The sequence below is a fragment of the Legionella pneumophila subsp. fraseri genome (genome assembly GCF_000586315.1).
GTDB classification, from domain to species: Bacteria; Pseudomonadota; Gammaproteobacteria; order Legionellales; family Legionellaceae; genus Legionella; species Legionella pneumophila_B.
On the sequence record NZ_KK074225.1, the window covers coordinates 1 to 57,671 of the forward strand.

Below are 57,671 nucleotides of genomic sequence, written 5' to 3' on the forward strand. Positions count from 1 at the left end.
GGGCTTGTCCGAGGCATCCAGCACCGCTTTGTGGACACCGCTGACAACAACAGTAAGTAGGGAATCGGTCATTTGAAATTCAAATGACTATAATATTTCCTAATATCTTAGTGGACATGGGCTTCTACCTCTAAGAACGATTGGTGACTGAATAGTTATGAAACAAAGTAGGTTGTAATACAATAAAGTAAAAATGTAATCCAATATTAGGGGTGTGACGTTATTAAGATAGCTGAATTTCATTTCTAAATTTATTTATTGCTTTGTTTCTTTGGTATCTGCGGATTCTTTTTGAATAAAAACTTAAAGGAATAAATCGTTTATCTCCAAAACCATCAATCAAAACAAAGTGATGACCTATTTCAGTTGTATAGGAGTATACAATGTTGGATGGGCTTAAATCATAAATACAGATGTCTGATTCAAGTAAATGCTGTAAAAACTCTTCAAGGTGTTGTAAAATCATTTCATTGATCAAGTTATTTTTTAATAATGATTCACAGGTTGGGGCATGCTGTCCGTATTTATCTTTCTCTGTTTGAACAATGAGCCCCATTCCTAGGTTAGTGTCTGTAAAACCAATAATTTTTTGAAAGATATAGGGTACTTGTCCTGGAGTATATTGAAGGCGAAGACGAGCATGCTCTCTGAGTTCTATCAAAAAATATTTCAAAAAACGATAGCGATTTCTATATGAGATAGAATCCACGCTTCCCCATTTATTCATTACCAGTTTGGAAATTTTAATGAGATAATCCGCATTTAAGGGATGCTTGTATACCAAACGTTGCTGTCCCTCAAATAAAAAATGCGATTCATTTAAATAAATGTAATCTAATCTATTTTTTCTAATCATTTAGCTATCAAATATATTTCATATATTTCGTATTAAGACATACTCGATTTTTGGAGTATGTCTTAACACCATTGTACTGCCTTTCTTTATTGAGGTGAAATCATTTCTTCCGGCTTCACAAACGCAGCAAATTGCTCGGCGGTTAAAATTCCCAGTTTCACGGCGGCTTCTTGCAATGAAATATTGTCATGATGAGCGGTTTTGGCGATTTTAGCCGCTTTATCATAACCGATGTGCTGATTAAGAGCAGTAACCAGCATGAGAGAATGATGTAAATAGTAATCAATCACCGGCCGATTAGGCTCTATTCCCTCTGCGCAAAACTCCTGGAAGGAATGGCAGCTGTCGGCGAGCAAGTTTAATGAGTGCAAGACGTTAAATATGATGACCGGTTTAAACACGTTTAATTCAAAATTGCCCTGGCTGTCCGCAATTCCAACGGCTGTGTCATTACCCAGAACCTGGGCGCAAACCATGGTCATGGCTTCGCATTGTGTTGGGTTGACTTTGCCTGGCATGATGGATGAGCCCGGCTCATTTTCTGGAATAATCAGTTCACCAATCCCGCAACGGGGGCCTGAGGCGAGCCAGCGTATGTCATTGGCGATTTTCATTAATGCGCAGGCGAGAGTTTTCATGGCGCCGTGCGCATGCACCAGGGGTTCATGAGAAGCTAAAGCGGTGAATTTGTTAGGAGCGGTCACGAAGGGCAGTTTGGTGATTTTCGCGATGTGTTCAGCGACTTTGACTGCGAATTGCGGATGGGTGTTTAATCCGGTTCCAACGGCAGTGCCTCCGGCAGCCAGCTCATATAATTCAGGCAATACTTCTTCCAGGCGGTGAATGCAGGCATCCAGTTGAGCGACATAACCTGAAAATTCTTGACCCAAAGTCAATGGAACCGCATCTTGTAAATGGGTTCTGCCGATTTTTATGATGTCTTTGAAAGCGTCCATTTTCGCTGCGAAAACATGACGTAAATTGCGTACTGCGGGTAATAACTTGTCATTGAAAGCCACGGCTGCGGCAATATGCATGGCTGTTGGGAAGGTGTCATTTGATGATTGAGACATATTGACGTGATCATTGGGATGAATAGGGGTCTTGCTTCCCAGGGTGCCGCCAGCCAGCTCAATTGCGCGATTGGAAATGACTTCATTGGCGTTCATGTTCGATTGTGTGCCGCTTCCCGTTTGCCAGACATGCAAGGGAAAATGCTCATCCAATAGCCCTTTGCTCACTTCTTCTGCTGCCTGAACAATCAAATCCGCTTTGTCTTTTGGCAGTTTGCCTAATTCAAGATTCGTCAGGGCGGCTGCCTTTTTCAGGATACCAAAGGCATGGGTTACTTCGCGTGGCATAATGTCTTTGCCTATATTGAAGTGATGCAATGAACGTTCGGTTTGGGCGCCCCAATATTTATCAGACGGGACTTCAATTTCACCCATGCTGTCTGTTTCTACACGTGTTTTAGCCATGTTATCAATTCCTTAGCAAAGTTAATCTGTTGATTACGTTTATTTATGTCTAGCTGCTTTATCAGCGAGTTGGGAAAGAATAAAATCAATCGCCAAAATTCTAGCATAGCAGACGTAAATTGGTAATTTTTGTTATAGTGTCATTATCGAAATGAGGAATAATTGGCTGTGAGAACAATACGTATCTATCAACCTGGTGAATACCAGCCAGGGCAACTTCTGGAATTATCGCCTGAGGCGGGGCAGCATGTTGGGGTTGTCTTGCGTATGGAGCAAGGCGAACAACTGACTCTGTTTAATGGAGACAATCGAGAGTTTGCAGCCTCCATTGAGAAGGTCAAGAAAAAGCAGGTATTCGTTAGAGTTGCCTCAGTCCTTGAGGTGAACAGGGAATCCCCATTAAAGATACATTTGGCTCAAGCCATTTCCAAGGGCGATCGGATGGAAATGGTGATGCAAAAATCGGCAGAGTTAGGAGTGGCATGCATTACACCTATCATTACCGAGCGTTGCCAGGTTAAAATAGATAAAGAAAAAATGGCAAAAAAAATGCACCAATGGCTTAACATTATCATTGGAGCTTGCGAGCAATGTGGGCGTAATCAAATTCCAGAGTTGCGACAGCCAGTTTATTTGGATCAATTTGTCAGAGAAGCCAAAGAACATCTCAAGCTCATTTTGCATCCGGCATTTAGCAAAACATGGCGCGATTATCCTGTCCAACCCCCTGATGTTGCCTTGATTATTGGCCCGGAAGGTGGTTTCAGTGATGAGGAAATTACATTGACCAGTGGCTATGGATTTCTGCCTTTGTCACTGGGGCCGCGAGTATTGCGCACGGAAACCGCGGCAATAACTGCGTTAAGTGTTTTGCAAGCTGCCGGAGGTGATCTATAATAGACTTCTTTCCAACTCGGTATAAGCTGCGTCTTTTGTTTTATAGCTCTATTACAAGTATTTCTGGAGTATTATATGTAAACTACTCTTTTTGAAAATCTTGTGTTTGCTCTAAAACAAAACACACAGGATACACAGGAAAGATTTTGGATCGAATAGCATAATCTGGTCTTGGACCAGACCTTTATATTTCTAATAACTGAGGTTTATTTATGAGTGATCATATTAAAACAGTAACCGATGCAAGCTTTGAGCAGGATGTAATTAATTCATCCAAGCCTGTTCTTGTTGATTTTTGGGCTGAGTGGTGTGGACCATGTCGTGCATTAACACCTATTCTGGAAGAAGTGGCAGCCACTCATAGTAAAGATATGACGTTTGCTAAAATCAATATCGATGAAAATCCTCAAGCTCCAGCTAAATTTGGTGTGATGAGTATCCCAACTTTGATTCTTTTTAAAAATGGTCAGGTTGAAGCAGTTAAAATGGGTTTGCTGTCTAAATCCCAATTAAGTGCTTTTGTTGAAAGTAATCTGTAACGGTATTAAAGTTTAAAAGCCCTGAGATGAAAATTTATTTACAGGGCTTTTACTTTTTTATGGGGCTTGTGTTAAAATTAACCTACTTAAAGGGATTTTTTCTTAAAGATTTAAAAGTTAAAATCAAAAAAGTCAAAATAACTTTTTATTTTTAGTTTAAAAATGTTGGATCTTGTTGTAAAGCTGTGATAGCCTGTAGCTATATGTGACATACTTTAAAACAAGTGAGCCACATAGGCAGCGGATTCCTTAGCTGCTATTCCCTAACATAATTTTTTCTTCGGATATTCAATTCATTTAAACAACAAATCAAGTGAGAAGTATGAATCTTAGTGAACTTAAGCAATTACCTATTGCCGATCTCGTTAATATAGCTCAAGAGATGGGTGTGGAAAATACCTCCCGTATGCGCAAGCAAGACATCATTTTCGCCATCCTTAAAGCCCATGCTTTAAAAGGGGAAGATATCCATGGCGATGGTGTTTTGGAAGTTTTGACTGATGGTTTTGGTTTCTTGCGTTCCGCTGATGGCTCCTATCTGGCAGGCCCTGATGACATTTACGTCTCTCCCAGTCAAATCAGACGTTTCGGTCTTCGTTCGGGGGATACTATTTCTGGTAAAATCCGCCCCCCCAAAGACAGCGAACGCTATTTTGCTTTATTAAAAGTTGATCAAATTAACTACGATACACCGGATAGCGCAAAGCGTAAGATTTTATTTGAAAACTTAACTCCCTTATTTGCTACCGAGCGTCTGGTTATGGAGCAAGGTAATGGCAGCACAGAAGATCTCACAGCAAGAGTAGTTGATTTATGCGCTCCTTTCGGCCGCGGACAACGTGGTTTGATCGTGTCACCTCCGAAAGCAGGTAAGACATTAATGTTGCAAAACATTGCTCGCTCTATAGAAAAAAATTATCCTGAATGTTATCTCATTGTTTTGCTGATTGATGAACGTCCTGAAGAAGTAACGGAAATGCAGCGTTCTGTCAAAGGGGAAGTTGTTGCGAGTACTTTTGACGAGCCCGCCAATCGCCATGTCCAGGTTGCCGAAATGGTAATAGAAAAAGCAAAACGTCTGGTTGAGCATAAACGTGATGTGGTTATTCTGCTCGATTCAATCACTCGCCTGGCCAGAGCTTACAATACAGTTGTACCAGCGTCAGGTAAAGTACTGACTGGTGGTGTTGATGCGAATGCCCTGCAAAGACCCAAGAGATTGTATGGTGCGGCACGTAACATAGAAGAGGGTGGCAGTTTAACCATTATTGCAACGGCTCTGGTAGATACGGGTTCCAAAATGGACGAAGTGATTTACGAAGAGTTCAAAGGTACAGGTAACATGGAAATCCACTTGAGTCGTAATATTGCCGAGAGAAGGGTTTTCCCTGCGATTAACATTAATCGCTCTGGTACTCGCCGTGAAGATCTCCTGTTGAGCCCCGAAGAATTACAGCGCACCTGGATATTGCGTAAAATCCTGCAATCCATGGATGAATGCGATGCGATTGAATTCTTATTGGAACGCATGAAGAATCATAAGACAAATGCCGAATTCTTTGATGCAATGAAGCGTCAGGAATAATTTAAATGATAATTAACCCCGTAATTAGCGGAGCATAATTCGGGGTTCAAATTCGCCTTATTTTCAGGTTTATAATTCATGCTCATAGCCTGTATTACGCTGTGCTGGTATGGGTTTACAGTAAGCTTCTTTTTGAGATAATTAATGAAGTATTCAGATCTGAGAGATTTCATAGCCCAACTTGAATCACGTGAATTATTAAAACGTATTGATTATCCTGTATCACCTCATCTTGAGATGACCGTAGTCAGCGATAAAGTGTTGCGCTCAGGAGGGCCAGCCCTTCTGTTTACCAATACCCCCAATTACGACATGCCTGTACTGACCAATCTTTTTGGTACGGTAGAGCGCGTGGCTTTGGGAATGGGTGAGGAATCAATAGTGGCTTTGAGGGAGATTGGAAAATTATTGGCTGCTTTAAAGGAACCCGATCCTCCCAAAGGCTTCAAAGACGCTTTTAGCAAGTTGCCTTTATTGAAACAAGCGCTGAATATGGCACCCAAATATGTTAGTGGAGCCGAGTGCCAGACTCATGTGTGGGAAAAGGATGAAGTGGATTTAACCTTATTACCCATCCAAACGTGTTGGCCCGGAGATGTTGCTCCTCTAATTACCTGGGGTTTGGTTACTACTCGTGGCCCACACCAGTCCAGAGAAAACATGGGCATCTATCGCCAGCAACTATTAAGTAAAAACAAATTGATCATGCGCTGGTTATCTCACCGAGGGGGTGCTTTGGATTACCAGGCCTGGCAACAAGAATATCCCAAAGAACGTTTCCCTGTTGCGGTGACTTTAGGCGCTGATCCAGCCACCATACTGGCAGCAGTGACTCCAGTTCCTGATAGTTTGTCTGAATACGCTTTTGCAGGCTTGCTTAGGGGGCAACGAACTCGGCTGACTCGATGCATAGGGAGTGATTTGCATGTTCCAGCCAGCGCAGAAATTATTTTGGAAGGGTATCTGGAGCCAGGAAATGAGGCACCTGAAGGACCGTATGGCGATCACACCGGTTATTATAATGAAGTACAATCTTTTCCCGTTTTTACGGTAGAGCGTATTACTCATCGCGATAAGCCTGTTTACCACAGTACTTATACTGGGAGGCCGCCAGATGAGCCGGCTATTTTGGGGGTTGCCTTAAATGAAGTGTTCATTCCCTTGTTGCAAAAACAATTCCCCGAGATTGTGGATTTTTACTTGCCGCCAGAGGGATGCTCTTATCGTTTGGCCGTTGTCACTATAAAAAAGCAATACCCAGGACATGCCAAACGTATTATGATGGCTGTTTGGTCTTTCTTGCGTCAGTTTATGTACACGAAGTTCGTCATTGTTTGTGATGACGATGTGGACGCCCGTAATTGGCAAGATGTCATATGGGCAATGACGACACGCATGGATCCAGTCCGCGATACCGTCATGGTAGAAAATACGCCCATTGATTATCTGGATTTTGCCTCCCCGGTTTCAGGGCTGGGTTCCAAGATGGGTATGGATGCGACCAGTAAATGGCCGGGAGAAACACAAAGAGAATGGGGTAAACCAATTACGATGGATGAGGATGTGCTTAATAGAGTAAATGGTTATTGGTCCTTATTGGGATTAAAATAATGACAGATAAAATAATTCAGGCTCAGGTGGAGGACATTTCCCCTTTAACGGATAGCATCGTGCGATTGGTATTAATGCCTGATGAATACGTCGATTATCAAGCAGGACAGTATTTGCAAATCCTGTTTGCAGAAGATGCGTTTAGTTATTCAATTGCGAATGCGCCTTTAGGTTCTCATCGTTACGAATTGCATATTCGCCATAGTCAGGATAATGATTACCATCAATCGCTGTTGGCTCATATCAAACAATATGGAGCTCTGCAATTAAGATTACCTTTGGGTGAATGCAGTATTGATAAATTACATCCCCAAAAGCCTATTTTATTCATTGCTGGTGGGACTGGATTTGCGCCAATTAAAGCAATGATTGAGCAATTACTGGCAAATTCGGATACCAGGCCATTTGAGTTATTTTGGGGAGCACGATCACAAAGTGATTTATACATGGATGAAAAGGTAAGGAGTTGGCGGTCTCACGCCAGCCACTTCCAATATTTTTCGCTGTTATCCGATAAAAGTGAGGATACTTTGGCTTCGCGGGTTCTTGCCAGGCATTCAAACGTTTTGCGAGATTGGCAAATCGTCATCAGTGGTCCTTTCGATATGGTGTACAGTACTCGTGATATCTTGCTTGGTTATGGCGTATCGCCTACCCAGATGTTTTCAGATGCCTTTAGTTTTGAATCCAAATCAGATGACCCAAAAAACTAGGTGGAATGGAGTGAATTAATGGAAACTTTATATCAAATTTTAGGACTTATTGGTGCAGGATTAGTTATTTTTGTTTTGTACCGATTTATTAAAGGAAGCCCAGAGCAGTTTAGCAAGGAAAATATGAGCAAAAGCTTTATGACGATGGGGGTTTTAGGCCTGATTTTAATAGGTTTTATTGCTTTGCTGGTGTTGATGTTGCGAAATACATAATAAACCGCTTGTCTAACCTGCTTCTTTCGCTGTATTGCTGCGTTGCCAAGATTTCTGCGGAATATTTCATTTACTGCATGTAAACTCTTCTCCTCAAAGCGATTGCATCTTGCGCTAAAACAAGACAATCAGCTTATGCAAGAAGTCTAATGTAACAGGTATAGTCATTTGAATTTTAAATGACTATACAATATCCTGTTGGCATCTCCACCTCGTAATCTAGTGAGAGGGGATCGCTTTCTGATAACTGCCTTTTCTTTTGATTAAATAATCATCAATATTGGGGTTATTGATGGGTTCATGACTGGTGTCAGGAATTAACTGGCATTCTTCAACATAAGTGATTTGGCTGCTGTCATCGACTAACAGGCGGTACCAAGGGTTTCTTGTTGCGAATTCATGCTGGGTTGCCCGGGGATTATATTTTCCTGAGGCTTGAAATATAGGATCCACATCAATCACTATTGCCCGGTATCTGATTCGTTTATGAATAACCAGATCCCCGATATTGAATTTGGCTATTTTATCCATAAGAAGCTCCATTTTTGAGCATCGTGATAAATATATCGGTAAATCTCAGTTTAACTTGAGCTTATTTAATTAAAGCGGGTGTGGGGGATTTGCCATAAATCCTGGCTAAAATAATCCCTGCTTCATAAAGTAAACACAGGGGCAAGGCCAGCGCAACTTGAGAAAAGACATCAGGAGGTGTGAGCAACATACCAACAATAAATGCCCCTACTATCACATAAGGCCTGGTTTTTATAAGGGTTGTCACCGTAGTAAAATGAATTTTTACCAGTACAAGACAAATGAGTGGAACCTGAAAAGAAAAACCAAACAAAAGAAGCATGCGTGTAATGAAGTCTATGGCGTAAGCCATATCAGGCATGAGTCGCACTCCTTCCGGAAGAGCTTGGGCAAAAAACTGGAACATAAAAGGCAGGACAACATAGAAGCAGAATAGTGTTCCAAATACAAAGAGCAAAAGACTTAGTATGATGGTTCCTCTGATTTGTTCCTGCTCATTTCTATAGAGTCCTGGACGCATAAAACGCCAAAGTTGCAATAAAGCAAACGGAGCCGTTAGTAACAGGGCTGCATCCACGGCAAGTTTTAAAGGAGTGAAAACCGAGGAGGTAATCTGTGTGGCAATCAAGCCCTCTTGATTCGGTAAGGATTGCAATAACGGCTTTACCAGAACATGAAACAGTTTGTCTGATATGAAAAAAAACAATAAAGCGAAAGCGCCAAACCAGAGAAGGGTATAAATTGCTCTCCGACGTAATTCAATTAAATGAACTAACATAAAGCTCTTTGGGATTGAATGCCGAGATCATAGAATAAACTATTCCATTTGATTTTTCTAATTTTGATCATTGCCTGACGAACAGGATACACCTCCATTTATAGGCTGTCTATTGATCACATCTCCATCAACGCCCCGTGGACAAGCCACGGGACTGTCGAATACAGTGCTCAATTTTCAGAGATGAGTAGAAGAATCAGATTAATATGGGGCAAGTTCAAGCAGGGTAAGGTATTCTGCTTTTAACACCGATTCTTTCAGGTCTGATTTCTTTCAGACGATTAAATTGATCAACAAAAACAACGGTAGGTTCATGTGCTGCGCAATCTTCTTCCAGAATTTGCGTAAAAGAAGCAATAATAACCAAATCGCCAGGGGTTACTAAATGAGCTGCCGCTCCATTGACACAGATATCCGTTGAACCTTTCTCGCCTGTAATGGCATAGGTTTCAAATCGGGTTCCGGCCGTGATATTCCAAACATTAACCGCTTCATAGTGCAATATATTTGCTGCTTTTAAAAGCTCGGGTGCAATGGTGATACTTCCTTCATAATCCAGGTCCGCTTGCGTGACGCAAGCGCGATGAATTTTGGATTTAAGCATTTTTCTATAAGCCATTATTTACTTTCCTAAATTTGAGCCTGGAAAAAGCAATTGATTCCATACGACTGAGTCTACTTGTTCAGGGCCTTTTCCAGATTGAAATAACTAAAAAACAGACAGGACTTACGAAAACCAACAGTCTCTTTGTTAAAAAAATTTTTAATTCGGTCATTTAGTTTATCTAAACTCCCTCATTAAAAACATTTTTGCCTTGACCTTGGGATTTTTCGTAAGTCCTGACAGATAATATCAACCTTGGTCATTGTGGTTGAATTTTACCCCATATTCTGGAGTTTACGCTATATAAATTTGTAAAATTGAGAGAGATGGATTTGTGTTATTGAGTATTGCCGGGGTTTGCTGGTACTTGGCACTAACCTACGGTAAAATTAACAAGTTTTCCCTGATGGAGTATACCTTGTGCAGTCAACAAGATTACTGAATTAATTTTATCCTAACATAGGTGATAGAAAGTGAGGCATAGCCCACGTAAACGTTTTGGTCAAAATTTCTTACAAGACAAATATATTATTAATGAGATTCTGCGAGCTATCAATCCTTTGGCGGATGATAATATGCTGGAAATTGGCCCTGGTTTAGGTGCTTTAACGCAGCCATTACTGCAAAAACTGAATCAATTAACAGCCATTGAAATCGATACTGATTTACAAACCTACTTAACCCACTTGCCTGTATCTCAAGGTAAATTAAATTTAATTCCTGCTGATGCATTAACCGTTGATTTTTGTCAATTCGGCCCCCATTTAAGGGTAGTGGGTAATTTACCTTATAATATCTCTACTCCTTTGCTGATTTATTTATTGAAATTTGTCCCTTGTATTGATGACATGCATTTTATGTTACAAAAAGAAGTTGTAGAACGAATAGCGGCAGTCCACGGGACCAAAGCCTATGGGCGATTAAGCGTGATGTTGCAGTATCATTGTGAGGTAGAGTATTTGTTTGATGTTCCTCCAGAAGCTTTTGAACCCAAGCCGAAGGTAGACTCAGCAATAGTTCGGCTAACACCTTATCGTGTTTCGCCATTTGAATGTGTAAACACTGAAAAACTGGAAAATATTGTTGCTAAAGCATTTGCTATGAGGCGCAAAACTCTTACTAATAATTTGAAAGGGATTATCACATTATCTCAACTCGATGATTTAGGCATTGATGGAGGTAAGCGGCCAGAACAAATTTCGGTTGCGGAATATGTTCAACTAGCGAAATTTATTTCCAATTAGTGTAAAATTATATGATAAGTTATTGTGGAGGTTGTCTTGTTTCATCGTCAGCGTAAAAGCTCGTTATCCGCTCAGTCCAAATCGTTAAAAGATTTAATCCGTATGATGACCGCCGAGCAGTTTCTGAGTGAAGAGAAACGTCAGGTATTACTCCAGAAAATGAGAGCGTTGAGCGGGTTGGAAGCCTCTCGCTATGAGAGTCTATGTTTTGTTCTTATCGAGAACCTGGTCAACTATTGTCAAAATTTGCCAGAAACTGCGAACAGTTATTATTCTCAGCCTGGTGGTATGGTCGATCACGCTTTAAATAGAACAGAAGCCGCATTGAGTCTGTTCAAGGAATTTACCGTTCAAGAACAGCCCGATTTGCTTTCTGAAGAGCAAAAACTTTGGCAATATGCGCTTTACTCCGCGGCAATTTTACAAGGCATCGGCAAATTATTTGATGAGTTTCGCATTAATTTGTTTGATAGCAATGGCCAATTGTTAAAGCAATGGAACCCTCTGTTAGAGAGCTTAATTCAAACTGGAAGTTATTATGATTATCAATTTGAAAAAGAAGCGGATGCGGAGTTCCGGCGTCGGCTGAACTTGTTGCTGGCCAGAACTTTGATGCCAGTCAGTGGCTTTGCCTGGATTGCCTCCAATCCAGAAGTTTTGGCTGTTTGGTTAGCTTTACTGAATGAAGATTATCATTCTGCTGGTACTTTGGGCGCTATTTTAATTCGGGCTGATGCTATTGCGATACAACGTTATTTTCTGGCGTTTATGGCACGAAGTGGCGCACGACGAAGCGGCCGTTATGGCAGAGCGGTAACCTTTACCGGTGGTGTACCGGAATCCATAGCAGAAAAAGAACAGGCAATAGGAGTCGAATTCATTCAATGGCTTATCAAGTCGTTGGATGAAGGACGAATTATGGTGAACAAGGCGCCATTGTTTATGGTTCCTGGCGGCATGTTGATGTGCCCCGAAATGTTTCAATTGTTTGTTCGTGAACATCCTGAATATAAAAATTGGCAAGCCATACAGAATGGATTTTTATCATTAGGGCTTCATAGCCGAGATGCCGGCGGCAATGTAACCAGCCGTTTTGAACAGGCCCACACTCAGCAAATGTATACTGGAGTCGTTTTTACAGGATATGGAGTTGCTTTGCCCAATTCTGTTCAGGTACATCATTTGAATACAGGCAAAATAGAATCCATGTCCGCACTCGAGTTAATTCATAAATCACAATACACCAGTCAGTTCACGCAGCAACCAAGTGCTATTGCAATAACTCCTTTGCAACGATTGGCAGCGAATGGCCAATGGCAGAATATCGAGCAGGATCTGTCCCAGTTGACGTTTGGAGCAAAACGCGGTGCCTGATTATGCAATAGGGGATGTACAAGGATGTTATGATCCTTTACAACGTTTGCTTGAATTAATCGATTTTAATGAGAAGGAAGATTGTTTATGGTTTGTTGGGGACTTGGTAAACCGAGGTCCCGACTCATTGGCCGTATTACGATTTATTTATTCTTTACCTGTGAAACCCAAAGTGACCTTGGGTAATCATGACTTGCATTTGTTAGGCTTGTTATTCGGCGGGCAACCCTGGAAAGGGCATGATGATACGCTTGAAGAGGTTATGCTGGCCGATGATGGAGAGGAGCTTGGGCATTGGTTGCGAAAACAATCTCTTCTTTGCCTGTCATCCGAGTTAAATATGGTCATGTGCCATGCAGGTATAGCTCCCTTATGGGATTTACCCAAGGCCGTGGGCCTGGCTAATGAACTGGAAGCGGTGCTTTCAGGGGATTCGTATAAGGAATTTTTAGCGCACATGTATGGCAATAAACCGGATATTTGGTCAGATGATTTAATTGGAATGGATAGATTACGAGTCATTACCAATTATTTTACCCGGATGCGATTTTGTGATGCGCGTGGACGATTAGAGTTGGGTTACAAAGGGACTTTATCCAAAGCCCCAAATCATCTGTATCCCTGGTTTGCAGTGCCATGCCGGAAAGAAATTGAAATGGATATTGTTTTTGGTCATTGGGCGGCGCTCATGGGACGAAGTTCTCATCCGCGTATTCATGCGATAGATACCGGATGTCTTTGGGGAGGGCAATTAACCGCATTACGCCTGCAGGACAGGCAGCGCTTTTCGGTAGCTGGGTATGGGGTTAGCCGTTTTGAATGACCTTGATCGATATGCATTTTTATAAACACAGGCGATAACAAAGGTGAAATTTTTAAGTAAAAGCACAGCATTGTTACCGATATTTATTTTATCGGGCCTGATTGGTTTTCATGCCGCAAGCGCCAAGACTTCTTCAAATACTGGCAATTCACTCTACTCCTGGACAGAAAATCCTTCTACTGAAGCACAGCGCGTCGAGCAGGCGGAGGAAAGGTTAAAGGCAGCCATTGCCAACCCGGAATACATGTTGAAAAATTGGATAGAGTTGCCTACCTCGCCTGAATCAAAAAAGAAAACAAGGCATCAATTGACGATAAGAGAAGCCATTCTTTTAGCCTTGCGTTACAATCCTAATATCCAGAATGCGGAATTAGACCGCATTATTCAACGCTATCAATTGCGTTTGGCTAATAATGAGTTTGAATTGCAATATGCCCTTGGTGCCTCAGGCGTTGTGCAGAAAAGTACTTTTGAAGGGATAGGCAGCGCTACAAATCATTCATTTCTGGCCAGTCCTGAATTGGATTTGAAAACCAAATTGGGGACGAAAGCGTCCGTATCCATCGATAACAACGTTTCCACCAACAACAGCTATAATCCTGTGTTAAATTTATCCATTACCCAGCCCTTGCTGCGAGGATTTGGCAAGTCAGTGAATGAAGCAAAACTGTTGGATGCGATTGATAAAGAGTGGTTAAATAAATTAAGTTTGCAGCAATCGGTGATGGATCAGATTACCCAGGTGATTACAGCATACAGAGCATTGATTTTAAGTGGAAACAATTTAGAGAATCAGCGCCTGCAATTGGAAGAAGCCAGAAAATCTTATCAAATTAATGAAAAAAAGATTGCTGCGGGACAATTGGAGCCTACTGGAAATATCCAGCAATCCTACCAGATAGAATCGTTGAGTTTGATGGTAGAACAAGGTGAAAATGATTTTAAACTAGCCTCTCAGGAATTATTGCAAATGATTGGACTTGATCCGGATTTGCATATTTCAGTTCCCAGTGATGTGACGATAAAGGAAATTATAGTGCCTGATTTGCAAGAATCCATTACCATCGCATTGAATCACAATACGCAGTATCTGGCCCAGAAAATGGCTTTGCGCGCGGATGAGCGGGCTTATACTGTTGCAAAAAATCAACAACTATGGCAGCTTGATTTGGCGGGTACTGTACAAGGGGGAGCGGTCAATGATGTTACCGGGACCAGTACGGGTTTAAGCAGCATTTACAATGGTAATAATGTCACGGAATCAGCCCGCGTCACCCTGACCATTCCATTGAACGATATTGGCCGGCGTAGTCAATTAATCAATGCCAAAGTGCAGTTGGAAAAAGACAAAATCAATCTTATTGCAGCCAAAAGAGCTTTAATCACCAGTGTAACCAATACCATCAATAATATTCAGAGCTTGGCCAAGCGTTATGAGCTGGCACAAAAACAAGTCAAATTGGCAGAGCAGTCTTACGCTTTGGAAAAGAAAAAACAACAGGCAGGAATCTCCAGTGCCCTGGATGTCAACAATACTCAGAATCAATTGATTCAGGCACAGTCAGGATTGATAGGGGCAAAAATTGCGTATCTCAATCAGTTATCCGCGTTGCAAAGGATTTTAGGGACTACGCTGGATTACTGGCAGATTAAACTAAGGTATGGCGGATGAACAATTATCTGAAAATATTCTCTATAGTATCATTGATTTTAATGCTGGCCTCTTGTGGCGGTTCTGATAAGCCGCAAACCACATCATTAAAAACGTATGAAGTGAAACCGCAACCCTTACACAAGACCCTGCATTTTACCGGGACTGTGCAACCCTTGAGGGAAAGCAGCCTGACCAGTCCAATGGAAGCCGTTGTTGAAACGATGCATTTCCATTATGGGCAGATGGTTAAAAAGGGCGAGATTGTTTTAACTTTAAATTCCAATGAATTGCAAAAACAGTATAACGACACATTAACCGATTACTTAAAAGCGAAAGACAGTTATTCCATTGCCAAGGCAAAATTTGTAGGAACAGAGGAATTATGGAATGCCGGATTAATCTCTAAAAACAATTATTTAAGTGAAAAATCAGGCTTGGATACGGCACGCGTCACCTTAATGCAGGCCACCCGCAAGCTTTCTGAAATGCTGGAAAAAATGGATGATAAAAACACTCAGAATATATCCAATCTCAGCCTTGCTGATTTTGACAAGGTGAGGAAAATTCTTACGTCAAATCATAATTTGATTCATTTGAAGGCTCCCAGTGACGGGATCATGTTGTATCCTCCCAAATCAGGAGAGGATAAAAACAATCGAGTGACCGTAGGATCAACCATAAAGTCAGGGCAAGTCATCGCCTTGATAGGCGATTTGAATGGAATCAGTGTGGAAATTGATGTTCCAGAAATAGACATTGATAAAATTCGCCCGGGAATGGATGCAACGATTAGTGGCGTTGCATTTGGCCGGCATCAGTTGAAAGGGAAACTGGTTGCCGTGAATGCGCAGGCATCGAATACCAGCACTGGAGGATTACCCTCCTTTACTGCTGTAGTAGAGGTCAATTCCTTAACCCCTGAGCAACAGTCATGGATTAAAGTAGGGATGAGTGCCTCCATAGAGCTGAATGTCGAATCAAACAATCAATTGTTAATCCCTATAGCGGCGGTTAAAAGGGAAAAAGGCAGCAGCGTTGTTCAGGTCCAATTAGCCAAGGGGAAAATTCAGAAACGGATGATTACTACCGGTGCTGCCCAGGCTGATTCTGTAGTGGTTGAAAGTGGTCTTAAATCAGGGGATGTTGTGGTTTATGATTGACAAACCTTTAATCCAACTTTCTGATTTGGTGAAGACTTATCATCTTGAAGGCATCAGCACCATGGTATTAAAAGAAGTGTCTTTAAGCGTGTATGCAGGTGATTTACTCGCTATTGTTGGGGCATCAGGTTCTGGCAAATCCACTTTGATGAATATCATCGGCTTATTGGATAAGCCGGATACAGGAACTTACACCTTAAACAATAGAAATGTAGCCAGTTTAAGCGACGATGAGGCGGCTGAATTGCGCAATCAAAACATAGGCTTTGTTTTTCAGCAGTTTAATTTGCTTCCTCGCTTTACAGCGCTGCAAAATGTGGCTTTGCCTTTGACGTACCGAGGAGTCAACCCCACTTTGATAAAAGAAAAAGTGGAGCACGCCCTGGAGAAAGTGGGAATGCGTCAATACATACGCCACAGACCAACCCAGTTATCGGGCGGCCAGCAACAGCGAGTCGCTATCGCCAGAGCGTTAGTGACCGACCCGCAGGTTATCCTCGCTGATGAGCCGACCGGTGCGCTGGATTCAAAAACAGGTACTGAGGTAATGAATTTGTTTTTGGCCTTACACCAAGAGGGTAGGACCATTATCATGGTAACCCATGATGAGCACGTGGCTGCGCAATGCAAACGCCGAATTACTCTAGCCGACGGAGCAATCATAGCGGAGTCCGGGCAATGAACTTTCTTAATCATTGCCAACAAGCCTTGGTTAATTTAACGGCCTCCAAACTCCGCTCGCTTTTGGCTGTACTGGGAATACTGGTAGGGACCGCCGCTGTTGTTGCCTTGATTAGTTGTGGACAACTGGCTACCGAAAAAGCGTTGGAGCAATTCAAGGCATTGGGTACCGATTTGTTGGCTGTTTCCATTTATCAAAAGGTGCCCAGCAAATCCCATAGTGAATCCGACTCGTTAACGATAGATCAATGGCAGCAGATAGCCGAACGTATCCCTTATGTGTTAAAAATCGCTCCTTACAGCACCGCTTACCAAACCCTAAGCTTTAATGGCAAAGTGATGCAGGGGGCGGTGATTGGCGCCGATGAAAGCCTTGCCGATATCATCCATGTGACCTTGGCGCAGGGGCATTTTGTTTCCTTTTTGGATTCTTTTGAGCATTTTTGTGTTATTGGCGACAGTCTGGCACAACAAATCAGGGAAATTACTCTGGACGATCCCATTGGCAAGCAATTACGCATAGGCCAATCCTTGTATACCATTATCGGCGTTGCCGAGCGTTGGAGAGAAAATGGCTTTTTTAACGAGGACATCAACCAGGCTGTCATTATTCCCTTGGCTGGAATAAGTTTGGTCAGCAAGGACGCCAAAATCAATAATGCCGTATTGCTTCTCAAGCCAGACAGCCCCATTGATGAGGTCATTAATGAAATAAAGGAAATCATTAATTCTCAGGCGCCGAAACTCAGTGTTTTTCCGCGCAGCGCCAAACAAATTATAGCCAGCATGGAAAATCAGGGCCGTATTTTTACCTTGCTGTTGGCAGTCATTGGTGGAATATCCTTGCTGGTTGGCGGTATCGGTGTCATGAATGTGATGCTGGTTTCGGTCAGCGAGCGCAAGAAAGAAATTGGAATTCGCAAAGCAGTGGGTGCGAAAAACAAAGAAATCCAAGCTTTGTTTTTGGTAGAGTCTGTCATGCTGTCTTTACTGGGGGGAGTGCTCGGAGTCATTTTAGGTTTGATTTTTACCAGAATAGTCGCTTATTTCAGTGATTGGACTTTTACTATCTATTTGCTTCCCCCCATTGCCGGTTTTCTGGTTTCAGCTGCCACTGGAATATTTTTCGGATTTTATCCTGCCCGACGGGCTTCCAAACTGGAACCCATGGTTTCTTTGCGTAGTGAATAATTTATTAAAACCCTAATCCTTTCAAAATCGAAAATAATGACTGATCCTGTCAGAAGATGATTTGCTTATTGCTGAGATATTATCCCGGTAATGGATTTCCGTGGAAGCTTAATTTTAGTACAATACCTGCCATTGGGCCGGGCTATTAGGCTTAAAGTTGTTCATTATGCCATTAAAATTACATAAGAAGAGGATATTTTGTAGCCTATGGATTAAATTGGTTTCTATGACAGGCTAATTTTTAATAAATGGGCTATCTTATAAGAATACCCATAGGAAATTGATTGAGTTATAAAAACTAAAGAGAAATAAAAGCTGGGCGAAATACATGTTATCAAACAATAAATATAACTTAGGGGAAGAGCTATGAAAAAGTGGGGGCTCGGTATTGTTGCATTGATGTTATTAAACCAGATAGCCTATGCCAGTCAAAGCTGGAATCAATGGGTTGCAGGAGTGCGGGAGGAAGCCTTACAGCAAGGAATTCCACCCAGTTTATTTGATGAAGCGTTTGCTGGCATTCATGAACCAAGTCGAAAAATAAAAGGATTTTTACGTTCCCAACCTGAGCACAGGTTAACTTTCATGAAATATCGTAATACCAGAGCAGATAACTACAGAATTGTGATTGGAAGAAAAGAGTACAAGAGAAACAAGGAAATATTGGAAGAGATTGCCCAACAATACGGGGTTAATCCTTGCTTTATCGTGTCTTTTTGGGGTATGGAAACCAGTTACGGCTCCTACATGGGAAACTTCCCGGTAATCAACGCGCTGGCTACTTTAGCCTATGATTCAAACCGTAAAGACTTTTTCCGCAAGGAATTGTTTCTCGCTTTACACATCCTGAAAGGCGGGCATGTCAGCCTGGCTGATTTCAAAGGGGAGTGGGCTGGTGCCTCTGGTCAACCTCAATTTTTACCATCCAGCTGGGTCAAATACGCTGTAGACTACGATGGGGATGGACGAAAAGACATATGGAAGAGCAAACCCGACGTTTTTGCCTCCATAGCGAATTACATGAAACAAAACGGCTGGCAAGCAGGTGAGCCTTGGGCTATTCAAGTGAAGCTTCCTGCCAAGTTTGATATGAAACTGGAAGGGAAAGGGATAGTTAAACCAGTCAGCGAATGGAATGCATTAGGTGTCCGCACTGAAAGTGGCGAACCATTGCCCTATCAAAATTTGCAGGCCAGTATTGTCCAGCCCTATGGTGGCCCGACTTTCCTGGCGTTTCCTAACTACAAGATGATACTGCGTTATAATAACTCCATTTATTATGCCGGAGCGATTGGCTATATGGCAGATAAAATTTGCCAAGGTCAATGATTCACTTCAATTATTTGCTGGAGACATAGATATCTACTGATGAACTCCACTGAACTCAACGTTCAGTGGAGTTGACATACGCCAAGCTTTTTAAGCTTTATAAATCATAGGTAACGTGAGTTATGGATAAAATCAGTTGTTATCTGGAACCGCTCGGGCTGAGGAGGCATTTATGCCGTCTCGAAGCCTAGTATCGGATTTTATGTTTCATGCCAAGGCTTCGAGACGATGCTTAGGCATCTCCTCAGCCCGAACGTACCCAGGGTATCAACGGGCTGTTATATCCTCTTTATCCATAACTCACGTTAGGTATTAAAATGAAGCAAAAATCCTTTCAGTGGTCAGTGGTTGGTGCAGGGCCTGCCGGAATTGCTGCAGTAGGCAAGCTGTTGGACTATGGCATAGCAGCTTCTAAAATATTGTGGATTGATCCTCATTTTAAAGTGGGCGATTTTGGTCAGCTTTGGCGACACGTTTCCAGTAATACTACAGTCAAGCTCTTCTCAAGCTTTCTGCATGCCGCAAATTCATTCTCCTATAAAAAAGCACCCGCCAAATTTCGTTTAAACAACCTTGATCCTGATAATACCTGCCTGTTAAGTGACGTTGCGGAGCCTTTGCAATGGGTTACCACCGTTCTGCTGAATCAGGTTGTTGCAAAGGAGGCCGTCATCCATAGCATGTCTCTCTCAGGAGGACATTGGACTTTATGCTCTGACACACAACAATACCAGGCTAAGAATGTTATTTTAGCAACAGGGGCTGTCCCATCCAGCCTCAATTACCCCGGCGTTAATGTGGTACCGTTTGAAATTGCAATCGATAAGCAGCGCCTTGCCGGTTTTGTAGATACGAATGAGACTTACGGAGTTTTTGGCTCCTCACATTCGGCTATTATGATTTTACGCGCTCTTATCGAATTAGGGGTAAAGAAAGTGATCAACTTTTATCGCTCCCCTTGTCGTTATGCCATCAATATGGGCAACTGGATTTTATTCGACAACACAGGCTTGAAAGGTGAAACGGCCGCATGGGCAAGGAAACACATCGACGGTGTTTTGCCTGCCAATCTTGTCCGCTACTACCCAAGCGAATTGAATATTGCACGCCATCTTCCAGAATGCGACAAAGTGATTTACGCCGTTGGTTTTGAAAGACGTAAAAACATGATCATTGATAATTATGAACACGTTACTCCCAATCCTCATGTGGGTATTATAGGGCCTGGCTTATTTGGCTTAGGCATAGCCTATCCTGAACTCAGTGTCGATCCGTTTGGGACTGTTGAGCATCAGGTGGGATTATGGAAGTTCATGGTGTATTTGTGTAAAGTGCTGCCTGTCTGGTTCAAATACCCTGCCTAGAGTTGTGAGATGATAACTCATCACACGCCCACTCTTCATCGGTTGGGTTTCTACAGGCTTGCAAGGTTCTGTTGTATTTGTATGAACAGGGAACATCAAGGATAAAAAATGATAAAGATATTCATTTATTTAGGATTGTTTTTAAGCAGTAATTTACTCATTGCAAAACCATTGTCGCAATTGGACTCTACTAATTTGGTCCCCTGTTTTAACATGGAGCAAGCCGAGCGCATTGGAAAACAAATCAATAAGCTTTTACAGCATGAATTTTGCGAGGAAAACATCAATCCCAAAACATTTGCTCCCATTAGTCACAATATCCTGCCCAAAATTATGACAGAAACATTTTTAGGAGTAAGCCCGCCTGAAAACTGGCAGCAATTAAGCGACGATATTATAAAAAACTGTATCGAAAACAAAAATCTATGTAAAAAAGAAGTACAAAAGGAATTGGAAGAATGCATCAAACCGAGAATTCCTTTGATCCTGGTTCAACTTGGCCCCTGGCTTGCTCAAAATTGTGCACAATTGAATAAGTCTTTCATTCAACAATGGCCAAATAAACAGGCCATTCTCAAAAAGATAATTAATGAAAACAAAAGCGTCGATTAGTTGAGACAGCTATTCGTGGCTACCGTAAAGCTCTGTGAGCGATTATAGAGAATTGAAGAAATCCTGAATAACTCCATTTTTCTTGTTCTATTTTAGCTAATAAACGGGCTCTTATTTGAACAAGCAGAGAGTGCCCAAGTTGCCTCAAATGAAATGTACCTAAGAAGAAAAGTGGTAAGAGTCAATTTTGGTAGGGAAGTTATCAATGGTGATTTACTTAAAAAATTTGTCAAAGCGTTATAAGGTCGCAAAAGGAGGAGAGAAAGGCTTAATTCCAAGAGTTATGCCTTGAATCACTGAAACGAATTTGACTTTTTAGTGATAAGTCTTGTGGTAGATATGTGTCTTTGTAAGCGTTGAGTTAAAGAATATTAATTTTTCAGAACTGTTAGCGGATAAATTTCTAGAATCAAAAGTAATGTTGTCTTATTAAGCTAATAAAGATTTTGGTAGCTAGGCTGGTAAATGAGTATTATTAAAGAATAAAAAGTCTCTCTTTATCCAATTAAGAAGTTGAAATTGAACTTTAAAGAATATTAAACGGTCTTTTCACCAAAATCTCATCCAACCTTGCCGTGGGTTTTTTCTTCCAAAAGAAACTATTCCTAATAGGGCGCTAGGACTAGCTGGAAAAGTCCATAAAAATAAGTTTCATTTTATTTATTTTGGCACCAAACTAAAATATCAGTGGAAAGTAGTATCTACTCTAAAATTGTTGTAATATTGCTCACTTGATTAAATAAAGATCATCTAATGATGGGTTGGTTGATATTAAAAGTTTAATAAATATATCAATAAATAATTATTAGGAAAAATGCTGGAAGAATTTGTAGTTAAGAGAGTCAGCAATGAAAATTGAACTAATATCTAAAAGAATGAAAACACAGGGTTTACCAATTTGGTTTTTTCTTTGTTAACTGCAATGAATTACTATGCAAAAAAGATTAAAGTCCCAACAGTTTATTTTCTGACAAGTAGTTTGATAATTTCACCATTCTGACCCATGCTTCATAAGAAAATGGATTTCTACAACTAAATTGCCAGGATTTTTAATGGAAATTTTAACAGATTTAAAAGCAATTTTACATTCAAAACGCGCCAATATTTATTACTTAGAAAAATGCCGAATTATGCAAAAGGATGGGCGCGTACTTTATCTTACAGAAGAAAAAGACGAAAACCAATATTGGAATATTCCAATTGCTAATACAACATGCTTATTACTAGGGACAGGGACATCTATTACTCAAGCTGCTATGCGTATGCTGGCTCAAGCAGGAGTAGTCGTCGGTTTTTGTGGAGGAGGAGGCACGCCTTTGCTAATGGCTACCGAAATAGAGTGGCTTACCCCTCAAAGTGAATATCGCCCTACGGAATATATGCAAGGGTGGATGAAATTCTGGTTTGATGAGAAAAAGCGCTTACAGGCCGCAAAACAATTTCAATTATCCCGCATTGAGTATTTGAAAACTCAATGGAAAAAAAGCCGCGATCTTGCTGCAGAAGGATTTAATTACAATGACTTGCAAGAAAAATTATTAATTTGTGAAACTAAAATCATAAGCGCATGTGATGTTAACAAACTTATGCAATGTGAAGCGGAGTTAACAAAACAACTTTACATTTACGCTGCAAGTAGAACTAACTATGGCAAATTTAGCCGTCAAAGAGAAGCAGTGGATAAGGCCAACATATTTTTAAACCATGGTAACTATCTTGCTTATGGGTTAGGTGCAACAACACTTTGGTCGCTGGGTATTCCTCATGGCTTTGCTGTTATGCATGGTAAAACGAGACGGGGAGCATTGGTGTTTGATGTGGCTGATTTGATCAAAGATGCCATAATTCTACCATGGGCTTTTATCTGTGCTAAAGAAAATGCTACTGAGCAAGAGTTTCGCCAGCAGTGTTTGCAGGCTTTTGTAGATCATAATTCTCTGGATTTTATGTTTAATCAAGTGAAATCAGTGGCTTTAAAAACAGACTGGGAACTAGAAAATATTGGAGAAAATACTCTATGATGGTTGTCTTCATTTCTCAATGTGAAAAGAAAGCGCTTGCTAGAACTCGTCGTGTTTTGGATGCTTTTGCAGACCGCATCGGTGATAAAACTTGGCAGACAGTAATAACCCAAGAAGGATTGTTGGCAGTTAAGAAGCTGCTGAGTAAAACTGCCAGTAAAAACACAGCAGTTTGTTGTCATTGGATTAGAACAAGATCGAAAACCGAGCTGGTTTGGGTTGTTGGTCGGAGACAAGCTTTTAACCATCTTGGTGTTGTACCTGTTAATTTTACATCAAAGGAAGTCATAATGGATAAATTACCCATTGAAACTGGTCATTTAATTGCTAACACTAAAGCACAGTCTCTAAGCCATCACCTTTTTTCGGTAGGTTATGTTGCTTACTATTTGCTGGAAAAAATGGGTGTCGATGACAACAAATTAAGACAATCCGCTTTTATATCTGGAATATTGCATGATATTGGAAAAATAGATCCAGCGTTTCAGAGTTGGGTTTGTAAAAAAAACAATAAACTTTCAGAAAATATAGTCCCTGAGGATGGGGTACATATTGATGCGCCTAAGAGATTCTCCTTCGAAAGTTATCCAAGACATCACGAGCTTTCATGGTTACTAAGTGAGGCATTGCTTGTTGAATCACAAAGTCTTTCGAAACATCAGCGAATCCATATTGCTCATGGAATTTACTGGCACCATACTAAGCCTTTTAGAAAGGATGATAAGTTTATTGATGCAGAAAAGATATTCACCATTTTTAATGCATCATTAGATAGTATGAATATTAACGATATTTACTTTCAAGCTAAAGTAGTTTTGAAAGATGTTTCCGTATTTGCAAGTAAATTTAATATCTCAAATTTAATGCCAGATTTTGCAAAAACCTTTGTATTAACAGATAATAGCCTGCCAAAATTCAAAAAATATGACAACATATTAGATGATTTAGAAAGATATAAAAATGATATAAGACATAACGCTCTAAATAATCTAATTCGCTCAGCAGTTATTAGCGCTGATCGTTTGGTATCATCATGCTCTGCGGAGGATCTTGAGGAGTATCTTGCTGAAAGCTCATTAAAGGAGTTAGTGGATAATCTCATGCAGGAAGATAGTCAATTGCTTAATGGAATCCGTAGTTGTCTCGAAGGTTTTGAGAAGCGTTTCCCTGCAAGTGATCAAAATCGTGTGCAAAGTGAAGTAGCTAAAAAGTTATCTAATTTACAAAAAATTGCCAAAATTAATGAGCTTCCTAACATTAGTGTCCTTGAGGGGCCTGCTGGATGTGGTAAAACAAAAATATCTCTGGAATGGGCATTACTCACAGAAGCAAAAAAAATTATATGGATTTGCCCTCGAGTACAGGTTTGTCTTGGTTTACTGAATGACTTAACAGCATCAGATTACCTTCCGGATTGCCAGATTGAAATCTTTACTGGTGAATATAAGAAAATATTAAGTAGTGGTATGACTTTTGATGATGCGCCTGAAACTAATGAAGAAGCTTATTTTTCTGGAGATATTGTTATAACCACGATTGATCAGGCTGTGAATACCGTTATTACACATCATAAAGTTGTGGCGTTAATTGATTTAATGCAGGCACATGTAGTGTTTGATGAATTTCATGAACTTATTCATATGCCTGCCTTTAATCTTCTTTTTGGTGAGTTGCTTGAGGCCAAGAAAAAAAGGGGCTCGCAAGCGAATACACTATTGGTTTCTGCTACACCACATTACTTTTTTCTGAAAGAATTTCTTGATATTCCTAGCGAAGATATTGTAGCCATCGATAGCTTTAATAGCTCGCGCTATCTAATTGAATTTAAAACTTATAATGAAAAAGAGGCGTTAAGCCCTCTTATCACTGAATATCAGCAAAGTAATACTTTTATTATTAGCAATACCGCTCAAGATGCACAGATTGGTTATCTAAAACACTACACCACAGAAAACAGTGTTTTACTGCATTCGAAATATACCAAACAGGATAAGGCATACTGGTTTAATCAGGTATTTGAAAGTTTTAAACGTAATGGTAACCAACGCTTTGATGTGCTTAGAAGTGGTCCTATTATTCAGGCATCTCTAAATATCAGTTGTGATCGTATGTTGACGGAATTGACTTGTGCAGAAAACTGGCTACAGCGGCTAGGGCGCTTAGATCGCTTTGGTGTTAATTCAGAAGCTAATCACTATATTACTGTATTACCTGAAAGTATTGATAAGGAGGGCAAACAAACGAGCCATTGCGCTAGATTTTTAAATCAACTTTGCATTTGGCAAAGCACTAAAGCTTGGTTTAAGTTTTTAAAAGATAAATTGAAAGATAATAGTGAAGTAAGTATCAACCAACTATATAAATATTACAGGGAATTTTATTCAATCCCAGCATCACAGAAAGCTGTCAAAGAGGACTTCCTAAAGGCTCTTAAAAAAAGTGTAGATTTAATCAATGAAAAAGTTATTGACCCTATCTCTATTCCACAAAAAACGAAAAGGGCTGATGAAGTAATTAAAATATCTGCTAACTCACTTAGAAGCGATAATCGCTTTGTACAAATGGCTATTTGCAGGGTGACTGAAACACTACACTATGAATTTACCAATGATTATGCTTATAGAGAGGAATTTGATTCCACATTGTTACAAACACACCTGACTGCGTCAGTTGAAAGTATGAGAGGTTATGGTGAGGATAATAATAATCTTGTTCAGTATATGCGAAAAAAACATCATAATATTAAATACGGCACTGGCTACAAGCAGGCACGCAATGAATGGGATTTAATTAAAGAGGCTCGTTCTCCAGAGACACCAATTTATCTTAGTTATACTCCAAAGGATCTAGATCATATCGGTGGAATGAATGCAGCACACCCACAAGCTATCTATTACGTAATCAGTGATAAACAGCCTGTAGGAGCCATGTCGATTGACAAACTCAAACAACATTTTCAAAAAACCGAAACTTAAGACCAACTCAATCCAAAAGAGGAAACCTACTATGGAGAAAATTACAGGCATTAAAAGCGTTGATTTCAAAATAACTGCTTTTGGTCATGGGGTAGTCAATTGGAATGGCCCAACTACTTTAAAAGTTCAGGAAGATAGTAAGCTAGGTAAGAGCAATCACACAATGCCTAAACTTAGAGGATATACCAATTTAACAGGTGAAATCAGTGAAAAAGGCTATAAACACGTGAAAGAACCTACTGATGTTGACTTTAAAAAAAACCCCTTATATATCAGCCAAAATTGTATTCGTCATCACCTGTTTAGAGCACAGGCATTTGATTTGCATTATGCAGAGGAAAAAAATATTGAAAAAGTACTTGCCTCTATAACGGGTCTTATTAGAGGTTATGTGGTACCTGCTAGTCAATATAAGCGAACTAGCCCTTTATTATTAGAGGATTTTGTTGATCAACTGGGTAATGGAAATTTTGAGCAGTTTACTAGGTCGGGAAAAAGAGATAGCTCTTCTTTTTTTTCCAAAACCACGTTTGGTGATACTCAGTATATCTCCTATGGTTCCATTAGTGTAGAGCAACTCCAGTTTATCTCACTAGATAATAAATTTGATCGTGCTGCAATGAACATTGAAGATTCTCAAGGAGATAATGTAGCTAAAGTCGTTGAAGAATATATACAATCTCTGAAGCCATCATTGAACCCGAAGGCAATATTCCATCCGAATTATGTTCGTAAGGGCACTATTTTTGAAATTGGTGAGGCTGGAATTCTCCTGAACCAGGATGCAATAAAAGCTCTTGTAGAGACAACTATAGATTTGATAAAAAATCTTTATATTCGCCAAGCAAAAGCCTACATGTATGTCGATGAGGTTAATGTTGACTTTAATAACAGTAATCAAATGATGCGAATTAAGCGTTCGCCTAATCAAATTTCTCATACACCAGAAGAAGAATATGCTATTTATTTCGAGGCGAAAGAGGAATAGAAAATGAAAATAACCATTGATTATGAAGCGTCTTGGCGCAACTCTTTTCTTGATGGCTCGAATAATGAGCCACTCCCTAAAAAAGGACGGAATTTTATAGGTTCAATGTCAAAATTAGAGGTGGAGGAAAACTATAAATCTCGAGAAATTACACTTGATACTGTGCTTGGTGTTCTAAATAGATTAATTGGTGATCAACGGAAACTATATCAGATTAGAGAGGGCTATGGTAATCATAATCATTATTTTGAAGATATTGTCCAAGTTATTCGGTTTGAGGATAGACCAAAAATACAATGTCAGGAAATAGTTTATGTAAGAAATATGAGTGGTAACACAGATCGAAATGCATTTACAGGAATGATTAAGGTGAAAGATCCAATTTTCCAATCTGACTTCTCACAGTTGTTGTGGGGAGTTCTTTGGCTTGATTTTAATCAGTTGTGCCAATTCATACTTCATAACATAAAACTAGAGAGTACTATTGAGCTTAATCCAATAAGCATTTTAAATCGCTTGGAGTATATTAAAAAAATGAAGTCTGTAGAAAATACTGAACATGCAAAATTAGCCTCTGCAAAACTGGCTTCAATTTTTGATAAATATAATCCTTTAGATCATAAAGGCCAGATAAAAATTCTTCCAATGTACTGTTCATCACTCTATCTTCAACTTAATCGATTGGAGGCACATCATGATATGTCAGGTGTAAAATCTAAAATGGGTATGATAAGCGGAATATCTAATAATGGATTTACGGCAAAAGATTTTATGGATAAGTATACAACCGGACCTAAAAAATTGATCTATGGTAACCCTTATGTTAGAGAGGAGCATGTCAAAGGTGAGGGGAAAATTAAGCGTGCTTTAAGGAAAGCAAGCGGCCAAATAGATATATACCTGGATGTCAATCTTGAAAGGGCAATTGAGCTAAAAAATATGATCGATTATGCTGGTGTTTCCTCATTTTACTTGGGGAAAAAGGGTTTGGCATATGTTTCTCGTATCGATGTCCGTTAAGGAGAAAAGTATGGATTATTATGTTGATATTCTTATCAAGCCAGATTCAGAAGTGCGTTTGAATGTTCTATTCAATACAGTTTACACAAAACTTCATAAAATTTTGTACGATATGGGTTCAAAAAATATTGGAATTAGCTTTCCGAAGTACAATTTTTGTTTGGGAAATGTTTTGCGTCTTCATGGGGAAAGATCTGTTTTGCAACAGCTTCTGAATTTAATTCTGATCAATATTTCAAACACCACCTGCAGTGTAGGGCAAGTTAAACCAATTCCTACAGATTGTAAATTTCGAATTATTTCACGCAAGCAATCTACTATGAGTCAATCCAAAATGAGGAGATTAGTTAAACGTGGTTCTATAACGGAAAGTGAGTTTCGACAATATAAAATTAAAATGTTTTCCAATGGTTTGGATTATCCATATGCTGAACTGGTAAGTAGTTCAAACGGAAAAAGATACCGCCGATATATTGAGTTTGGAGAGCTGCTCGATAAACCAATTTCTGGCGATTTTGATCAGTTTGGTCTTTCCAAAACTGCTACAGTTCCTTGGTTTGATTAGAAAAGAGGAATTGGCAAATCTATTGAATTTGATCAGTTTAAGAAGAGAATTTTGGCTAAGTCAAATATTTTAGTCTTTTATGGAATTAAAATAAAAAATAGTCTAGGCTTGGCTATTCTCAACTTCCAAATACTAATAATTTTGGTTCCTTAAAAATTTGTTTTAAAATCAGATGATTATAACTTGATTGAAATACATTGGGTGACAGAGTAGTTTGCATATAACTTTCTGTTTTTTCTGTTTTTTTATAGTTTATAATCGAGTTCACTGCCGCACAGGCAGCTTAGAAGAGTACTTGATTGTATATCCATCAAAGCTCGTTGTTCACTGCCGCACAGGCAGCTTAGAAGGGTCATTTTCCCCTATTGCTGGGTCTACTCCGGTTCACTGCCGCACAGGCAGCTTAGAAGCGTAACCCGGTGGAAGGTAGTCCCTTCATGGCGTTCACTGCCGCACAGGCAGCTTAGAAGTCAAGGCGGCACGCCATGTTGCCCCTCGGCATGTTCACTGCCGCACAGGCAGCTTAGAAGAGATAAGTATCCTTGGACTCGTAGGAATGGTAGTTCACTGCCGCACAGGCAGCTTAGAAGAACTTACGTTTACCATTAGCAGTCAATTGAGCGTTCACTGCCGCACAGGCAGCTTAGAAGTTGGCTAAAAAGATTTTACGTAAGCGATCTGAGTTCACTGCCGCACAGGCAGCTTAGAAGATTGACAGTCAGTTGAGCAGAACGAAAACCTTGTTCACTGCCGCACAGGCAGCTTAGAAGAGATAATCCTTCTGATTACGTCCTTTTGAGGCGTTCACTGCCGCACAGGCAGCTTAGAAGTACCATTAATAACAACAAAATCACCATTATAGGTTCACTGCCGCACAGGCAGCTTAGAAGTACTGGTGATGCTGCTACTGGTTCTAATTGGAGTTCACTGCCGCACAGGCAGCTTAGAAGTTATGGTTCACTTAATATTAAGCATTTTCAAGGTTCACTGCCGCACAGGCAGCTTAGAAGTGATAATCCTGCTGATTATGTCCTTTTGAGGCGTTCACTGCCGCACAGGCAGCTTAGAAGTCCAGTTGATAGAATTAAGGCTCTTGGTGATGGTTCACTGCCGCACAGGCAGCTTAGAAGATCATACGTTGATATGATGTATTAGACATACGGTTCACTGCCGCACAGGCAGCTTAGAAGACAAGCAAATTTGGCTGCTTTTGGTACTGCTAGTTCACTGCCGCACAGGCAGCTTAGAAGTCATTCAATTGGTGTTGCTATTGAGTTTTTAAGTTCACTGCCGCACAGGCAGCTTAGAAGCAAACAAGTCGATAAGGAACAGCAAAAAAGAAGTTCACTGCCGCACAGGCAGCTTAGAAGTCAAGATAAACAGAATCACCTTTCTGGTAAGAGTTCACTGCCGCACAGGCAGCTTAGAAGTATTGAAGATATGAGGCCTGAATTTGAAGGTGGTTCACTGCCGCACAGGCAGCTTAGAAGAACAAGCTCAGGAATTAAACCTGCTCTAACAAGTTCACTGCCGCACAGGCAGCTTAGAAGTTTTGGGGATTGTATGTCGGCAATTTATGGTAGTTCACTGCCGCACAGGCAGCTTAGAAGTTTCAATGACGTATACACACAAATATGGGCTAGTTCACTGCCGCACAGGCAGCTTAGAAGATATACTAGGCCATCACCATATACTCGGCCATGTTCACTGCCGCACAGGCAGCTTAGAAGAGCAAATATGAAACTAACACCAGAAAATTGCTGTTCACTGCCGCACAGGCAGCTTAGAAGCCAGTCAATAGCCTTAGCCGGCTTTCCATTGTGTTCACTGCCGCACAGGCAGCTTAGAAGTTATGGACGTTAAGGTTGTAAAGGTATTTTAGGTTCACTGCCGCACAGGCAGCTTAGAAGTAATGATTTATTAATGTTGTTAATCTCTTTAAGTTCACTGCCGCACAGGCAGCTTAGAAGTGTGATCAGCGATTATGAGGTAGTAGCAAAAAGTTCACTGCCGCACAGGCAGCTTAGAAGTTACGTTAGAGTAGTAAATGACGAGAATATAGGTTCACTGCCGCACAGGCAGCTTAGAAGAAGTACATCGTCAGCCTCAACTCCCTCTGTTAGTTCACTGCCGCACAGGCAGCTTAGAAGTAAAAGTGTCCTTAAATAAAAAGTAATTGTTTGTTCACTGCCGCACAGGCAGCTTAGAAGATCTGTCACAACAATAATGGATGTTGCTGCAAGTTCACTGCCGCACAGGCAGCTTAGAAGAGTAAGAATAACGGAACGAATTTGTTTCCCGAGTTCACTGCCGCACAGGCAGCTTAGAAGTGAACAATCATTCCCCAAGGTTTTCGACTATCGTTCACTGCCGCACAGGCAGCTTAGAAGGCCAGCGAGTCTAACGATATAGAAAAATTAAAGTTCACTGCCGCACAGGCAGCTTAGAAGTATAAATTTAATACATAAGACAGTTAACCAGTGTTCACTGCCGCACAGGCAGCTTAGAAGGTTGGGCGTTGTTGGTACAACTGAGTCACCTAGTTCACTGCCGCACAGGCAGCTTAGAAGAAGCTTTTTTAAACTATTCTGTTGACGGGTATGTTCACTGCCGCACAGGCAGCTTAGAAGTATCTGCACCGTACAGCAAGCGTAGGTCGGGCCAAGGCCCATAGCCGTCAAGCTAAGGAGAACACATCAAAAATTTTCTGCATTAAAAAGGGGGGCACAGTTCTTAATTTTAGTATCTTTGTTAGCGAAAAGAGCCAAGCTGTCATGGAAACTCTTAAAGAAAGTGTTTTAAACGGTAAGGAGAATTCCAAGCTCGAACAAAATCGTTGAGTTTGGTTATTAACAATTTACACGCCTTATAAAAGGAAACTTCTCTATTATTTTGGTATCGAACCGGGGCGCATAGTAAAAATAAAAACATCATCCCAATAAACTTGCCATAGGTCTCGATGACTACGCGTGCGGATTTTGTAGTACAAATACAATCAATATGCATTAATGATTTACTTAGTTTAAAGACTAATTCAATTTGCCATCGCCAAGAATAACACTTGCATATCTCCTCATTGCCTATTTGTGTTTCAGATGTGTTGGTAATATAAATGGACCAATCTTGTAAAGCCAGAGACTCATGACTAGGTTTGCTCCCACGACGCCTATGGTCTTCTATGAGTCGATGCCGTCGCTTTGCAGCAATAGATTGAGATAAGCGCTGAGCTACAAGGCGTATTGGTATTTTATGTTTTGCCCCCATAAGTAGTTGATGAGAGGACAAGCTACCGGAGCTTGACAAAATTTTTATCAGCTCTATAGGTTTGCCGTCCAGCTCCAATAGATTGGTTCCTGTCAGTAAACAGCTTACAAAATAGGCATTGCCTTCAATGATTTTTTTAAACGAGTTCAGTTTAAAATATCCTAAATCCATTAAATAAAGAGCCCCTGTTTGTATTGTTTCAAAATAGTTATCAAAGCCTTGGTCGTTATCACAACCTGAAGTTAGGGTAAGGGCTTTTATCTGTCCTTGAAGATAATCGAACATCAATTGGATTTTTACAGCTGCATTGGAAGCTGCTCCTCCACTTCCTTTAAAGAGAATGTTTAGACTATGGTGTAAAGAAATGTTACTGCTATCCACAATGTTAACACCACTAAACTCATTCAAATAATTGATATGGGGTAATTTTTGCGTTTCAAAATGATTCAGACAATATCCGGCGAGCTCATGAAGCAACTGTTCTGTAGAATGATTAAATCGTTCTTGTCATCCTTGTTTTGTAATACGTACACCTTGCTCTTTCAGAAAACTACAAAAAATTTCCAGACGGAATTGTTGTGAGAAACAAGTGGCTAGCAGTGCTCGTAAAAATGCTGGAGAGGTTAATTTTGACCGGCGTTTAGTACATCCTACTTCTGTAGCTAGTCTTTTGGTTTCCTTATTTAAAAAATTAAAGATTTTTCTGGGAATATTTGGTAAGTTAGTTAACTGCATAAAGTCCCTTTTCTTTGATTTCCGGGCGGAAAAAATTTAAAAGGGAACTCTATCTTTTTTTATAAATATTTCAATAAGTTAAATCTAAAACCTGCTTGCCTTGGCTTGACGGCTATGGGCCAAGGCCCGACCTACGCTTGCTGACCCTTTTTGAACATGCGCATGATTTCAAACCCTTTGATGGTCGCATAGGCTGGTTTCATTGATTGATAGCCTCGCACGGGATTAATAAGTCGCTTCAGTTTTCCATGATCTGCTTCCAGCCGATTATTACGGTATTTTATTTGCAAATGACGGACATAAGAAGCTAAATTACCTTCTTGCTTCAGCTCTTTAATAGTCTGACCATAAGCTGGGTTTTTATCTGTGTTGATGACACTGATATCGCAGGCTGGGGTTATTCTTAATAAGTTTTTTAAGAAACCGTTTAGACGCAATAGCATTACGTCGATGAGACAAATAAAAATCAATGGTATTTCCTTGCTCATCAATGGCACGATAAAGATATTTCCATTCTCCCTTTATCTTGATGTAGGTTTCGTCCAAGTGCCAGCGTCAAGAGTAACATTTCTTATGCCATTCGAGTCATTTTTTGAGTTCTGGAGCATAATGCTGAACCCAGTAGTATGATCTAACTCAAGACCTCGTTCCTCCATCATTTCTTTCAAATCTCTATAGCTGATGCCGTATTTACAATACCAACGCACACATTGCAGAATTACCTCACCGTGAAAGTGACGCCATTTGAATGCAGGAGGTTTTGTTGAACGCATCTCATATTTCCATTAGTTTGATCTGGTGAGTGTAAGTTATAAACTAATATCTTTTTTGCAACGGAGCCTTAAAACTTACGGCAATGTAAACCCATAATCAACAGATACTCTATAAGGAAGTGGGAAACCTGATAGATATCTGCTGATCACGGCATCAAATTACAAAGCGCCTACATATTTCAGACCAAGGTATGGACCATGGACGCCAAAATCAGTTGAACCATCCTGGCCAGCCTGAACAACATGGAAGGCATTCCAATAATTAGCAACCATATAACCGCCATCAAGTGTTAAATTACCTTGTGCCATTGCATAAGTATAGGTAAGACCTAATTTCGCTTCCAGTTCAGGAACAATTGAAGTATGAGTAGCACGGTTAGGTTCAATATCTGAAGTATCGTTGACCTTATTATCACCAATTAAAAGGGCTGCTGCACCGTTTGCATAGATTGCGAAGCCGTTTGGCCAATCATAGGACATATCAGCACCAACACGTGGACCAACTCCTCTGAACGTCAGATCGATTCTATTAGCACCTGTTTCAGTTTCAGCTGGTGAAAGAACTATATTTCCGGTATCAGGATCAACAACGAACCCTGCTGATGGGATGTTTATAGTATAAGGTGAGTATATTTTATGTTGCAAACGAGCATATTGTGCACCACCATGGAACCGAATATTTTTAAATTCACCAAAGTCTACATGTTGACCGAACTCAAAATTGACGGCATCCCATTTGTGATCAATTTGGAAAGGAGTAAAAAATACTTCTGCACCACTTATCTCACCAAAGTAATGTAAATTTTGGCTGGTAGTAGTATCCCAGTGATACCAATTGACATTAATATCATTACCAGTACTAAAGTGATAGGAAGCTTCTAACTTGAATCCCCAGTCGAAGTCAGTATTTAATTTCGTGTGTACTCTTTGAGCACCAATGAAATCACTACCAACATAATTGAAGAATCTTGGATGGCCGTTATAAGAAGGTTCTAAATATAAGGCATAGATACCTACATCCCAACCAGTTGTTGTACAAGGAACAGTTACATTACCTGGTGTACACGCAGGGCCCATTGTACCTGCAAATGCTGCACTGCTTCCTAAAGCTAGTACTGCTAAAGCAGTTTTCTTTATACAGAACATACTTTGATCTCCACTATTATTATAATTTTTCATTATTGATAAAACAGTCTTCGAATCGTCGATAATATGCATTCGTTACCCCGCTGCGCGCATGAAAGGCGGAACGCCGAAGCGCGTAGTCCGAGATAAGCTGCAATTTACGCAGACAGCCGGAAGGGATGCGGAGTAAATCTTTATGCAGCCGTAGACTCATTGGTGCAGGCATACGCTTGGCTCGTTCAGAGCAAACGTGCCGGAAGCAGGACGGTTGCGGCCTTTAACCTGTCGCGTTGGTGAATGAATTCTGGGGACTTGGATGTCCCAGAATTTATAACGAGGTAGCAACACGCTTTAACGAATCATATGACTATAATATTCACATAAATGCAATAATTTCAAATTTTTTCAAGAAAAATTATTATTTATAATGATGTTATTAATTTTTTCACAGCAGAAGCATTTACTGAACACACTGATTTTTTTGGTGAATGCATCCTCTATTCCTTTCTTCGATCAAAGTGGCTTTAATTATAAACTATTACTCGTTTTTGCAACGGAGCCAATCTGTGTCCTGTTCTCTAATGAGGATCTGTAAAATTTTTTGAATTTATTAAAAATTGATATTCAATATACCCTTTTAGCTTATTTAAGTTTTTACTTTTAATGCTAATTAAAATCTGAGGATTACCCAATACCTATATTATGTAATACTTAAATAAATATGCTCTATTTTAACCTCAATCCCTTAATTATTCTTTAGAACGCTTTGCAAAAAGAACAAGCATCCTTTCAAGTGCCGGATTTTAGCGAATAACCAGAGTGTATTCACAGAGTTATCCACAGAAAATGGGGATAAGTGATCAATGCAATCCCTGCATCAATACTTGATAAGTCCTTGCGGGACAAGGGGTTTTATAAAAAGAGCCTGGTGGGGTCTGGTTATGAGATTGAAATACGGAAATAGTTATTCACAGAAAGGGAGATGTAATTAAGATGTTAAGCGATTTACATCGTAACAAAAAAAAAAATAAAAAAACAGTCTTGACTAAGTCAATTTTTTGCAAAAACTCCAGGTTAAAAGTTAATTAAAAAAGTGGCCGGTTATTTTATCGATATTGCTGACTGACTCAATATGACTAGTGACGGGACAATTATTTGATTCAAATTGATTAGAATGATATAAAGTGCACCCTTAATGGTTGCAGCCCCTAGTGCGAGCACCAGAAGGTTAAATAATGTACCATTTTTAAAAGGCCAGACTGTTAATTTGAAAAGCTTATGTTGTATTCACTGATTAAAAAATACCACACTGCCCACCGCTTATCCGACTACTCTTAGCGATATCCCGCTATTTTTATTTCTATCTAATTACTTCAACGCACTGTCTCTTTAGTTAACTTTTTAAAGAGCAATATTAGTTTTTAATAAGTAAAGGATGTCAATATGCATGTGTTAGATCCATTAACTCTTGAGGAAATTCAAGAAAGTTGTGATATTTTAAAACGAGAAAAAGAACTGTCCGACAGTTATCGATTTGCCTGGGTGATGACTTACGAACCGCCTCAACAAGAAGTTTTACATTCAAGCGATACTGATTTCGACCGCTGTGCTTTTCTCTCTGTTTTTAATAAAAAAACGAATGAAACCTTTGAAGCCGTTGTCAACCTCAACAGTAAAAAAGTCGTGGAATGGAAACAGATTGTCCTCGAAGCCCCGCCTTATGGTAAGCCGCCTATTTTAATTGAGGATTTTCAAAAATGTGAGCAAATTGTTAAAGCCGATCCGACCTGGAGAGCCGCTATGGAAAAGCGTGGGCTTAATGATGAGCAAATTGACAAGATTCAAGTCGATGCGTTTTCTGCGGGCTATTTCGATGAAGAGGAAGAGAGGGAAAAACGTATTGTTAAAGGGATAAGTTTTTATCGTGATGATTTAAAGGATAATGGCTATGCCCGTCCCATTGAGGGGGTTGTCGCGATAGTAGATCTCGGCAATGAGAAGGTATTGCGTGTCATTGATGACGGCCGCAACGTTCCCATTCCTAAAGAAAAAATCAATTACGATTCCGACTCTTACCCGGAGAAACGCAAGGATTTAAAACCTCTGGATATTATTCAGGCAGAGGGGCCCAGTTTTAAAGTGGAAGGTTGGGAAGTCAATTGGCAAAACTGGTCATTTCATGTTGGATTTACACCACGCGAGGGTTTGGTTTTGCATCAGATCAAGTACCTGGATGAAGGGAAGGAACGCCCAATTATTTACCGGGCCAGTGTGACGGATATGATCGTCCCCTATGCGGATCCTTCCATCAGTCATTACTGGAAAAGCGCTTTTGATGCGGGTGAATATGGTCTTGGCAAATTGGCAAATGAGTTAAAGCTCGGATGTGATTGTTTGGGAAATATTTATTATTTTGACGTTCCCACGGTGGATGATTCCGGCAATGCCCGCTTGATTAAAAATGCGATTTGCATGCACGAAGAAGATGCTGGCACGCTGTGGAAGCATTATGAAGTTCGTAACAGTACCTTCGAGGTTCGCCGTGCTCGCGAGTTGGTTGTCAGCTTTTTTACTACGATAGGTAACTATGATTATGGTTTTTATTGGCGTTTTGGCCAGGACGGCAGCCTCAAACTGGAGATAAAACTGACAGGTATTGTGCAAACGGCAGCAATATTTCCTGATACCCCTTACGAATGGGGCGGGAAATTGACCCCTGAGCTGGCAGCCCCTACGCATCAACATTTTTTCAATGCCCGTCTCCATATGATGGTTGATGGTGAAAAGAACTCATTTAGCGAACACGAGTTTTATCCTATGACTATGGGTGGAAAAAATCCTTATGGCAATGCGTTTGGCAGCAGCCAGAAAACATTTGAACAGGAAGGTGACGCAGCCCGTTCGGCTTGTGCTCAAACCCAGAGAACCTGGAAGATATTCAATCCCAATTGTGTCAATGGCATTGGCACTGCGCCGGCTTATAAACTGGAGTTGCCGGAAACCCCGTTATTACTGGCAGATGAAGAGAGTTATATTTACAAGCGCGGGGGATTTGCCAGTAAGCAGGTGTGGGTAACACAATATGATCCGCAAGAAAAATACGCGGCAGGAGATTACCCCAATCAGAGCTCCGGGGGTTGTGGTTTGCCTGCTTATATTAAGCAGAACCGTAAAATTGACAATGAAAATTTGGTCTTGTGGGTAACGCTGGGCTCTACGCATTTTCCAAGACCGGAAGATTTTCCTGTCATGCCTACCACGACAATTTGTGCCAAGCTTCAGCCCTTTGGTTTTTTTAAGAGAAACCCAGCCATGGATCTTCCACAGAGTAAAGTACAAGAAAAAGGCGACTCCTGTTGTTCTTCATTAACTTATTAATGGGATTCAAACAAGCACCTTCTTGAGGAGAAGGTGCTTTCCTGTTGCTCTTAAAAATCAAAGCCTCTATCAAAAGACTCCTTGTCTTTATTTTTCCTCTTTTTTATCCAGATTGTGGCCGTCCAGATGCTGTTCACTGCGTTCAATGTCTTGTTTCTCTAGCTGCTTTTCTTTTTTTGTTCTTCCAAATTTTATGCGGTTTTCAGAAGCCTTTTTTTCTTTTTCCAAACGAACTTTAGCTTTTCTTTTTTTATTAAGATTAATGACATCTGCCATAGCACTCTCTGTTATTAACTCTTGTTTATACTATAGCGCATAATGCAGAGGCAAATCATCTAAACACACAAATCCATCAAGGTGGAATGGGATCAAAGTATACTTATTGAGGGTGTAAAGGGCTGGCGTAAGATAGTATTTTCAGTATTATTTTTTATGATGCATTGCAAAAAGAACAAGCATCCTTTTAAGTGCCGGATTTTAGTGTATAACCAGAGTGTATTCACAGAGTTATCCACAGAAAATGGGGATAAGTAATCAATGCAATTCATGTATTAATATTTAATAAGCCTTTGCTGGGCAAGGGGTTTTATAAAAAGAGCATGGTGTCAAATGGTGGTGAGATGGAATAATAAAGACAAGTTATCCACAGAAAGGTAGGTCATGAATAAGGTATGAGACGCTCATTATGATAACAAAAAAAAAATAAAAAAACAGTCTTGACTGGCACAATTTTTTACCCCAAAAAGATTTGAATAGGCTGGCATTAGGAATAATTGCAATACAAAAACAGCGAATATTGCTATAATTTTAGAGCAAAGGTGGGCTCCTGTTGGCAGGATTTTTCCCTTTAAACAGTTCACTGACGGCTTCTGTGGCCGATGCCGCAGAGGGTGTTCAGAAGATTTTCTCATGAGTCGAGTGTTCAAAGGAGTATGAAATGAGAGACTATCTCGATAAAACAGCAAGCTTAACGCCAGCCATTAAAAGAATCGTATGTGATAAAGCCACTGAATATCCTCATACTGGATCTTATAATCAGGTAGCGACTCATGGGACATATTTATGCAGGCGTTGTGGCTTGGCGCTGTTTCGCGGTGTGAGTCAATTCAACTCGGGCTGTGGTTGGCCCAGTTTTGATGATGAAATGGCCAATGCCGTGGCAAGAAAACCGGATGCGGACGGTCAACGCACCGAGATATTATGCGCGCGTTGTGAGGCTCATCTGGGGCATGTGTTTACTGGAGAATACATGACCCATAAGAATTTACGTCATTGCGTTAATTCCGCTTCGTTGGATTTTGTCGCGGATAATGAGGTACTAGATACAGAAGAAGCTATCCTTGCCGGGGGGTGTTTTTGGGGCGTGGAATATTATTTAAAACGAATACCCGGTGTGTTAAAAGTCGAGTCGGGCTATACAGGCGGCTATGTTTCAGAGCCAAGTTATGAACAGGTATGTAGTGGTACTACAGGGCATTATGAGGCTGTCCGGGTTGTCTATGATTCTGCTAAAACCAATTATCATGATATTGTAAAGCGTTTTTTTGAAATTCATGACCCAACTCAGGCAAATGGCCAAGGCCCCGATTTGGGGCAGCAATATTTAAGTGCCGTGTTTTATTTTAATGAGGAACAGCGACAGGAAACAGAATTATTGATTCAGCTATTAAAGCAAAGGGGCTATCCGGTTGTAACCCAATTATTGCAAGCACAACCCTTTTGGCCTGCCGAAGCCTATCATCAGGATTACTATTTTAAACATCACAAAATCCCTTATTGCCATAAGTCAGTCGATCGTTTTGGCTAGTTGCCTTGGGAGTTTTAATCTCATCACAGATGTACTGATTTGGAAGGCAGGTCGCTACTGGCATATTCTTCGAGATCATCGATTGTACAAGTGTTTTCAAGCTCTTCTGAACTGCTTCTCTTCATTTCCAGGTCTATGGCGTTTCGCCACTTGATGGCTTTCTTCATGATTCTTTCATTGCGCTTGATGTTTTCTGGTGTTTGGGGTTGGTCTTCAAAAAAACTGCAATGCTTTAGAATAGATTGCCTGAAAGTTTCCTTTTTAGAATTAATAAATGGGGTAGAATTCAGGACTTTATCATCTGTGATGATGGCTCGGCTTTGTGCGCCGCGTAATATTCGAGGGGGCAAGCTGGCACAATGCACCGGAAAATCATCCTCAAGTTTTGCAACTTTTACTGTGCTGCCGGCGTCTGGCTGTTTATCCATAAACTCATAAATATTTTCATATTTATCCTGGGTAGATAACATGCTCGCGCAATCCATGGTAAACGTGGCGCACCCGGCGCGTGAGTGTTGTAATTTGACATCTGGGATGTAGACTTTTATTGAAAGATCGTCAATTTTCTCAAGCAAATCTTCAAATCCAACTTCATTCGCCAATACTTGTGCCGTGTTATAGGATAATTGTGGCCCCAGGCTGTCAAGTACCAGGATTTTTAAAGTATTATTGCCTTTTTCAATGGAATATTGTAATTCAATGAGTGACCAATGGCGTACGCCGGATTTTTCTCTATCCAGATAGGCAATTTGTACTTTAAAATTGTTTTCAAATAATTTGGGTGAATGGCAACTGCCGTAAATAAAATCATAAAGCTTTTCACGGCGTTCATAATCACAGACAAAACCGGTAAATGGATAACCTGATTTCTTTGATTCCCGATATTTTTTCTTTAAGCTAAAGGCCATTTCCAAATCGTGTGCGGAAAATGGAGGTAAGTCGTCTAAAGAAAATTTATCGACGGTTGTTTCTGATTTGGTAAAGGCCATATAAAAAACTCCAATCATTTTGTATTTTTATTATATGAAATGTTTGTCTGTTATTCAATTGTGCGGCATGTCTTTGGGGCAGATTCATGGAGTTACGACATACGACTCTATGAAAATGTTACGATTCTATGAAAATCATTTTAATAACAAAATAGCCTATAATTTATAGTGTACCTTTTTTTAAGTGCATAACGGATGTAGGTGTATGCAAGGAGTGCATTATGAAAATATTAGTCAATTCATCAGTATTGGCAATCGTTTTGGCATTTTCAACGCCACTATTCGCTGATGATACACAATGGATGACAGAGCATAATCTGGTGAAAGGGGTTATCACTTTTCAAGATGATTCACAAATTCAAGTTTATGCCGCTCAAGCCGATCTTGATAAATTGCAACAGAATCTGGCCAATATCCAATCGGTTGAAGTACAACCTAATCAAACAGATACTACAACTTCACCAAACCAACAGGGTGAATAAGTACTCTTTTGTTCGAGTTAAATCAAACAAGCACTTATTGATTTAGCTCGGGCGTATATTTTCCGTGTTATCAGAATTTTTATTTTCAGGGTCTGTCTGTTGATAGTGCAGATCAGCCTTTTCTGCCTTACGTTGGTTTTCATGCAGTTGAACTTCATTGAGTTGTTGCTGCCAAAATGAGGAAGTATGTTCTTTTAATTGATTGACTTTTCGCATAAACTGACCAAGGTGGGTTGCCAGCATTGGAAGTTTTGCTGGCCCAAACACAACGATAGCAACAATGAAAATAAGTAATAACTCACCAAGACTCATGATGGTTTATGATCGTCTTTTTGAGTGTCGTTCGTTTCCTCACTATTCATGGCTTTGCGGAAATTCTTGATGGCTTCTCCAAGGTCAGAGCCTATTGTTTTTAATTTAGATGTGCCAAACAAGGCCACAATAATGGCTAGAATTAATAAGAGTGATAACGGACTTATTCCACTTAATCCCATGTTAGTTCCTTATCTTGCGGTTGATGAGTACAAAAATTCCAGCTAAAACAGAACCAGCTATTGTGATGGTTGTGAGATGATTATAATCCAGCAAATCAAAATAGCTAATGACGCCTAATGATAAAAATGAGAAAAAGACACCCAGACCCAAGCTTTTCCATTGGATAGTCTGATTTTTATTTTCAGATTGCAAGCGTGTGAGTTCATTGACTGTTAATAACTGATCCTTTTTCATCTCCAGTATATCAAAAATCAGTTTAGGCATATGGGGAAGTTGCTCAGTAAAAAATGGCAGATTTTGCTTTAAACGTTTAATGAATGCTTTAGGCCCCATTTGTTCTCGTACCCATTTTTCAAGGAATGGTTTTGCTGTAGCCCATAAATCCAATTCAGGATAGAGTTGCCTGCCCAAACCTTCTATTGCCAACAGGGTTTTTTGCAGCAAAATCAGTTGGGGTTGCACTTCCATATGAAATCTTCTGGCGACCTGGAATAAACGGAAAACCACTTGCCCAAAAGAAATGTCTTTTAATGGCTTTTCAAAAATAGGTTCGCATACGGTTCTTATACTGCTTTCAAATTCTGCAACAGGGGTATCCCGCGCCACCCATCCGGATTCCACATGTAATTCGGCTACGCGCTTATAGTCGCGGTTAAAAAAAGCAACCAGGTTTTCAGCCAGATAGCGCTTGTCATTGTCTGTCAAAGTCCCAATGATGCCAAAATCAACACAGATGTACTGGGGATCTTTGGGGTTTTGGTAGGAGACAAAAATGTTTCCCGGGTGCATGTCTGCGTGAAAAAAGCAGTCACGGAAGACTTGAGTAAAGAAAATTTCCACCCCACGCTCGGCCAGTTTTTTAATATCGATGCCGTGATCCCTGAGACTGGCTATGTCAGTGACGGGTATGCCATGAATGCGCTCAATGACCAGGATATTGTTATGGCAATAGTCCCAATGGATTTCAGGTATATATAACATTGGAGATTGATTGAAATTTCTTCGTAATTGAGCGGCATTTGCCGCCTCTCTCATTAAATCCAGTTCATCCAGTAAGGTATGCTCAAACTCCTTGACTATCTCTTTGGGTTTGAAGCGTTTTCCCTCAGGCCAATAGCGGTCTGCCAAAGTGGCGATGGTATACATAATACTTAAATCTTGTTCGATAATCCGGCGCATATTGGGCCTGAGTATTTTTACAACCACATTTTCCCCTGTCTTCAGAGTCGCCGCATGCACTTGTGCCATGGACGCGGAGGCAAGGGCGACCGGATCAAATTGGGCAAAAACATCATAGGCCGATTTTTTATATGCCTGTTCAATGATAGTCATGGCGACATGGCTGGGGAAAGGAGGAACTTTGTCTTGCAGTTTACTTAATTCTTTTGCGATGTCCTCAGGAAGGATGTCGGGGCGTGTGGAAAGGGCTTGTCCGAATTTAATGAAGATGGGGCCGAGTTCCTCCAGCGATTTGCGCAGCGCTTCACCACGCGTTAATTTCTCTTTGCGAAGCCAGTTCCATGGGTTTAAATAAATTATAAAACGTAAAGGAGCAAACAGTTTGATAGACACAACAACATTATCGAGACCATTTTTGGCTAAAATATAATTGATATGTATAAGACGAATAAGTTGCTTAATTGATTTCATAACAGCTCATCAGTTGTTGATTTCGAGCTTCCAGCCGCTCAATATGCAATGATAATCCATCCGGATCCTGAATAAAATCATCCAATCGTTTAATTGCCTTCATCATCGCTCATTAAATTATTGATATGGGCTTGAAGGCGATCAACACTTAATACTAATTCATCAACTTCGGCAAAAAAATCTTCCAATTCATTTCTTGAAGGAAAAATGCGTAATTCTTCCTGAAGAAATTCGGTGATGTTTTGCTGCATGGAGGTGTTGAATTGATTTTTAAATTCCAGTCCTTTACGTACAAAGGAGCCAATTTGATGAGCCACCACATCACCCGTGAAGTGAGCCAGGTGCCCTTCCCAATCAATATCTATTTCGTCAAATAGTTTCTTTACATGTTGTCCCAATTCAATGTCGCCTGAAATGCGTATCTTGTCATTAAATAAAGAGCGGGCTTTCGATGCGGGTAATAAGCTCAAGCGAATCAATCCCATGGGATTACTGTGAATGATGGTATCAGGACGCCCATCAATACGATGGAGCAATTGCATTTCACCCTCTTTAAACCGAATGTAAAAATTAACATTTAAAGGGGTAATGACCATTTCAAGGGTTTTGCCATCAAGTTTTTGAAGTTTTTGGGGCATCAGCTCATCGAGCTTCATTGCTGTATTAATGGCTGTTTGTAATGCTTTCAGCGAGTATTCTTTTAACATGATCAACTCAATATTTGTAGGCAATATGCAGAGCGACTATACCGCCACTTAAATTGTGATAATGACAATCCTCAAATCCAGCCCGTTCAATCATCGCTTTTAGTGTTTCCTGATCAGGGTGCATTCTGATTGATTCCGCAAGGTATTGGTAGCTGCTTTCATCGTTAGCAACAAATTTTCCAATTTTTGGCAAAATGTTAAATGAATACCAATCATAAACGGGCTTAAGTCCTGGAAAAACGGGTGTTGAAAATTCAAGCACCATTAACTTTCCCCCGGGTTTGCATACTCTATACATGGAATGCAGTGCTTCGTCTTTATCAGTCACATTTCTAAGCCCAAACCCCATTGTTATACAATGAAAGCTGTTATTCGCAAAAGGGAGGCATTGAGCATTACCCTGAACATACCGAATGTTTTTAAATAATCCCTCATCAAGCAGGCGATCGCGTCCAACATGAAGCATGGCTGAGTTGATGTCAGCAAGTATAACCTGTCCGGAGTCACCCACTTTTTGCGATAATAATCGGGTTAAATCGCCGCTGCCACCGGCCAAATCCAATACGGTCTGCCCAGGTCGAACGTGGCTTAATTCAATAGTATAGCGTTTCCAGAGGTGATGAATCCCCAAGGACATCAGATCATTCATACGATCATAATTTTTAGCAACAGAATGAAATACTTCCGCTACTTTCCTTTCCTTCTCATTCCAGTCTATTGATTCAAAACCAAAATGGGTGGTTTGTTTCTGATTCGTCATATTTGCCTGGTAATAGCCTTAAAGTGTTCATCTTAACCGATAATCATTAAGATACCCAGTTAAAAATTGTATACTTTTTTTTATCCATGTACAGATGAAAACAGGACGTATATCAAGGATGCAAGCTACAAATTTTGCAAGGTAATTAAATAATTGTTTTCATCTGGCGGGCAATTATTTTTTTGTGAAAGCCATAAACATTCTGCCAGTTGATCCATAATTAAATGTTCAACAGCTAAGTGATCCTGGTATTTTTCTATTAATTTAGTGTAAATAGTACGTATACCTTGTGGTCTATCGGTCGTAATTTGTTCGCGAACGGCAAGGTGAAGTCCCATATGAAGAAAGGGATTGGTTTCACCTAATTCGGGATAATAAGTATGTTCAGGAAAAGACTGACTTTGTTCAATGACTTTATGGTATTCCGGATGGTCAAGAATCACTTGGGCAATTTCTTTTTCCAATGGAGAAAGCTCTTTTTTATTCTGGTACTTATTCCAACTGATAAAAAATAGCTGTCGAGTTTCTTGTACTGTATCGCCGTAAAACATAATGGCCCGATTGATATGAAATGATCTATTTTAACTGAATAAAAAAGTAACAACAATGTTGATGTGCAAATATGGTAAAAATGTTGACATTAATCAGTGGAGTATGAGATATTTATTTTGCGAGGTTGGACTTGCTATGTGTCATTCCACTGGGTCAATTGGCGACACACTGATTGGCCCTTTCTATTATCCTGAAATCCTGACAAGAGCTCTCTATGGCTTAATCTATAAGCTGCTTGTAATTAATTTCATCGCAATATAAGCCATTAAAATACCGCTAAGTAACTCTATTTTTTGCCATACTTTATTTTGGGTTAATAGGTTTGAAAAATAACGAGTAGTCATCGTTAATGAACTAAACCAAATCATGCTGGCAGAAATTACCCCTGCTAAAAAAGCCAGTTTATGGTCAGGATATTGACTGCTGCCGCTACCCACAATCACCAGGGTATCTATAATGGCGTGAGGATTAAGCAGGCTAAATCCCAAGGCAAATAAAATGATTTGCATTCTTGTATGGGGTTGATGCGTTTCCCCAACGGTTTGTTTGTTTTTAGACAATGCGCTTCTTAAGTTTTTTATTGCATAATAAATCAAAAAGGCAGAGCCTAACCATATCATCCAGACTTGTAAGTTCGGATGAGCCAAAAGCAAATGATGTAATCCAGCGACACTACCGCACACTAAAATGACGTCACAGAAAAAGCAAATGACGGCCGAGAGAGCGGCATGATTTTTTCGCGCACCTTGTTTGATCAGAAAGACATTTTGCGGGCCTAAAGCCATTATCAAAGATAACCCTAAGAGTAATCCATTAAAATAAATCAACATGATTGCATTCAGGACAGTAAAAAAAGGCGATTATATCATAATATTGTGCAAGATGTTTTATTATTGATTGATGTCACATATTTTCTCCAAAACTTTATGCAAAATTGGAGCGACTTTTGTGCTGGAGTAATGTTGCACTCTCTGAAACGCTTTGAGCGCAAGTTGTCTTGACAGATCTTTATCTCGCAAGAGACGTTCCAACCCATCAGCCATGCTGACAGGATCTTCGGGGGGAACAAAAAGAGCACAACCTGAGTCACCTGCAATTTCAAGTGGCCCTGATAAACGAGTGAGAACCATGGGCAAGGAGTGCATCATGCTTTCCAGGATGACCAAACCAAAAGATTCTTCCCGGGAAGGTAAACAGAAAATATCAATGCTTTGATAAAATGATTCTCTGTCCTCAATCCATCCCAGTAAGGTGATTTCATTATCCAAACCATGATGACGAATTAATTTAATATATTGTTCCTTTTCTTTACCGTCACCAGCAATTTTTGCTTGAAAAACGATGCCTCTCCTTTTTAGTTCCGCCAAAGCGTTTATAAAGACATCAACCCCTTTAATTGCAGCAAACCGGGCACAAACACCAATTGTCGGGATCTGGTTATTTCTTGGCTCCCTGTATTGAATCTGGTCTGGAATATGAATCAGATTTGGAATAGTAAATACCCGATGTTCCTCTATCCCTGAATTGATAATGTCCTGACGCATTTGTTCTGTGAGTGCAATGATCGCATCAGTACCAAAGTCATAATGGCCTTTGACGTGGCATACGGCAATCTTGGGAACTTTGGTCCTGGTTTTTTTGAATAGATAAGCTGCTCTGTAACTATGGGTAATGATGCAATCCGGTTGATGGATTTGGATTAATTTTTTTAATCGATGAATCGCAAAAAAATCATGTTGGTTGAAATTATGCACAGTTATCAAATGGTCCTTGGGGCAACTGTTCTTTATTTCTGCTTTGGGGTGAATGATTGGAATGACCTGATTGCCTTGAGAACTTAAAGCAGGGATATAATTTAAAAATACTTGTTCCAACCCCCCATTGACCTTGGAGAACATGGCATTAAATATTTTCACTTTAAATTCTCCTTATCAGCCCCAATTCTATATTACTTAAAGGTGCTGCCGAGTTGCAAAATCGATTAACCCACATCCACCAATACTTGTCCATTTTCTATCTGGGTTGGGTATATTTTTAAATTTTTTCTGGAGGACACTTTACCTAAAAGATTGCCAACAACAGGAGGCCAAGGGGACCAGCATTTCGCTTCGCCTGTTTTTAAATCAAATTCGCTTTTATGAAAAGGGCAAATGATAGAACAGGATTCCGTAATCTTTCCTTTGGCGAGAGGTAATTTTAAGTGAGGGCACTGCGATTGGATGGCATGAACTTGATTATCATGCCAGATAATCAGTATTTTTTGGCCATCAATTACAGTCACTTCCCTATTATTTTGCTGCAATTTGACTAATTCTACGGCAGGTTTGAAAGACACGATAATTACCTCTATATTGGAAATCAGAGGATTATATCAGTGATGTATTTATTCTGTTAGTAGAGTGATGATAATAAATCAGTTAAGTCACTAAAATTGCGTGTCCTTGTTGCGTCAATCCTGGGTGAACGTGTCAATAATCCTGCGTGAATGAGTACTGTCAAGCCTGTCCGCAAGATATCGGAAATGATGAAATTTTTAGGAAGGATTGTAAGGCGTAATTCAGGTTATGTGGGAAGATAATTATTGTTAAAAAAATTTATAATTTTTTACATAGAGCGTAACTTAAACGGTCGAATAACGTTGCAACTTGCTAAGTGAGGAGTATACAATGCGACAATTATTCTGTCTCCTCATGAGAGTCGTGAAAAATAAGAACAAATAGGAGGGAGCGTGGGCTCTTTGATTATAAAAAAATCAATTATTGCGGCGTTAGTTGTTGCACTGGGTATTGCAGGGCAATCTGTACAAGCTGAATCGGTACAGGATGAAAAGTTACAAACTGAAAAAGTACAGACCGAAAAAGTACAAGCAGAAAAAGTAGAAACAGAGAAAGATTTGTTTTCTCCCGTAGAGCAAATCATGAATCCCTTTTATCCCAAATATCCTCCTACCAAACCAGCTACTGGTGAGCAGGCAGAGTTGATTAAACGTGGTGAATACTTGGCAAAGATGGGCGATTGCATTGCCTGCCATACCGACGTTGAAGGGGGTACTCCCGCTTTTGCTGGCGGTTTGCCTATTAATACTCCTTTTGGTTTGTTCTATAGCCCTAACATTACTCCTGATAAGGAAACGGGTATAGGAAATTGGACAGAAAAAGATTTCATTCGAGCCCTTAAGGATGGCCGTGATCCTAAAGGCAGAAATTATTTTCCAGTATTCCCGTATGTTTATTTTTCCAAGATAACAGACGATGATGCTCGTGCTTTGTATGCATATTTCATGAGCATTCCTCCTGTTAAATTAAAGAACAAATCCTTGCCATTTCCTTTTGGTGTTCCCGGAGCACGTTTTGCTCTGTGGGGATGGAATTTACTGTTTTTCTTCCCTGAAGAAAATTCTATTGAATATGATCCGGATAAATCCCCTGAATGGAATCGTGGAAGGTATATAGTCGATACTTTGGGGCATTGCAGCATGTGCCATACCCCCATGAACGTATTTGGATCAGCAAAAAACAGATATTATTTAACCGGTAGTTTTATCGATGGATATTGGGCTCCCAACATCACCAAGTATGGATTGGAATCAGCGACCCATCAAGAGGTGGCCGATGTATTTAAGGCTGGTGAATTAATTAACAAAGCAGGTCCTGTAGCTGGTCCTATGGCTGAAGTGAATCATAATAGCTTGAGTCACTTGACTGAAGCAGACAGATTGGCTATTGCAACTTATCTTAAAACGGTCGAGAGTGAAGAATACCTGGGAGTTTCTCCTTCTGACATGCCTCCTACCATTGCGCGTGGAAGACAAGTTTATTTGAAGGCCTGTCTGATTTGTCATCAGGACAATAAAATGGGTGCTCCAGTGATTGGTGACTCAGCCAGCTGGTACATGCGCCTGAAAAGCAGCGGTTTGACTGGCTTATATCGACATGCCATTTATGGCTATAACCAAATGCCGGTTAAGGGCGCTTGTGTGACTTGTTCTGACAACGACATTATTTCGGCAGTCGATTATTTGCTCAATGCCTCATTGACCCGGTCTCAGTGGCAAGATTTGGCGTCTGGCGGTGTTAAAAAATACCCTGCCAGCGGAAAGGCTATCTACAATGAAAATTGTGCTGTTTGCCATAACGAAGGTAAATTGGGAGCTCCTAAAATAGGTGATAAAGCGATTTGGAAGCCATTGATAGCGCAAAATATGGATGTTTTGATCGAAAACACGATTAGAGGAAAAAATCATTTACCGAATGGTGGTTGTAAACATTGTTCGACAGATGAGGTGATAGAAGCGATCAAATACATGGTCAGTCAATCTAAAACAGAGGGTAATTATTCTTTGTGGTAGGGTTACCAGCAAAATGAGAATAAGTGAACTAGCTTAAACTTTAGTCGGTTTCCCGGCTACTTGAAGAGATGAGGGATTGGGATGTTAAACAGGTTAAATATCTGTAAATTAATTGCGTTATTTAGTGCCTTGACTTCTGCGCAGTCGTTGTGGGCTGCCGCAGATGAGTGGCAGTTAAACATGTATAAAGGGGTGACTCCTTTAAGCAACGACATGTATTACCTGCATATGGTTGCTATGGCTGTTTGTGCGGTAATAGGAGTGGTTGTTTTTGGAGTAATGATTTACTCCTTAATTCATCACAGAAAATCAAAAGGATACCAGCCAGCAAATTTTCATGATAATCCTAAATTGGAAATCATCTGGACTATTATCCCGTTTTTAATCCTTGTCGGGCTTGCTGTTCCGGCAACCAGAGTGTTAATCCGCATGGATGATACGCAGCTGTCCGATGTGACTGTCAAGGTAGTCGGCTACCAGTGGAAGTGGCAATACCAGTATCTTGATCAGGGTATTAGTTACTTCAGTAGTTTATCAACACCCTATGCGCAAATTGAAAACAAGCAAAAGAAAAATCAGTGGTACTTGCTCGAAGTAGATAATCCTTTAGTAGTACCGGTCAACAAAAAGATTCGATTTTTAGTGACATCGAATGATGTAGTCCACTCATGGTGGGTGCCTGAGCTGGGCGTGAAGCGAGACGCTATCCCCGGATTTATGCATGAGGCATGGGCCAGAATTGAAAAGCCGGGTGTATACAGAGGGCAGTGTGCCGAGCTTTGCGGAATTAATCATGGTTTTATGCCTATCGTTGTGAAAGCGGTTAGTGAAGAAGAATTCGATCGATGGGTTAGTGAGCAAACCAAAGTAGAAGATATTTATGCTGAAAAATCAGATAAACCTCGCGAACAAAAAACGATGAGCCGTGATGAATTAATGACGCTTGGCAAGCAAAAATACGATCTCATTTGCTCAGCTTGTCATCAGCCTAATGGTACTGGCTTGCCCCCAATGTATCCTCCTCTAAAAGGCAGTTCTGTTGCCGTTGGAAAACCAATTTCACGTCACATTGAATTACTCCTCAATGGGGTTCCCGGATCAGCAATGCAGCCTTATAAGGACCAACTGACCGATGAAGAAATAGCAGCAATTGTTACGTATGAGCGTAACGCTTGGGGAAATAATACTAATGATTTAATTCAACCCGCAGATGTTGCGGCACTGCGACATGGTACCGATATTAAACCTACCATGGTTAATAAAGCTAAAGCTGGAGGTTTGCAATGAAATACGCAATAGCGCATTCAGAAGATTCTCATGAAGATCATGGTCCCGAACAAGGCAAAGGCTTTATGGGATTTGTCAAAAGGTGGCTATTTACAACCAACCACAAAGACATAGGTACTCTGTATTTATGGTTAGCATTGATAAGCTTCTTTGTTGCAGGAGCAATGGCTTTGGTTATCAGACTTGAGTTATTTCAACCTGGCCATCGATTTGTCGATCCTAATTTCTTTAACCAAATGACAACATTGCATGGGTTAGTCATGCTGTTTGGTGTCGTCATGCCGGCGTTTACCGGTATGGCAAACTGGCAAATTCCCATGATGATAGGCGCTCCCGATATGGCTTTGCCAAGACTGAACAACTGGAGCTTCTGGATTTTACCGTTTGCATTTTGTCTGTTGTTTTCTACCATGTTTCATGCCGGTGGTGGCCCAAACTTTGGCTGGACCATGTACGCGCCGCTCTCTACAACTTATGCGCCACCCAGCACTGATTTCATGATTTTTTCCATTCATATGATGGGACTCTCATCAATCATGGGATCAATCAACATCATAGCCACGATTTTAAACTTGAGGGCTCCAGGCATGACCTTGATGAAGATGCCCTTATTCGTGTGGACCTGGCTTATTACGGCATTCCTTCTGATTGCCATCATGCCTGTTCTGGCGGGTGCTGTCACTATGATGTTAGCTGATAGACACTTTGGCACTTCGTTCTTTAACGCAGCAGGTGGAGGAGACCCTATCCTGTTTCAACACGTGTTTTGGTTCTTTGGTCACCCTGAAGTGTATGTATTGGTCTTGCCAGCTTTTGGGGTTATTTCAGAAATCATTCCCACTTTCAGTCGTAAACCATTATTTGGTTATCATTTTATGGTTTATGCTACTGTGAGCATCGCTGTATTATCCTTTATAGTTTGGGCTCACCATATGTTCACCACGGGAATTCCTCTGGGAGCGGAACTATTCTTTATGTACACCACCATGCTGATTGCGGTACCGACCGGTATCAAGGTGTTCAACTGGGTGAGTACCATGTTCAAAGGAGCCATGACCTTTGAAACCCCAATGCTGTTTGCCATAGCGTTTGTGTTTTTATTTACTATCGGTGGATTTACTGGGCTGATGTTGGCACTGGTACCGGCCGATTTTCAATATCAGGACAGCTATTTTGTTGTGGCTCACTTCCATTATGTTCTGGTGCCCGGCGTTATCTTTGCTCTGGTAGCAGCGACTTATTATTGGTTACCCAAGTGGACAGGGCATATGTACAATGAGCGTTTGGGTAAATGGCATTTTTGGCTTTCTGTCATTTCAGTTAATTTGACCTTTTTCCCCATGCATTTTCTGGGGCTAGCTGGTATGCCAAGGCGAATCCCTGACTATGCTTTGCAGTTTGCCAATTTTAATATGATTGTAACAGTGGCTGCTTTTGCTTTCGGTTTGTCGCAATTGTTGTTCCTGTACAATGTGGTAGCCACAGTAAGAAAAAGAGGCACTAATAAGGATGTAGCGACGAGCAGGGTTTGGGAAGGGTCACATGGATTGGAATGGACTTTGCCATCTCCACCACCTTACCATACGTTTAGCACTCCACCTGAGATTAAATAAAGGTGGAGTTTGATGATTGAAGAAAAAAAACAGAAAAAACTGCTCACTATATTAACATTATTAGTATTAGGGATGTTTGCTTTTGGTTTTGCCCTGGTCCCTATTTATAATAGCCTTTGCAAGAATCTGGGCATTAATGGCAAAACCAAAATGGAGGCCGTTGCTTATGATGAAGATAAGGCAAAAATTGCAGCAGATAGAGAAGTCTTGGTTGAATTCGTAGCAACCAATAACAGTGGTGTGCCTTGGGCCTTCTATCCCAAGACAAAAAAAATTAAAGTGCATCCAGGAGAAATTGTAAAGCTGGCATTCTATGCGGAAAATAAAACAGATCATACAATGACAGTTCAGGCAATTCCGAGCGTGACGCCGGGGATTGCTGCGAAATATTTAAAAAAAACGGAATGTTTTTGTTTTACTCAACAAACGCTAAATGGTCATGAGGCAATGAATATGCCTTTACTATTCCATTTAGATACGGATTTACCGAAAAATGTGAATACGGTTACTCTGTCTTATACATTATTTGATGTGACAGGTAGATCAAGTAATTAGGCGTCGTTGATATGTCTACCTTCGTGGCTATTTTGACTCGATTTTCTGAACGTAGTTTCTGAAAATCGCGACAAGGTAATTCATGCTAGCCAAATATCAGCGGTCTTTGAGTATCAGCGTTTGGCTGAATGACTTATTGTTACAGGAGATTAAAGAATAATGGGAGCACATGGTACATATTATATTCCCAAACCCAGTCACTGGCCTTTGGTTGGCTCAATTGGTTTGACCACCACACTGGTTGGCGCAGCATGTTGGCTACATCATGACTGGTATGGCCCTTACGTATTTATAGCGGGCTTATGTATTTTGGTTGCAATGATGTTTGGCTGGTTTGGGCAAGTCATCTATGAAAACAGCAAAGGCCTATATGATTTGCAAGTTGATCGTTCATTTCGCTGGGGTATGTGCTGGTTCATATTTTCTGAAGTATGCTTTTTCGGAGCCTTTTTCGGAGCCCTGTTTTTTGCAAGATATTGGTCAGTCCCTCTTTTGGGTGGTGAGATGCATCCTATTACTCATTACACCTTATGGCCTGAGTTCAAAGCAGTTTGGCCCTTGCTGAGTAATCCAAATAATCAGACTTTTGCCGGGGCTCATGAAGCCATGGGGGCTTGGGGTTTGGCTGCAATAAATACCATTATTTTATTAACTTCCGGGGTAACCATCACCTGGGCACATTGGGCTTTAAAATTAAGAAAGCGTACTCAATTACTAACAGGTATGTCATTGACCATCGCCTTGGGCGTTTTGTTCTTGATGTTACAAAGCTATGAGTATCATGAAGCATATACGGAAATGAATTTAACGCTGGATGCAGGTATTTATGGTACTACCTTTTTCATGCTGACAGGATTCCATGGTTTGCACGTAACAATCGGAACAATCATGCTTATCGTTATTCTGGTTCGTTGCAAGAAGGGTCATTTTACTCCTGAACGGCATTTTGCTTTCGAAGGGGTTGCCTGGTATTGGCACTTTGTGGATGTGGTGTGGTTGTTTCTATTTGTCTTTGTCTATTGGTTGTAGGGTGAGGCTAATTTATCGTGTATTACAACCGGGTATTAATTAATAAGCCCGGTTGAAATTGAATTCGAACGACTTTCATTTTGTAAGTAAAACAGTAATCTGAAAAGGCTATTGAGTCTACAACAGCATGGCCTCGGAAATATTTTGCAAAAAAATGGACATCACTACCTTTTTCAAAATAATCATTACTTTTTATTTCTAATTCAGATTCAGATAAGCTAACCATTTGGCATTCAAAGTTATTTTGACCAATCTTAATGGTTATAACAACAGGTTCTATAGGTTGAATTAGCACAGTTTCTCCTTAACTGGGCGACTTCAGTTGCTTGTCTTAATAGTGACTGACATTAGATAATGAATTGTTTCTAATTCGAAAATTCACTCTGCACTATTCATGTGTAATCTAAATGAAATAATTCTCCTCTTATTTGTATTCTAGACTATCAATGATCAAATTGTTCTTAATTTAAATATATTGGCTAGAATGAGCTCTTGTGCACAAGAGGTATCAGATGGTAAGTGTGGCATAGCAGACTATTTAATGGATTAGAATTAGACAAACATAAGACGTATTAAAAATGAACCTATCCAAAATCAGTTGATATCGAAATAATTTAGAAACAATTTATCAGATTATATTTGCCTCGCTATTTGAGATGAAGTAACATCTCTGTCGTTTTTAACATTTTTAGGTAACCTCTCGCGATTTTTCTCATTATTTGATTTGTGCTGCGCAACTGGGGAAATGGATGTAGGCAATTTGACAAGGAGATATTGGTCTATGCAATCTAGTCGTTTTATATCTATGACAGCAATTTGTACAATCATGCTGTTATCAAAGTCCACTATAGCTGGGACAGCAGGGGAGGCTGCCTTGGCATCAAGCCATTGGAATGGCGGGGGTAATTTGCAAGTAGTAGAGCCTTTTTTTCAAAATAACCCGGCTTTTTATTTCCTTAGCGCAAGAAGAGTTGCAGCAGGTGATGCGAATTTTACGGTAACTGATATCCAATCCCAAAAGGATGTATCGCATGATGTCGACGTAGCTCCAGAATTTTTTCTAGGGTATGTTTCAGAATCAGGTCTGGGATTTCGAACTCGTTATTGGTTCTTTGATCAAAAGACTAAGCAAACTACTGCAGCCCCCCAGACTTCAGTTACCGATTTGACTTTATCCTTTCCTATTTCTTCAGCTGCTCCAATTGGTTTAGATATTGATACACGTGATAACAATTTACGTGATAGCATGACGGTTGAAACGAAACTTAATACTCAGATTTGGGATGGTATAATAACCAAGAATTATGAGGTTCAAAACTCAGTCATTGTTCTTGGGGCAGGGGCACGATATGCGTATATGTCGCAGCAATATAATGCCTTCGAAACTCAAGAACCAGGCGCAACATTAGATATTCGTATGAATCCCCCTGTACCTCAATTTATAACGGCACATAAAAAGGATCTTTTATCCGGGCATAATTTTTGGGGTTGGGGACCTGTTATTATGATTGAAGATACGATTCCTTTGGGACAAAGTAGTTTTTCCTTGGTTGGCTTGGCCAGAGGCTCAGCTGTATATGGTCCTGCAAAACAACAGGCAAGTAAAACCTTATTGGTGCGAGGCACACAAAATGGTAATGAGATTTTAAATGAAAATGCTTTTGTGCAACGAAAAAATAGACATCAAACCGTTCTGGAAATCATAGATGCAGAACTTGGAATCGCTTACAATAAAAAATGGGGCAAAGGAGAGCTAAGTGGTCAACTATCCCTTGTAGCGCAAGAATGGATTGGTGGTGGAAGTGCCTCAAAATCAGCCACAACCGGTGCTGGTTTTGGTTTGCCAGGAAGCGGCATGACTGGTGCTCCTCAAGTTGCAGGAGTGACAAGCGAAAGCAACTTTGGTTTTGTTGGAGGTGCATTTAAGCTTGGATATTTATATTAATTTTTAATTGAGTCCAAACTCATGAGAGTTTTCTCTTTACAATACTATGCAGAAAACTCTCTCACCTTCTCCATTGTAATTTTTCTACCATAAAACATTCTTAAATAATTGGATGACTAACTAGACAATTATTTTGGGTTGATAAATTTGCAAGAACTGTCTTTAAATTTAAGAATACCTGTCGGGGATAAGACAAAAAACCAGTCTTAACAAGAAAGGTTTTTCCTGTTATGTTTCAAAATCAAGCTATTTCATAGCTGTCTTTAATAGATTCAATTTAATAATTGCTCAATAATTTTTTGCAAATTATGATCGTTTTCATAATGAATAATCAATGTGCCTTTGCCGGTTTTTCCTTGTTTTAATTTAATTTTAGTCTGTAAATGTTTCGCTAAAGAGTTTAGCTGCTCTTTAAACTGAGGGTTGTCTTTTTGATGGGCTTTTGATTCCGGTTTCCCTGTTTTTACTCGTTCAACTAGCTGTTCCGTTTCTCTGACCGATAAATTCTTGGCAATGATTAATTGAGCAACTTGACTTTGCTGCTCTTCATCCAAAGCGAGTAACGCTCGAGCGTGTCCCATGTCTATGTCCCCATTTTCCAAGAGCTTTTTTACTGGTGTTGAAAGGGAAAGTAAGCGAAGAAAATTGCTTACCGCAGTTCTTGATTTACATAAAAGATCGGCTACCTGCTGATGGGTAAGCGCAAATTCATTGGTGAGTCTGTACATGGCTCTTGCTTGATCCATGGCATTTAAATCTTCACGCTGCAAGTTTTCAACCAGTGCCATCGCCATGGCTGTTTCATCATCTACCTGTTTGAGGATAACAGGGACTTCGGTAAGGCCTGCCAGTTGGCTGGCACGCCAGCGTCTTTCTCCTGCGATGATTTCATACCGTCCATTGTCTATCTCACGAACCAGCAAGGGTTGCAATACGCCTTGCTTTTTAATGGACTGGGCAAGTTCATTGAGAGGGGTTTCTTCCATTCCACCACGAGGTTGATACTTGCCCGGCTGTAAACAAGTCACTGCGAGTTTGAGTTGTTGTTCTGTCTGGGGTTGCTCATTTGATAATAAAGAGCTGCTTGATTGACTTAATAAAGCAGATAAATTACGGCCTAAACTACTGCGTTTTACTGTCATTACTTACCCCAAATTAACTGGCTACAGTTTGTTTACTTATCACTTCGGCAGCGAGAACCATATAGGCTGCTGCACCCGGTGAGGATTTATCATATTGCAAAGCCGGCATTCCATGACTTGGCGCTTCAGCCAGTCTTACATTGCGTGGTACAACAGTCCTATAAACCTTTGCAGGGAAATGCTCTAATAACTGCTTGGATACTTCGGCACATAATCTGTTGCGTGCATC

The 57,671-nt window shown here is 40.3% G+C and carries 51 protein-coding genes, 2 pseudogenes and 1 CRISPR repeat array (1 of these 54 running past the window's edge); of the genes and pseudogenes, 30 read left to right on the forward strand and 23 right to left on the reverse strand.

Features of this window, described 5'->3' with window-relative positions; translation table 11 throughout:
* Positions 1 to 223: 223 nt before the first annotated feature.
* The gene (locus CC34_RS01000000116560) at positions 224 to 856 is read right to left on the reverse strand and encodes a YrbL family protein (protein ID WP_050598230.1); all 633 of its coding nucleotides are present in this window, start codon (positions 854 to 856) and stop codon (positions 224 to 226) included.
* 86 nt (positions 857 to 942) lie between these two features.
* Positions 943 to 2,334 carry a class II fumarate hydratase gene (gene fumC / locus CC34_RS0111590; RefSeq protein WP_027228665.1) on the reverse strand — a complete coding sequence of 464 codons (1,392 nt, stop codon included), beginning with the start codon at positions 2,332 to 2,334 and terminating at the stop codon, positions 943 to 945.
* Positions 2,335 to 2,496: 162 nt separating this feature from the next.
* On the opposite strand from fumC, the gene CC34_RS0111595 reads away from it, so the two are divergent.
* From CC34_RS0111595 to CC34_RS0111625, 6 genes are all read left to right on the forward strand, one after another.
* A complete protein-coding gene (locus CC34_RS0111595; RefSeq protein ID WP_080272295.1) occupies positions 2,497 to 3,231 on the forward strand; it encodes an Lpg2936 family Dot/Icm T4SS effector methyltransferase in 735 nt (244 codons plus the stop codon).
* Between the two features lie 212 nt (positions 3,232 to 3,443).
* A complete protein-coding gene (gene trxA / locus CC34_RS0111600; RefSeq protein ID WP_010948620.1) occupies positions 3,444 to 3,770 on the forward strand; it encodes a thioredoxin in 327 nt (108 codons plus the stop codon).
* Between the two features lie 322 nt (positions 3,771 to 4,092).
* A complete protein-coding gene (gene rho, locus CC34_RS0111610) occupies positions 4,093 to 5,355 on the forward strand; it encodes a transcription termination factor Rho (RefSeq protein WP_011216778.1) in 1,263 nt (420 codons plus the stop codon).
* A 144-nt stretch (positions 5,356 to 5,499) separates the two neighbouring features.
* Entirely contained in the window at positions 5,500 to 6,966 is a 1,467-nt protein-coding gene (ubiD, locus tag CC34_RS0111615; protein WP_027228667.1) for a 4-hydroxy-3-polyprenylbenzoate decarboxylase, read from the forward strand.
* A complete protein-coding gene (locus CC34_RS0111620) occupies positions 6,966 to 7,679 on the forward strand; it encodes an NAD(P)H-flavin reductase (RefSeq protein WP_027228668.1) in 714 nt (237 codons plus the stop codon). The genes ubiD and CC34_RS0111620 overlap by 1 nt, the downstream gene beginning before the upstream one ends.
* 18 nt (positions 7,680 to 7,697) lie before the next feature.
* Positions 7,698 to 7,892: a hypothetical protein gene (locus tag CC34_RS0111625; protein ID WP_027228669.1), complete on the forward strand. Its 195-nt coding sequence runs from the start codon at positions 7,698 to 7,700 to the stop codon at positions 7,890 to 7,892.
* A 219-nt stretch (positions 7,893 to 8,111) separates the two neighbouring features.
* Here the strand turns inward: CC34_RS0111625 and hspQ are convergent, their stop codons facing one another.
* The 3 genes from hspQ to panD all read right to left on the reverse strand — a co-directional run bounded on the left by hspQ (position 8,112) and on the right by panD (position 9,820).
* Positions 8,112 to 8,423, reverse strand: coding sequence for a heat shock protein HspQ (gene hspQ / locus CC34_RS0111630; RefSeq protein ID WP_028378620.1), 312 nt, complete (start codon positions 8,421 to 8,423; stop codon positions 8,112 to 8,114).
* 61 nt (positions 8,424 to 8,484) lie between these two features.
* On the reverse strand, positions 8,485 to 9,201 hold the full coding sequence (gene tatC / locus CC34_RS0111635) for a twin-arginine translocase subunit TatC (RefSeq protein WP_028379527.1): 717 nt from the start codon (positions 9,199 to 9,201) through the stop codon (positions 8,485 to 8,487).
* 217 nt (positions 9,202 to 9,418) lie between these two features.
* On the reverse strand, positions 9,419 to 9,820 hold the full coding sequence (gene panD, locus CC34_RS0111645; RefSeq protein WP_027228672.1) for an aspartate 1-decarboxylase: 402 nt from the start codon (positions 9,818 to 9,820) through the stop codon (positions 9,419 to 9,421).
* Positions 9,821 to 10,278: 458 nt separating this feature from the next.
* Here panD and rsmA point away from each other — a divergent pair, with 458 nt between their 5' ends.
* The 15 genes from rsmA to cas6f all read left to right on the forward strand — a co-directional run bounded on the left by rsmA (position 10,279) and on the right by cas6f (position 28,806).
* Positions 10,279 to 11,049, forward strand: coding sequence for a 16S rRNA (adenine(1518)-N(6)/adenine(1519)-N(6))-dimethyltransferase RsmA (rsmA, locus tag CC34_RS0111650; RefSeq protein ID WP_028378621.1), 771 nt, complete (start codon positions 10,279 to 10,281; stop codon positions 11,047 to 11,049).
* Between the two features lie 36 nt (positions 11,050 to 11,085).
* Positions 11,086 to 12,423 carry a conjugal transfer nickase/helicase domain-containing protein gene (locus CC34_RS0111655; protein ID WP_027228674.1) on the forward strand — a complete coding sequence of 446 codons (1,338 nt, stop codon included), beginning with the start codon at positions 11,086 to 11,088 and terminating at the stop codon, positions 12,421 to 12,423.
* Positions 12,416 to 13,246 carry a symmetrical bis(5'-nucleosyl)-tetraphosphatase gene (locus tag CC34_RS0111660; RefSeq protein WP_027228675.1) on the forward strand — a complete coding sequence of 277 codons (831 nt, stop codon included), beginning with the start codon at positions 12,416 to 12,418 and terminating at the stop codon, positions 13,244 to 13,246. The genes CC34_RS0111655 and CC34_RS0111660 overlap by 8 nt, the downstream gene beginning before the upstream one ends.
* Before the next feature lie 43 nt (positions 13,247 to 13,289).
* The gene (locus CC34_RS0111665) at positions 13,290 to 14,918 is read left to right on the forward strand and encodes a TolC family protein (protein WP_027228676.1); all 1,629 of its coding nucleotides are present in this window, start codon (positions 13,290 to 13,292) and stop codon (positions 14,916 to 14,918) included.
* A complete protein-coding gene (locus CC34_RS0111670) occupies positions 14,915 to 16,060 on the forward strand; it encodes an efflux RND transporter periplasmic adaptor subunit (RefSeq protein WP_028379528.1) in 1,146 nt (381 codons plus the stop codon). Before CC34_RS0111665 ends, CC34_RS0111670 begins: the two co-directional genes overlap by 4 nt.
* Positions 16,053 to 16,742, forward strand: a complete 690-nt coding sequence (locus tag CC34_RS0111675) for an ABC transporter ATP-binding protein (protein ID WP_028379529.1) — start codon at positions 16,053 to 16,055, stop codon at positions 16,740 to 16,742. Before CC34_RS0111670 ends, CC34_RS0111675 begins: the two co-directional genes overlap by 8 nt.
* Entirely contained in the window at positions 16,739 to 17,932 is a 1,194-nt protein-coding gene (locus tag CC34_RS0111680) for an ABC transporter permease (RefSeq protein ID WP_027228679.1), read from the forward strand. The genes CC34_RS0111675 and CC34_RS0111680 overlap by 4 nt, the downstream gene beginning before the upstream one ends.
* Before the next feature lie 366 nt (positions 17,933 to 18,298).
* Positions 18,299 to 19,261, forward strand: coding sequence for a lytic murein transglycosylase (locus tag CC34_RS0111685; protein WP_027228680.1), 963 nt, complete (start codon positions 18,299 to 18,301; stop codon positions 19,259 to 19,261).
* Positions 19,262 to 19,578: 317 nt separating this feature from the next.
* Positions 19,579 to 20,625: an FAD-dependent oxidoreductase gene (locus CC34_RS0111690; protein ID WP_028379530.1), complete on the forward strand. Its 1,047-nt coding sequence runs from the start codon at positions 19,579 to 19,581 to the stop codon at positions 20,623 to 20,625.
* Positions 20,626 to 20,733: 108 nt separating this feature from the next.
* Positions 20,734 to 21,237, forward strand: coding sequence for a hypothetical protein (locus tag CC34_RS0111695; RefSeq protein ID WP_028379531.1), 504 nt, complete (start codon positions 20,734 to 20,736; stop codon positions 21,235 to 21,237).
* Positions 21,238 to 22,289: 1,052 nt separating this feature from the next.
* Entirely contained in the window at positions 22,290 to 23,258 is a 969-nt protein-coding gene (gene cas1f / locus CC34_RS0111705; RefSeq protein WP_028379532.1) for a type I-F CRISPR-associated endonuclease Cas1f, read from the forward strand.
* A 56-nt stretch (positions 23,259 to 23,314) separates the two neighbouring features.
* Positions 23,315 to 26,233: a CRISPR-associated helicase Cas3' gene (gene cas3 / locus CC34_RS0111710; protein ID WP_231957889.1), complete on the forward strand. Its 2,919-nt coding sequence runs from the start codon at positions 23,315 to 23,317 to the stop codon at positions 26,231 to 26,233.
* Positions 26,234 to 26,264: 31 nt separating this feature from the next.
* Entirely contained in the window at positions 26,265 to 27,221 is a 957-nt protein-coding gene (cas7fv, locus tag CC34_RS0111715; RefSeq protein ID WP_028379534.1) for a type I-Fv CRISPR-associated protein Cas7fv, read from the forward strand.
* A 3-nt stretch (positions 27,222 to 27,224) separates the two neighbouring features.
* Positions 27,225 to 28,241, forward strand: coding sequence for a type I-Fv CRISPR-associated protein Cas5fv (gene cas5fv, locus CC34_RS0111720; protein ID WP_028379535.1), 1,017 nt, complete (start codon positions 27,225 to 27,227; stop codon positions 28,239 to 28,241).
* Positions 28,242 to 28,251: 10 nt separating this feature from the next.
* A complete protein-coding gene (gene cas6f, locus CC34_RS0111725; RefSeq protein ID WP_028379536.1) occupies positions 28,252 to 28,806 on the forward strand; it encodes a type I-F CRISPR-associated endoribonuclease Cas6/Csy4 in 555 nt (184 codons plus the stop codon).
* Positions 28,807 to 29,068: 262 nt separating this feature from the next.
* A CRISPR array of direct repeats spans positions 29,069 to 31,436; the repeat unit is 28 nt; unit sequence GTTCACTGCCGCACAGGCAGCTTAGAAG.
* 154 nt (positions 31,437 to 31,590) lie between these two features.
* On the opposite strand, the pseudogene CC34_RS0111735 reads toward cas6f, so the two are convergent.
* The 4 genes and pseudogenes from CC34_RS0111735 to CC34_RS0111750 form a co-directional block, all read right to left on the reverse strand.
* Positions 31,591 to 32,562, reverse strand: a pseudogene (locus CC34_RS0111735) (IS4 family transposase); the annotation flags it as partial.
* A 15-nt stretch (positions 32,563 to 32,577) separates the two neighbouring features.
* Positions 32,578 to 32,805 carry a hypothetical protein gene (locus CC34_RS0111740; protein WP_028379538.1) on the reverse strand — a complete coding sequence of 76 codons (228 nt, stop codon included), beginning with the start codon at positions 32,803 to 32,805 and terminating at the stop codon, positions 32,578 to 32,580.
* A gap of 131 nt (positions 32,806 to 32,936) precedes the next feature.
* Positions 32,937 to 33,578 (reverse strand): annotated as a pseudogene (locus tag CC34_RS1000000117815) (IS6 family transposase).
* A 159-nt stretch (positions 33,579 to 33,737) separates the two neighbouring features.
* Complete coding sequence (locus CC34_RS0111750) at positions 33,738 to 34,724, reverse strand: Lpg1974 family pore-forming outer membrane protein (RefSeq protein WP_027228687.1); 987 nt, start codon at positions 34,722 to 34,724, stop codon at positions 33,738 to 33,740.
* Between the two features lie 1,422 nt (positions 34,725 to 36,146).
* Here CC34_RS0111750 and CC34_RS0111755 point away from each other — a divergent pair.
* Entirely contained in the window at positions 36,147 to 38,081 is a 1,935-nt protein-coding gene (locus CC34_RS0111755) for a primary-amine oxidase (protein ID WP_028379539.1), read from the forward strand.
* Positions 38,082 to 38,168: 87 nt separating this feature from the next.
* Here the strand turns inward: CC34_RS0111755 and CC34_RS0111760 are convergent, their stop codons facing one another.
* Complete coding sequence (locus CC34_RS0111760) at positions 38,169 to 38,357, reverse strand: DUF4169 family protein (protein WP_028379540.1); 189 nt, start codon at positions 38,355 to 38,357, stop codon at positions 38,169 to 38,171.
* A gap of 661 nt (positions 38,358 to 39,018) precedes the next feature.
* On the opposite strand from CC34_RS0111760, the gene CC34_RS0111765 reads away from it, so the two are divergent.
* Positions 39,019 to 39,888 (forward strand): bifunctional methionine sulfoxide reductase B/A protein, encoded by an 870-nt coding sequence (locus CC34_RS0111765; protein ID WP_027228690.1) that lies wholly within the window; start codon positions 39,019 to 39,021, stop codon positions 39,886 to 39,888.
* A gap of 23 nt (positions 39,889 to 39,911) precedes the next feature.
* Here the strand turns inward: CC34_RS0111765 and CC34_RS0111770 are convergent, their stop codons facing one another.
* Positions 39,912 to 40,877, reverse strand: coding sequence for a YopJ family acetyltransferase (locus CC34_RS0111770; protein WP_028379541.1), 966 nt, complete (start codon positions 40,875 to 40,877; stop codon positions 39,912 to 39,914).
* Positions 40,878 to 41,098: 221 nt separating this feature from the next.
* Between CC34_RS0111770 and CC34_RS0111775 the strand changes: the two genes are divergently transcribed.
* Positions 41,099 to 41,359 (forward strand): hypothetical protein, encoded by a 261-nt coding sequence (locus CC34_RS0111775; protein WP_028379542.1) that lies wholly within the window; start codon positions 41,099 to 41,101, stop codon positions 41,357 to 41,359.
* A gap of 42 nt (positions 41,360 to 41,401) precedes the next feature.
* Here the strand turns inward: CC34_RS0111775 and CC34_RS0111780 are convergent, their stop codons facing one another.
* The 9 genes from CC34_RS0111780 to CC34_RS0111825 all read right to left on the reverse strand — a co-directional run bounded on the left by CC34_RS0111780 (position 41,402) and on the right by CC34_RS0111825 (position 47,858).
* Positions 41,402 to 41,671 (reverse strand): Sec-independent protein translocase subunit TatA/TatB, encoded by a 270-nt coding sequence (locus CC34_RS0111780; RefSeq protein WP_027228693.1) that lies wholly within the window; start codon positions 41,669 to 41,671, stop codon positions 41,402 to 41,404.
* Entirely contained in the window at positions 41,668 to 41,853 is a 186-nt protein-coding gene (gene tatA / locus CC34_RS0111785; RefSeq protein WP_011216738.1) for a twin-arginine translocase TatA/TatE family subunit, read from the reverse strand. Before tatA ends, CC34_RS0111780 begins: the two co-directional genes overlap by 4 nt.
* A 1-nt stretch (position 41,854) precedes the next feature.
* Complete coding sequence (gene ubiB / locus CC34_RS0111790) at positions 41,855 to 43,504, reverse strand: ubiquinone biosynthesis regulatory protein kinase UbiB (RefSeq protein ID WP_028379543.1); 1,650 nt, start codon at positions 43,502 to 43,504, stop codon at positions 41,855 to 41,857.
* An 89-nt stretch (positions 43,505 to 43,593) separates the two neighbouring features.
* Complete coding sequence (locus CC34_RS0111800; RefSeq protein WP_027228695.1) at positions 43,594 to 44,211, reverse strand: ubiquinone biosynthesis accessory factor UbiJ; 618 nt, start codon at positions 44,209 to 44,211, stop codon at positions 43,594 to 43,596.
* A 7-nt stretch (positions 44,212 to 44,218) separates the two neighbouring features.
* Positions 44,219 to 44,971 (reverse strand): bifunctional demethylmenaquinone methyltransferase/2-methoxy-6-polyprenyl-1,4-benzoquinol methylase UbiE, encoded by a 753-nt coding sequence (gene ubiE / locus CC34_RS0111805; RefSeq protein ID WP_028379544.1) that lies wholly within the window; start codon positions 44,969 to 44,971, stop codon positions 44,219 to 44,221.
* 125 nt (positions 44,972 to 45,096) lie between these two features.
* A complete protein-coding gene (locus CC34_RS0111810) occupies positions 45,097 to 45,522 on the reverse strand; it encodes a DUF1841 family protein (RefSeq protein WP_028379545.1) in 426 nt (141 codons plus the stop codon).
* Between the two features lie 225 nt (positions 45,523 to 45,747).
* Positions 45,748 to 46,353: a LysE/ArgO family amino acid transporter gene (locus tag CC34_RS0111815; protein ID WP_011216733.1), complete on the reverse strand. Its 606-nt coding sequence runs from the start codon at positions 46,351 to 46,353 to the stop codon at positions 45,748 to 45,750.
* A gap of 60 nt (positions 46,354 to 46,413) precedes the next feature.
* Complete coding sequence (locus tag CC34_RS0111820) at positions 46,414 to 47,439, reverse strand: glycosyltransferase family 4 protein (RefSeq protein ID WP_027228701.1); 1,026 nt, start codon at positions 47,437 to 47,439, stop codon at positions 46,414 to 46,416.
* 65 nt (positions 47,440 to 47,504) lie between these two features.
* Positions 47,505 to 47,858, reverse strand: a complete 354-nt coding sequence (locus CC34_RS0111825; protein ID WP_027228702.1) for a Rieske (2Fe-2S) protein — start codon at positions 47,856 to 47,858, stop codon at positions 47,505 to 47,507.
* 393 nt (positions 47,859 to 48,251) lie between these two features.
* Between CC34_RS0111825 and CC34_RS0111830 the strand changes: the two genes are divergently transcribed.
* From CC34_RS0111830 to CC34_RS0111850, 5 genes are all read left to right on the forward strand, one after another.
* Entirely contained in the window at positions 48,252 to 49,871 is a 1,620-nt protein-coding gene (locus CC34_RS0111830; RefSeq protein WP_027228703.1) for a c-type cytochrome, read from the forward strand.
* An 81-nt stretch (positions 49,872 to 49,952) separates the two neighbouring features.
* Positions 49,953 to 51,158, forward strand: coding sequence for a cytochrome c oxidase subunit II (gene coxB, locus CC34_RS0111835; protein ID WP_028379546.1), 1,206 nt, complete (start codon positions 49,953 to 49,955; stop codon positions 51,156 to 51,158).
* Entirely contained in the window at positions 51,155 to 52,771 is a 1,617-nt protein-coding gene (gene ctaD / locus CC34_RS0111840) for a cytochrome c oxidase subunit I (RefSeq protein ID WP_027228705.1), read from the forward strand. Before coxB ends, ctaD begins: the two co-directional genes overlap by 4 nt.
* Before the next feature lie 12 nt (positions 52,772 to 52,783).
* Positions 52,784 to 53,326, forward strand: a complete 543-nt coding sequence (locus tag CC34_RS0111845; protein WP_011216728.1) for a cytochrome c oxidase assembly protein — start codon at positions 52,784 to 52,786, stop codon at positions 53,324 to 53,326.
* Between the two features lie 159 nt (positions 53,327 to 53,485).
* The gene (locus CC34_RS0111850) at positions 53,486 to 54,355 is read left to right on the forward strand and encodes a cytochrome c oxidase subunit 3 (RefSeq protein WP_014842885.1); all 870 of its coding nucleotides are present in this window, start codon (positions 53,486 to 53,488) and stop codon (positions 54,353 to 54,355) included.
* A 22-nt stretch (positions 54,356 to 54,377) separates the two neighbouring features.
* Here CC34_RS0111850 and CC34_RS0111855 read toward each other — a convergent pair whose 3' ends face one another.
* Positions 54,378 to 54,650, reverse strand: coding sequence for a hypothetical protein (locus CC34_RS0111855; protein ID WP_028379547.1), 273 nt, complete (start codon positions 54,648 to 54,650; stop codon positions 54,378 to 54,380).
* 486 nt (positions 54,651 to 55,136) lie between these two features.
* Here CC34_RS0111855 and CC34_RS0111865 point away from each other — a divergent pair, with 486 nt between their 5' ends.
* On the forward strand, positions 55,137 to 56,300 hold the full coding sequence (locus CC34_RS0111865; RefSeq protein WP_231957890.1) for an Lpg1974 family pore-forming outer membrane protein: 1,164 nt from the start codon (positions 55,137 to 55,139) through the stop codon (positions 56,298 to 56,300).
* Positions 56,301 to 56,572: 272 nt separating this feature from the next.
* Here the strand turns inward: CC34_RS0111865 and CC34_RS0111870 are convergent, their stop codons facing one another.
* Together CC34_RS0111870 and CC34_RS0111875 are read right to left on the reverse strand one after the other, a co-directional pair.
* The gene (locus CC34_RS0111870) at positions 56,573 to 57,442 is read right to left on the reverse strand and encodes a ParB/RepB/Spo0J family partition protein (RefSeq protein WP_028379550.1); all 870 of its coding nucleotides are present in this window, start codon (positions 57,440 to 57,442) and stop codon (positions 56,573 to 56,575) included.
* 13 nt (positions 57,443 to 57,455) lie between these two features.
* Positions 57,456 to 57,671, reverse strand: partial view of a ParA family protein gene (locus CC34_RS0111875; protein ID WP_010948577.1) — the end only. It continues 555 nt past the right edge of the window; 216 of the gene's 771 nt are visible here — the last part of the coding sequence; its start codon lies off the right edge, out of view; it ends in the stop codon at positions 57,456 to 57,458.

Coding starts and splice junctions, on each gene's coding strand:
- CC34_RS0111750 (WP_027228687.1), bottom strand. CDS start 34,724: ATGTTCTGTATAAAGAAAACTGCTTTAGCAGTACTAGCTTTAGGAAGC.
- tatC (WP_028379527.1), bottom strand. CDS start 9,201: ATGTTAGTTCATTTAATTGAATTACGTCGGAGAGCAATTTATACCCTT.
- CC34_RS0111760 (WP_028379540.1), bottom strand. CDS start 38,357: ATGGCAGATGTCATTAATCTTAATAAAAAAAGAAAAGCTAAAGTTCGT.
- fumC (WP_027228665.1), bottom strand. CDS start 2,334: ATGGCTAAAACACGTGTAGAAACAGACAGCATGGGTGAAATTGAAGTC.
- CC34_RS0111810 (WP_028379545.1), bottom strand. CDS start 45,522: ATGTTTTACGGCGATACAGTACAAGAAACTCGACAGCTATTTTTTATC.
- tatA (WP_011216738.1), bottom strand. CDS start 41,853: ATGGGATTAAGTGGAATAAGTCCGTTATCACTCTTATTAATTCTAGCC.
- cas7fv (WP_028379534.1), top strand. CDS start 26,265: ATGGAGAAAATTACAGGCATTAAAAGCGTTGATTTCAAAATAACTGCT.
- CC34_RS0111690 (WP_028379530.1), top strand. CDS start 19,579: ATGAAGCAAAAATCCTTTCAGTGGTCAGTGGTTGGTGCAGGGCCTGCC.
- CC34_RS01000000116560 (WP_050598230.1), bottom strand. CDS start 856: ATGATTAGAAAAAATAGATTAGATTACATTTATTTAAATGAATCGCAT.
- CC34_RS0111870 (WP_028379550.1), bottom strand. CDS start 57,442: ATGACAGTAAAACGCAGTAGTTTAGGCCGTAATTTATCTGCTTTATTA.
- CC34_RS0111755 (WP_028379539.1), top strand. CDS start 36,147: ATGCATGTGTTAGATCCATTAACTCTTGAGGAAATTCAAGAAAGTTGT.
- cas5fv (WP_028379535.1), top strand. CDS start 27,225: ATGAAAATAACCATTGATTATGAAGCGTCTTGGCGCAACTCTTTTCTT.
- ubiE (WP_028379544.1), bottom strand. CDS start 44,971: ATGACGAATCAGAAACAAACCACCCATTTTGGTTTTGAATCAATAGAC.
- coxB (WP_028379546.1), top strand. CDS start 49,953: ATGTTAAACAGGTTAAATATCTGTAAATTAATTGCGTTATTTAGTGCC.
- ubiD (WP_027228667.1), top strand. CDS start 5,500: ATGAAGTATTCAGATCTGAGAGATTTCATAGCCCAACTTGAATCACGT.
- CC34_RS0111680 (WP_027228679.1), top strand. CDS start 16,739: ATGAACTTTCTTAATCATTGCCAACAAGCCTTGGTTAATTTAACGGCC.
- panD (WP_027228672.1), bottom strand. CDS start 9,820: ATGGCTTATAGAAAAATGCTTAAATCCAAAATTCATCGCGCTTGCGTC.
- CC34_RS0111740 (WP_028379538.1), bottom strand. CDS start 32,805: ATGCAGTTAACTAACTTACCAAATATTCCCAGAAAAATCTTTAATTTT.
- cas1f (WP_028379532.1), top strand. CDS start 22,290: ATGGAAATTTTAACAGATTTAAAAGCAATTTTACATTCAAAACGCGCC.
- hspQ (WP_028378620.1), bottom strand. CDS start 8,423: ATGGATAAAATAGCCAAATTCAATATCGGGGATCTGGTTATTCATAAA.
- CC34_RS0111765 (WP_027228690.1), top strand. CDS start 39,019: ATGAGAGACTATCTCGATAAAACAGCAAGCTTAACGCCAGCCATTAAA.
- CC34_RS0111625 (WP_027228669.1), top strand. CDS start 7,698: ATGGAAACTTTATATCAAATTTTAGGACTTATTGGTGCAGGATTAGTT.
- CC34_RS0111780 (WP_027228693.1), bottom strand. CDS start 41,671: ATGAGTCTTGGTGAGTTATTACTTATTTTCATTGTTGCTATCGTTGTG.
- CC34_RS0111685 (WP_027228680.1), top strand. CDS start 18,299: ATGAAAAAGTGGGGGCTCGGTATTGTTGCATTGATGTTATTAAACCAG.
- CC34_RS0111865 (WP_231957890.1), top strand. CDS start 55,137: ATGCAATCTAGTCGTTTTATATCTATGACAGCAATTTGTACAATCATG.
- CC34_RS0111620 (WP_027228668.1), top strand. CDS start 6,966: ATGACAGATAAAATAATTCAGGCTCAGGTGGAGGACATTTCCCCTTTA.
- cas6f (WP_028379536.1), top strand. CDS start 28,252: ATGGATTATTATGTTGATATTCTTATCAAGCCAGATTCAGAAGTGCGT.
- CC34_RS0111670 (WP_028379528.1), top strand. CDS start 14,915: ATGAACAATTATCTGAAAATATTCTCTATAGTATCATTGATTTTAATG.
- CC34_RS0111845 (WP_011216728.1), top strand. CDS start 52,784: ATGATTGAAGAAAAAAAACAGAAAAAACTGCTCACTATATTAACATTA.
- CC34_RS0111850 (WP_014842885.1), top strand. CDS start 53,486: ATGGGAGCACATGGTACATATTATATTCCCAAACCCAGTCACTGGCCT.
- CC34_RS0111695 (WP_028379531.1), top strand. CDS start 20,734: ATGATAAAGATATTCATTTATTTAGGATTGTTTTTAAGCAGTAATTTA.
- rho (WP_011216778.1), top strand. CDS start 4,093: ATGAATCTTAGTGAACTTAAGCAATTACCTATTGCCGATCTCGTTAAT.
- CC34_RS0111770 (WP_028379541.1), bottom strand. CDS start 40,877: ATGGCCTTTACCAAATCAGAAACAACCGTCGATAAATTTTCTTTAGAC.
- ubiB (WP_028379543.1), bottom strand. CDS start 43,504: ATGAAATCAATTAAGCAACTTATTCGTCTTATACATATCAATTATATT.
- CC34_RS0111775 (WP_028379542.1), top strand. CDS start 41,099: ATGAAAATATTAGTCAATTCATCAGTATTGGCAATCGTTTTGGCATTT.
- CC34_RS0111800 (WP_027228695.1), bottom strand. CDS start 44,211: ATGTTAAAAGAATACTCGCTGAAAGCATTACAAACAGCCATTAATACA.
- CC34_RS0111675 (WP_028379529.1), top strand. CDS start 16,053: ATGATTGACAAACCTTTAATCCAACTTTCTGATTTGGTGAAGACTTAT.
- trxA (WP_010948620.1), top strand. CDS start 3,444: ATGAGTGATCATATTAAAACAGTAACCGATGCAAGCTTTGAGCAGGAT.
- ctaD (WP_027228705.1), top strand. CDS start 51,155: ATGAAATACGCAATAGCGCATTCAGAAGATTCTCATGAAGATCATGGT.
- CC34_RS0111815 (WP_011216733.1), bottom strand. CDS start 46,353: ATGTTGATTTATTTTAATGGATTACTCTTAGGGTTATCTTTGATAATG.